Below are 55,008 nucleotides of genomic sequence, written 5' to 3' on the forward strand. Positions count from 1 at the left end.
CGGCGGTGGAGCAGGCCTGGCGCAGGGGTGATGTTCCGATTGAGTCGGCCGAAGGCTTTATTCGTCAGGTCTTGGGCTGGCGCGAGTATGTCCGTGGCATTTACTGGACGCAGATGCCCGACTATGCCGAGATGAATGCCTTGGCTGCAGTGCATCCATTGCCAGATTTCTTCTGGACGGGAGAGACCGAGATGAATTGCCTGTCTCAGGCGATCTCTCAAACGCTGGAAACCGGCTATGCCCATCACATTCAACGGCTGATGGTGACGGGCCTCTACACGCTCATGTTCGGTGTAGACCCCAGGCAGGTGCATGCCTGGTACCTGAGTGTGTACGTCGATGCTGTGGAGTGGGTTGAGCTGCCGAATGTTGTGGGCATGAGCCAGTACGCCGATGGTGGGCTGATGGCCAGCAAGCCCTATGTGGCCACTGGAAAGTACATCTCTCGAATGAGCAATTACTGTGGCTCCTGCCGATTTCGGCCCGATGAGTCCGTGGGTGACCGGGCCTGCCCTTTCACCACCCTGTACTGGGATTTTCTCCTTCGGCACCAGGAGGCGTTGCGCAGAAATCAGCGCATGGTCATGCAACTCAAGAATCTAGACCGGCTCTCTGAGGAGCGGCGAAGCGAGATTCAGACCAAGGCGGATCAGCATCGCAAGGCCTGCCGGTCTTTGTCATACTCACCTCACTGACCAAGGAGATTCCATTGAACTGCACCATTCGTTGGGCTGGCGGCGACACCATGAGCTTCATTGCCGAGACAGGCTCGGGGCATAGCTTCGTGATGGACGGCGCGCCCGAGGGCGGGGGACGAAACCTTGGCCCTCGGCCCATGGAGACCGTTTTGTCGGGTGCAGCCGCCTGCACGGCCTACGATGTCGTGCTCATCCTGCGCAAGAGCGGCCTGCACATGGTGGGCTGTGAGGTGATCACCACCTCTGAACGGGCCGAGACCGATCCAAAGGTCTTCACCAAGATTCACCTCTTGTTTCGAATCACCGGCAAAGACCTCAAGGCCAACCTGGTGGAGCGCGCCATTTCCCTCTCGCACAGCAAGTACTGCTCGGCCACCAAGATGCTTGGCGCCACGGCCGAGATTACCCACGCCTACGAGCTGTACGAGACCCCTTGACAGCTGTGCTAGCTTGAAATGGAGAGGAGTACTTCCATGCAATCTAGATCACTTCAGTGCACATTGGGCCTCATGCTCGGCCTGGTTGTCTCAGTCGCGGCTGCCCAGAGCAAGCCAAATGCCCACCATCACGCCCATGCTCATGGCCAAGGGGAGCTCGAGCTGTCGATCGAAAAAGGACGCATCCAGGGCATGCTTCGCGTGCCCATGGAGAGCCTGCTTGGCTTTGAGCATGCGCCCAAGACAGATGCCCAACGCGCACAGGTGGCCGACCTGCGCAAGCGCCTCGAGGACCCGAGCAACCTGGTGGCGCCGCCCACTGCTGCGGGCTGTCAGCCCACTTCAGTGGTTGCGGAATCGTCGATGTTCACCGGCGTAGTCAAGGGTGGCCACAGTGAGCTGGCTTATTCGTTTGAATGGAGCTGTGCCAAGCCTGATCAACTCACGAGCCTTGGTCTGCCCGTTTTCGCCAGCCACAAGCGGCTCAAGCAGCTCGAGGTGAGCCTCGTGGTCGATGGCCGTCAGTCCTCGGTTCGACGAACCCCGACATCAACAAACATTCCCTTGCGCTAAGGGGCTGGAGCCTACTGGTTCTGAAAGACCAGGCCTGCATGCTCGCGCATGCTGTGGAATCGGATGTCCTTCCAATGCTCTTGGGCCACGCTGATCTCTGACTGGTAGGCGGCCAAAAAGGTTGGGGCGCCCACGGCATCGTAGGCGATTCGATGGGCGTTGGATTCAATGAATCCCTTGAGGGCGCGCTCATCGTCGGCCGTGACCCATCGGGCGAGCGCGAACTTTGAGCCCATCATGCGAGCCTCGACGTTGTATTCCGTCTTCAGGCGGTGGGCCACCACCTCGAACTGCAGCATGCCCACAGCTCCGAGGAGCAGCTGGCCGCCGTCGTGCGGCTGAAAGACCTGAATGGCGCCCTCCTCACCGAGTTGGGTGAGACCCGCCCGCAGTTGCTTGCTGCGCATGGGGTCGGCCACCTCCACCACTCGGAAGAGTTCGGGGGCGAAGAAGGGCAGCCCCGTGAACTGAAGTGATTCACCCTCGGTGAGTGTGTCGCCCAGCTGCAAAAGGCCGTGGTTGGGAATTCCGATGATGTCGCCCGAATAGGCTTCCTCCAGCAGGTCGCGGCGCTGGGACAGGAAGGAGACCACAGTGCGTGGGCGAATTTCCTTGTTGTTTCGACACACCTTGAGCGGCATGCCACGCTCGAAGCGCCCCGAGCAGATGCGCAGAAACGCAATGCGGTCGCGGTGCGCGGGATCCATGTTGGCCTGGATCTTGAACACCACGCCGCTGAACTTGGGCTCGTCGGCCTCAACGGGTCGCTGAAGCGTCACCCGTGGCTGGGGGGCAGGTGCCAGTTCGACCAGGGCATCGAGGATCTCGCGCACCCCAAAGTTGTTCACCGCGGACCCAAAGAAGACAGGCGTCTGCTTTCCTGCAAGGAATGCGGCCTGATCAAAGGGCGCGGATGCACCCTGCACCAGGTCGATCTCCTCGCGGGCCTGACGATACTCCGCCCCGAAGCGCTCGAGCAGCGCGGGGTTGTGCAGGCCATCGATCACATCGTCGATCTCGCGTGCGCGGTCTTCCCCCGCCTGAAAGACCCGCATCTGGTCTGCCCGGAGGTCCATGACACCGTGAAAGCGTTTGCCCATGCCCACGGGCCATGTGAAGGGAACCACGGCCATCCCCAGGGTTTGCTCAAGCTCATCCATCAGCGCAATGGGCTCGCGCACCTCTCGGTCCATTTTGTTGACGAAGGTCAGGATGGGTGTATTTCGAGCCCGGCAGACCTGCAGAAGGCGAAGGGTTTGCTCTTCCACACCATTGGCCGCATCGATGACCATCAGGGCTGCGTCCACGGCCGTGAGCACCCGATAGGTGTCCTCGGAGAAGTCTCTGTGCCCCGGTGTGTCGAGCAGGTTGATGACGTGATCCCGGTACTCCATCTGCATGACCGAGCTCGCAACCGAAATGCCACGCTGTTTCTCGATCTCCATCCAGTCGGAGGTGGCGTGTCGGGAGGCCTTACGGGCCTTGACGCTGCCGGCGATGTGAATGGCACCTGCGTAGAGCAGGAGTTTCTCAGTGAGTGTGGTCTTGCCGGCGTCTGGGTGAGAGATGATGGCAAAGGTGCGGCGGCGGCGAATTTCTTGGGGCAATGGCATTTGAGACATGGCGACAGTTTGCCGCATCCGTCGCCAAATGTATTTGGCGCATGCGCCTAGCTGTTGGCCGTGCCGCTCTTGGAGAGAGCCAGGATGTCTGGAGCCAGAGCGGCAACGGCCTGATAGTGGGTGAGATACACCTGGCCACTCAGATGGCCGAGGAAACCAGTGCGCTGGAGTCTGTCCATGACCGGGCCCTTGATCTCGCTGAGGTGAAGCCTTATGCCTGCCTCGCGCAGCCGCTGGTCGATTGCCTCGAGGCTCTCGAGTGCGCTGGCGTCGATGTCGTTGATGGCTGAACACTGCAAGACCAGGTCTTTGAGCAGAGGGCGTTCTGCGACCACTGCATTGATTTTGTCTTCCAGTATTCGGGCATTCGCAAAATACAGGCTCTCATCGACCCGCAGGCTCGTGAGGTACGGGCTTGTGTGCACTTGGTGACGCAAGACATTTCGAAAATGCTCCGTTCCTAGAACCAGACCCACCTCGGCAATGTGCGGTCGGCTTGTCTTGTAGAGGTGAAGGAGCAGTGACAGCAGGACGCCGGCCATCAAGCCTGCCTCCACCCCGCCGGCCAGGGTCGTGAAGATCGTGAAGACGACAGCTGAGAAGTCTGCGCGAGAGTAGGCCCATGTGGTGTGCAATGTTCGCAGGTCTACCAAGGACAGCACAGCAACCACGATGGTGGCAGAGAGCACTGCCTGTGGCACGTAATAGAGGGCGGGTGTGAGCAGCAAGGTGACCAGCAAGATGCCCATGGCTGTGAAAATGCCGGCGGCCGGGGTCTGCGCCCCTGCCTCAAAGTTCACCACGGAGCGCGCGAACCCCCCTGTGACGGGGAATCCGCCAGTCACGCCAGCCCCAAGGTTGCTCGCACCCAATGCAACCAGTTCTCTGTTGGGCACAACACGCTGACGGCGCTTGGCTGCCAAGGTCTGTCCCACTGACACCGACTCCACGAAGCCCACCACGCTGATGAGCAAGGCGGGAAGCGCAAGTTGTTGCCAGATCGACCAGTCGAGCGACGGCAGAGTGAAGGGCGGCAGGCCCTGCGGCACGGCGCCGACGATTCGGACACCCTGGGCTTGCCATTGATTGACCCATGTGAAAAAGGCCATTGCTGCGATGCTGGCCACGGGGGCGGCCTTTGAAAGGCCATCTGAAAGCCTTGGCCCCAGGCCAAGGCGTTGCAGCAATGGCTTGGCGCCGCGCCGCGCCCAGATGAGAAAGGCAATCGTGGCCACACCGATGGCCGCAGACAGCAGGTGTGCCTCTGATGCTTGTTGGAGCAGCCCGATGGCCAGTTCCGTGAAGTGATTGCCCTCCACGGTGAGGCCAAGAATGACCTTGAGTTGGCCGGCCGCAATGAGGAGGGCCGAGGCGGTGATAAAGCCCGAGATGACCGGATGGCTCAGGAAGTTTGCCAAGAAGCCGAGCCGCAGGATGCCCATGAGCAGCAGCATCAAACCCGACATAAAGGCCAGCGTGATGGCCATCGTCCAGTAGGCCTCCGTGCCGGTCTGCGCCAGGTCGCCGATGGCGGTCGCCGTCATGAGTGAGACCACCGCCACGGGCCCCACGGCCAGCACGCGGCTGCTGCCGAACACGGCATAGAGCAGGAGCGGGGCAATGCTGGCGTACAGGCCGACCTGGGGTGGCAGGCCAGCCAATGCGGCATAGGCGAGACTCTGTGGAATCAGCATGACCGTGACGATGATCGCCGCCGTGAGGTCACTCGACAAGGTGGTGCGGTCGTAGCCGCGTGCCCACTCGATCATCGGCGATCGCGTCGGCCCAAGGCCCATGTCATGCTTCGGCGCCAGTCGGGGTGGGTGCTTTGGGTCGACGGTTTAGAAGTTCGAATACCAACATGCCGGCCACCATGGACAACACGAACAGTGCAGCCTTGGATTCGCCGGCGCCCATCGAGACAATGCCGGGGCCCGGGCAAAAGCCGGCAATGCCCCAGCCCGCGCCAAAGGTGAGGGAGCCCAGCACCAGGCGGCGATCAATGTCACGCGAGGACGGCAGTTGCATTGGCGCCCCCAGCAGGCTTTGTGTGCGTTTCTTGGCTGCGGCAAAGCCGAACAAACCCACCAGAATGGCGCCGCCCATCACAAATGCGAGCGACGGATCCCAGGTGCCTGCCAGATCGAGAAATCCGATGACCTTTGCAGGGTCTGTCATGCCGGAAATCAGAAGCCCCCAGCCGAAAAGAAGGCCGATGAAAAATTCAATGGCGCGGTTCATAGAGTCTCCCGGAGGTTAGAGGATGTGGCGTGCGACGTAGACGGTGGCAAAGCCGGCGGCCATGAAGGCCAGTGTGGCCACGAGCGAACGCGGCGAGAGCCTCGATAGGCCGCAGACGCCGTGGCCGCTGGTGCAGCCTGCACCGTACCGTGTACCCAGGCCCACCAAGAGGCCTGCAGCCACGATGGCGGCGCCACCAGCCTCAATGCGCGTCGTGCTCACGAGATCGGGTGCAATGAGACCCAGCGTGACGGGTGCCAGGAGCATTCCAAGCAGGAGGGACACCCGCCAACTGGTATCGCCGTGTTTGGGGGCGAGCAGTCCGCCCAGGATGCCGCTGATGCCCAGCACGCGACCGCTCGCCAGAATGAGCGCTGCGGATGCAATGCCCAGCAGGATTCCACCGGCCAGGGATGTCCAGGGGGTGAAGTGAATCCAGTCAATCGTCATGTCTTGCTCCTTTGTTGAATTTGGATGTTTGGGACATTTGAGATCATTCTATTGATATATAATATATTTGTCAATAAACTATATACGCCTTAAATCAAAAGGAGCAAGTCATGAGCAGCACCTCGCAAAGCCCGCACGTGCATGGCATCTTCGATCCCGCAACCTGGACGGTCACCTATGTCGTTCATGCTGGCCGCGGAACCCCTGCCGCGATCATCGACTCGGTTCTTGACTACGACCCCAAGTCGGGGCGCACCAAGACCGAATCAGCAGATAAGGTCATTGAGTACGTCAGAGCCAACGCACTCGAGGTGGAATGGATTCTGGAGACCCATGCCCATGCAGACCACCTGAGCGCAGCTCCTTATCTCAGGCAGACGCTGGGAGGCAAGATTGGCATCGGCAGCCAGATCACCAACGTGCAGAAGATGTTCAAGGGCATTTTCAACCTGGAGCCTGAGTTCCAAACGGATGGCTCGCAGTTCAATGTGCTGCTCAAGAACGAGGAAGTCTTCAAGATCGGAGAGTTAATTGCTCGGGTGATGTCCGTTCCCGGCCACACACCCGCCTGCGTGGCCTACCAGGTTGGAGACGCCGTCTTTGTGGGCGATACCTTGTTCATGCCTGATGTGGGAACGGCTCGCTGCGACTTCCCCGGCGGCGACGCAGAGACCCTCTATGATTCCGTATCAAAGCTCTTGAGCCTGCCGCCGGAGACACGTCTCTTTGTATGCCACGACTATCCACCCAACGACCGCCCGATCGCCTTTCAGACGACCGTGGCCGAGGAGCGGGCCAAGAACATCCATGTGCACGAAGGCATCAGCAAGGCGCAGTTCGTTGAGATGCGTAAAAAGCGCGATGCAACCCTCGAGATGCCAGTGCTGATTTTGCCGGCGGTTCAGATCAACATCCGTGCCGGGAATCTGCCGCCGAAAGAGTCCAATGGGACGGCCTATGTGAAGATTCCGATCAATGCCCTCTGAAACCCTCGACATCCAGTCCATCCGGCAGTCCGCTGGATTTGCGGCTGCCTTTCTGAAGTCCATGGCCAATCAAGACCGACTGGTCTTGTTGTGTCAGCTAACGGAGGGCGAGCGTTCCGTGGGGGAGCTCGAGCAGCTCACGGGCATTCAGCAGCCCAGTCTCTCTCAGCAGCTTGGGGTGCTGCGGGCCGAGGGCTTGATTCAGCCGCGTCGTGAGGGAAAATTCGTGTTCTACAGAATCACCGATACTCGCGTTCTCGGCCTTTTACGCGCGCTAGAGGCCGCCTTTTGTCGAGGAGCACCATGAAGAGCATTCGTTGGAACTGGCTGATTGCACTCATGCTGGCAAGCGGGCCGGCCGCGGCCGATTGGGTCCAGTACGCCGTAGGCGAGAACCATACGTGGTTCTATGAGGAGCCATTTCTCAAGCGAGAGGGCGGCCTGCGCACCTTTTGGATCGTGAAGAATTTGTCGGCCCCCGATGAAAAAGAGGCCTTGTCCTACCGATTCTTGGTCCAGTTCGACTGCACCAATAGCCGATACCGCTATCTGAGCGAGCGGGCTTTCAAGGAACCCATGGGCAACGGGAAGATACTGTTCTTCGACGACACTTTTACCAAATGGCTTTCCGCTGCCCCCAACGGCCTGATGTCACACCTTCAGACCCACGTCTGCCGAAAACTCAACTAGTCGGCCCACAGCCAGGCCTGGTCCATGAGCCGTGGGCCCATGAGACGCAAGGCCATGTTTCGCGCCAGGCCCATCGGCCCGCCGAGTTGAAAGATCCTTCCGCTGCGCCCGGCACGCAGTTGCACTAGTCGAACCCGTTGCCAACGAGCGGTGCCGTATCGGGCCATGGCCAACTCCAGTCGGCTGGGCCCTGCATCATGTAGGCACTGTGCAAGCGTCCATGCATCCTCGAGCCCCATGGCAGCACCTTGCGCCAAGTGAGGCCGCATGGCGTGGCCGGCATCCCCAATGAGGGCCAGCCTGCCGTGATGCAGGACCTCTGGGCCCGGCAGGGGTGGTGTGGCATGAAGCGCCCATCCGCGCCAGTCGTCAACGGAGCAGAGAATGTCTCTCAGCATGCCGTGGCAGGCTGAGAAAATAGAGGCCAGTGCGGTCGGTGTGACGGCACTCGACCAGCCCTGCGCCATGTTGGGTAGTTCGGGGTGAATCAATACGAAACCATACGATTCATGTCGGCCCAGCGGGTAGCCGACGAGGTGGGCGCCTTGCCCACACCAGACGGTGATCTCGCGGCCCATTTCAGACCTGGGGTTGGGGCAGATGTGCAGCAGGCCACGAATGGCTGCCTGACCCGTCGCCCGTGGGGCCTGCGCCTCTGGCACGGCCGATCGCAACTGACTCCAGAGCCCGTCAGCGCCAACCCAGGCACCTGTGGCTGACGTGTGGATGACCGCATCGGCCCGTATGTGCTGGTCCCAAACAACTGGGATGTTCAAGGCCTTGGCCCGATCGAGCAGCACGGCCTGAAGGTCGGCTCGGCGAATGGTGAGCGTGGGCTGACCAAAACGTGAGACGAAGTCTGGCCCGGCCGGAAGGCATGCCAGACTGGCTCCCGTGCGCAGGTCTCGAAGGCGAATAGCCCTGGGCGCCACAGCGAGGTCCTGTAAGCCTGCCGCGAGCCCGAGGTTATTGAGAATCCGGACAGCATTGGGGCTCAATTGGATGCCGGCACCCTCGGGTCGCGGCCCATCGGCCTGCTCGAAGACAGCCACCGGCAGGCCCAGCTGCCGACATGCAATGGCACAGGCCAGGCCGGCAATGCCGGCACCAACAATTTGAATGGGAGTGGTCAAACCTGACACCCGTTTGAACGCATTAACTGGGGCAGGAGTGGCGCGGCTGGCAGGATTCGAACCCACGACCCCCTGGTTCGTAGCCAGGTACTCTATCCAACTGAGCTACAGCCGCACGCGTCAAAACAAGAGCGAGAGTATAGCACTCGGATCAAGAGGCCTGCGCCTGAAGGGCCGTCTTCATGAGGTCTGCCATCGTGCGGGCCTCGATCTTGTCCATGATGTTGGCCCGGTGGGCCTCCACCGTTTTGATGCTGATGTTGAGGTCGTCTGCGATCTGCTTGTTGAGACGGCCAGCCACAATTCGATCGAGCACCTGGGCCTCTCGGGGGGTGAGCCGCTCGAGCAGTTCCTTGGCACGACGGGCCTCGTCCTCCCGCTCACCCGAGTCCTTGAGCCGCTCGAAGGCCTTGGCCACCAGGGCACAGAGCTGCTCATCATTGAAGGGCTTTTCCAGGAAGTCCATGGCGCCCTTCTTCATGCTGTCGACGGCCATGGGCACATTGCCGTGACCGGTGATGAAGATGATGGGCAGGTGAAGGCCCTTCTTGAGGAGGGCCTCGTGGAGCTCGGTGCCGGTCATGCCGGGCATGCGTACGTCCACGATCATGACCGCACGCTGGCTGCTGTGGCCCTTGCTCAGGTGGTCGAGCACACGCTCGCCAGACTCAAAGCTGGTCACCCGAAAGCCATGCCCCTCCAGAAGCCAGCGCAGCGAATCTCGCACGGCTTCATCGTCGTCGACCACGTAGACCAACTCATTCATTCCAGTTCCTCCTGGTCCGACTCGTCGAGGGCCTGGGCCACGTCGAGGGGAATTGAAAAACAAAACCGACTCCCACCGTCGGGCCGATCTTCAAACCAGAGTCGGCCGCGGTGCCCCTCAATGATAGACCGGCAGATGTTCAAGCCCATGCCCATGCCTTCAGTCTTGGTGGTGTAAAAGGAATCGAAGAGGCGCTCCCGAATTTCATCGGCCACGCCGGAGCCTCGGTCTGTCACCACGAAGACAATCATGCTGCCCGTCTGCTCCACAGTCACCTCGAGAAGGCGCTCGTCGGTGTCACGCATGGATTCAACCCCGTTCTTGAGCAGGTTGATCAGCACCTGCTCAATGAGAATGGGATCGACATAAATCTGCGGCAGGTCTTGCGAGACATGTTGTTGAATCTCTACGCCAAGGCCGCGCGCATCAATCTCCGCCAAGCCCAGTGCCTCGGTCAGAATGGCGGAGGGATCGACGAGCTTCCGAATGGGGTCGCTGCGCTTGACGAAGCCACGTATTCGCCGAATGACCTTGCCGGCCCGCTCGGCCTGCTGGGCGGTCTTGGAGAGCATCTCCATGAGCTCATCCGGGCTCAGGACCTCCCCACGAGACTGCGCAGCACGAATGCGGGCCGAGGCACCCATGGTGTAGTTCGCAATGGCGGTGAGGGGCTGGTTGAGCTCGTGGGCCAGCGAGGAGGCCATCTCGCCCATGTTGATCAGGCGCGATGTCTGCTGGATGCGCTGGTACTGCAGCCGTTGGTTCTCCTCGGCCAGTCGACGCTGCGTGATGTCGGTGGCGACCACCATCTGCACCACGCGCCCATCCACCCACTGGATGCTGCGAACCCGCACGTCGAACCAACGCTGCACGATCGCATTGAAGAGCTCCCGACTGTCGGCCCAGGGCGAGCGGGAGGCTCGGGTAAAGGGCCGGTGCCCGGTTCCGAGCTCGTCGCCAAACCACTTGCGGTAAGCCTCATTGGCAAAGAGGAGTTCTTCGGAGGGCTCAGCCGCTGCCACGGACACCGCCGCATCCAGGGACTGCAGCACCGTGATGAACCGCTCCTGGGCCAGGGCCAACTCGGCGCGAATGCGGCTTGGCTCTGTGATGTCCGTGATGGAGCTCATCCAGCCCACCTGGTTGCCCGCCGCGTCCTGCAGGGGAGAGGTGTACATGCGGCAGATGAGCCGCGTGCCGTCTCGGTGCATGACGTTGATCTGACTGTTGAGGCCGGCAATCTCGCCGGCCAGCAGCTTCTTGATGTTGAGCCGGTGGAGCTCTGTTTCCTCGGGTGGCCAGTAGCTGTAAGGCGGCACCTGCCCAAGAAGCTCGTCCTGGGTCAGGCCCACGATTCGGCAAAAGGCAGGGTTCACGTAGCTGATGCGGCCGGTCATGTCGATCACCCGCATGCCCGTGGGCATGGAGTTCTCCATCGCCCGGCGAAAGGCAATTTCCCGAGAGAGTTCCTCCTGGGTGCTGGTTCGACGCTTGAACATGTCTTTAGTGTACGAGGCCAAGCCGGCCCTAATTTCTTAATACGAAATGCTATGCCGCATAGCGGAAAATCCATTGCAAACCGCTGCGAGTGGGTCAAGAATGCGTTGTCTACGTCAAGGAGTCGATTGCCATGTCCACGCTGCCCCCGCATGTCAGCCAACTGATCAACACCACAGCCGACACCGACCCTCAAGAGACGCAGGAATGGCTCGCCGCCCTCGAGGCCGTGATCCAGGCCGAGGGGCCTGATCGGGCGCAGTTCTTGTTGGAGGCCCTGATCGACAAGACACGCCGATCCGGCGGGCTGGTGCCCTTCTCAGGCGCGACTGCCTATGTCAACACCATTCCAACGGCCATGGAAGAACACTGCCCAGGCAACCTGGAGCACGAGGAGCGCCTGCGCTCATGGATGCGGTGGAATGCCATGGCCATGGTGGTGCGGGCCAATCGCGCCGATGGCGACCTCGGCGGCCACATCTCGAGCTTTGCCTCACTGGCCAATATGCTGGGCATCGGTTTCAATCATTTCTGGAAAGGCCCTCATCATCCCAAGGGCCAGGACCTCCTATTCATCCAAGGTCACTCCTCCCCCGGCATCTATGCCAGGGCCTTCCTCGAGGGGCGCCTCACCGAGGACCAGCTCAATCGTTTTCGTCGTGAGGTCGATGGTGGGGGGCTCTCGAGCTATCCACACCCCAAGCTCATGCCGGAGTTCTGGCAGTTCCCCACCGTCTCGATGGGCCTGGGTCCGATCATGGCCATCTACCAGGCACGCTTTCTGAAGTATCTCCATGCGCGCGATCTGTCCGACACAGCCGAGCGCAAGGTCTGGGCCTTCTGTGGCGACGGCGAGATGGATGAGCCAGAGTCGATGGGCGCCATTGGTCTGGCCGCCCGGGAGCAGCTCGACAACCTCATCTTCGTGGTCAACTGCAACCTGCAGAGGCTCGATGGCCCCGTTCGTGGCAACGGCAAGATCATTCAGGAACTCGAGAGCGATTTCCGTGGGGCCGGCTGGAATGTGATCAAGGTCATCTGGGGCGGCTATTGGGATCCCCTCCTGGCGGTCGATCACGACGGCATCCTCAAGAAGGTCATGATGGACACCGTCGATGGCGAGTATCAGAACTACAAGGCCAACGATGGTGCTTACGTGCGCAAGCATTTCTTTGGTAAACATCCCAAACTGCTCGAAATGGTCTCCAAGATGTCCGACGATGACATCTGGCGTCTGAACCGTGGCGGCCACGACCCACACAAGATCTATTCGGCCTTCTCCGCAGCCGTGCGGCACAAGGGTCAGCCCACGGTCATTCTCGTCAAGACCATCAAGGGCTTTGGCATGGGCAAGGTGATGGAGGGCCGCAACACCGCCCACCAAACCAAGAAGCTCGATGACCAGTCGATTCGGGAGTTCCGCGACCGCTTCGGCATTCCGATCTCAGATGAGCAGCTGCCCGAGGTGCCGTTGCTCAAGCCTTCTGATGATTCGCCCGAGATGCGCTACATGAAGGAGCGCCGCGAGGCTCTGGGCGGCCCGCTGCCGCACCGTCGTATAAAGGCCGATGAGTCGCTCAAGGTGCCTGGGCTGGATGTCTTTGCCCCGGTGCTCGAGGCCACGGCCGAGGGCCGGGAAATTTCGACCACCCAGGCCTATGTGCGATGCCTCACGCAACTCCTGCGCGACAAGAGCCTGGGCCCGAGGATCGTGCCGATTCTGGTCGATGAGGCCCGCACCTTTGGCATGGAAGGGCTCTTTCGCCAGATTGGCATCTATTCAATCGAAGGGCAGAAGTACGAGCCGGTCGACCGCGACCAGGTCATGTACTACCGCGAAGACATCAAGGGCCAGATTCTGCAAGAGGGCATCAATGAGGCCGGTGGCATGAGTTCCTGGATTGCGGCGGCCACGTCGTACTCCACCAACAACCGCATCATGATTCCCTTCTTCATTTATTACTCCATGTTTGGCCTGCAGCGGGTGGGTGACTTGGCCTGGGCTGCCGGCGACATGCGAGCAAGAGGGTTTCTGCTTGGAGGCACGGCTGGCCGCACCACCCTCAATGGCGAGGGCCTCCAGCACGAGGATGGGCACAGTCAGATCTTTGCATCGGCCATTCCGAATTGCGTCTCATACGATCCAACCTTTTCCCATGAGGTGGCAGTGATTCTGCACAACGGTCTGGAGCGCATGGTTCAGAACCAGGAGGATGTCTTCTTCTACATCACCCTCATGAATGAGAACTATGCGCACCCGGGCCTGCGCAAGGGCACGGAGCAAGAGATTCTCAAGGGCATGTACCTGCTGGAGCAGGTGGGCGAGGCCAAGGCCAAGCTCCGGGTTCAACTGCTGGGCAGCGGTACGATTCTGCGCGAGGTGCAGGCGGGCGCCCGCATTCTTGCGGAGCAGTTCGGCATTGCATCCGATGTCTGGAGTTGCCCGAGTTTCAATGAACTGCGTCGAGAGGGGCTGGATGTGGCGCGCCATAACCTGCTCCACCCGACCGACACGCCGAGGGTGCCCTTTGTGACCCAGCAGCTTCAGGGCCACGAGGGCCCGGTGGTGGCCGCCACCGACTACATGAAGACCTTTGCGGACCAGATTCGTCCCTTCATGCCTGAGGGGCGGCGCTACACGGTCTTGGGCACCGACGGCTTTGGCCGCTCCGACAGCCGGGCAAAGCTGCGGGAGTTCTTCGAGGTCGACCGCCGCTACGTGGCCGTGGCTGCTTTGTACAGCCTTATGCAAGACGGCAAGATCAAGCCCAAGCAGGTGCAGGATGCCATCTCGAGCCTGGGCATCCAGGCCGATCGAATCAACCCTGCATTCGCCTAAGAGAGGAAACAGACCATGGCCACGATGGAGTTGCGGGTACCGGACATTGGGGATTTCAAGGAGGTGGAGGTTATTGAGGTGTTAGTGAAGGCTGGGGATGTATTGGAGCCTGAGCAGAGTGTGATCACGGTGGAGTCGGACAAGGCTTCGATGGAGATTCCGGCGTCCTTTGGTGGGACGTTGTTGAGTTTGAGTGTGAAGGTGGGGGACAAGGTGGGTGAGGGCAGCCTGTTGGGCCTTGTGGAGGCCGCCACAACGGTCTCCTCTGTGAGCAAGGCCGAGGGGGTTACGTCGGTCGGCGGTGAGGCCGTGGTGTCTTCGGCCGAGACGCGATCGGCGTCTCCCGAGGCCAAGCCAGCGTCTGTGGCGCCTGCCGGGGCGGGCACCGGACAACTGCCGCATGCATCGCCCTCGGTCCGAAAGTTCGCCCGAGAGTTGGGCGTCGACCTCTCCCGCATTCAAGGCTCTGGCCCGAAGGGTCGGATCACGGCCGACGATGTCCGCGGCTTCGTGAAGGGCGTCATGTCTGGTGCCACCGTTGCCTCGTCTGGGTCCGTGGGTGGTGGCGCAGGGGTTGGGCTCGATCTGCTGCCTTGGCCGAAGGTCGACTTTGAAAAGTTCGGCCCCGTGGAGCGCAAGGCCTTGTCGCGCATCAAGAAGATTTCCGGAGCCAACCTGCATCGCAACTGGGTGATGATTCCCCATGTCACGGCCGACGAGGATGCCGACATCACCGACCTCGAAGCCTTAAGGGTCGCCCTCAACAAGGAACACGAGAAGTCGGGCACCAAGATCACGATGCTCGCATTCCTGATCAAGGTGGTTGTGGCGGCGCTCAAGAAGTATCCGGAGTTCAACGCATCCCTCGACGGCGACAACCTGGTCCTCAAGCAGTACTTCCACATTGGCTTTGCAGCCGATACGCCCAATGGGCTGGTCGTGCCCGTGATTCGCGACGCCGACAAGAAGGGCGTGCTCGAGATTGCAGCCGAGACCTCCGAGCTGGCCAAGAAGGCGCGCGATGGAAAGTTGTCTCCCTCCGAGATGCAGGGTGGGTGCTTCTCGATTTCCTCCCTCGGTGGCATCGGCGGAACTCACTTCACCCCGCTCATCAATGCGCCGGAGGTTGCCATTCTTGGTGTCTCCAAGTCCCTGATGAAGCCTGTCTGGGACGGCAAGGCCTTCGTGCCTCGACTGATCCTGCCACTCTCGCTGTCTTACGACCATCGCGTGATCGATGGTGCCGCAGGTGCTCGCTTCAATGTGGCCCTGGCCCAAATGCTCGGTGATTTTCGCCGCGTCTCACTCTAAGGAAACAGACCATGGCCACGATGGAGTTGCGGGTACCGGACATTGGGGATTTCAAGGAGGTCGAGGTTATTGAGGTGTTGGTGAAGGCTGGGGATGTATTGGAGCCTGAGCAGAGTGTGATCACGGTGGAGTCGGACAAGGCCTCGATGGAGATTCCGGCGTCCTTTGGTGGGACGTTGTTGAGTTTGAGTGTGAAGGTGGGGGACAAGGTGGGTGAGGGCAGCTTGTTGGGCCTGGTGGAGGCCGCCACAACGGTCTCCTCTGTGAGCAAGGCCGAGGGGGTTACGTCGGTCGGCGGTGAGGCCGTGGTGTCTTCGGCCGAGACGCGATCGGCGTCTCCCAAGGCCAAGGCAGCGGCTGAGAGCAAGGCCGACCTTGAGACTCAGATGTTGGTGCTGGGGGCGGGCCCCGGTGGCTACTCGGCCGCGTTCCGTGCAGCGGATCTTGGGCTCTCCACCGTGCTGGTGGAGCGCTTCAGCACCCTGGGCGGCGTCTGCCTCAATGTGGGCTGTATTCCCTCGAAGGCCCTGCTACACGTGGCCGGCGTGATGGACGAGGCCAAGTCGTTTGCTGCCCACGGCGTGACCTTCGGTGAACCGAAGGTCGATCTCGACAAGCTGCGCGGTTGGAAAGAACAGGTGGTGGGCAAGCTCACTGGCGGACTGGCTGGCATGGCCAAGGCCCGCAAGGTTCAGGTGGTGCAGGGTGCCGGTCGGTTTGTGGGCACCCATGAGATGGACGTGACCGATGCGGACGGCAAGGTCACCCGCATTCGATTCCAACAGGCCATCATCGCTGCCGGTTCCGAGGCCGTTCGGCTCCCGTTTCTTCCCGACGACCCTCGGGTGGTGACCTCCACCGGGGCGCTGGCCCTGCGCAGCCAGCCCAAGCGCATGCTGGTCATCGGTGGGGGCATCATCGGCCTGGAGATGGCCACGGTCTACTCGACGCTTGGCGCTCGCGTGGATGTCGTCGAGATGCTCGATGGCCTCATGCTGGGGGCCGACCGAGACCTGGTGAAGGTCTGGCAAAAGTTCAATGCCCATCGCTTCGACCGGATCATGCTCAAGACCAAAACCGTGGGCGCCCAGGCCAAGGCCGATGGCATCCATGTCCAGTTCGAAGGGCCCGATGCACCGGCGCAGCCGCAGTGCTACGACCTTGTTCTGCAGGCGGTTGGCCGTCGGCCCAATGGCAAGGCCATCGGTGCAGAAGCCGCTGGCGTGCAGGTGGATGAGCGGGGCTTCATTGCCGTGGATGCCCAGATGCGCACACAGCAGCCTCATATTTTCGCCATCGGCGACATCGTGGGTCAGCCCATGCTGGCCCACAAGGCCGTCCACGAGGGCCATGTGGCGGCCGAGGCCGCAGCTGGTCTGAAGTCGTTCTTTGATGCCCGCGTGATTCCGTCGGTGGCCTACACGGACCCAGAGGTGGCCTGGGTGGGCGTCACGGAGGATGAGGCCAAGGCCAAGGGCATGTCCGTGGAGAAGGCCGTATTCCCGTGGGCTGCATCCGGCCGAGCGATTGCCAATGGACGAGATGAGGGATTTACGAAACTTTTGGTGGACACTGAGACTCATAGGGTCGTGGGTGGTGGCATGGTGGGCACCCACGCGGGCGACATGATTGGTGAGTTGGCCCTGGCCGTCGAGATGGGCTGTGACCCAACCGACATTGCCAAGACCATTCACCCGCATCCCACCCTCGGCGAGACGATCGGCATGGCAGCCGAGGTCTTCGAGGGTGTTTGTACCGACCTCCCGCCGGCGAAGCGCCGCTAAGGCACTTCACTCCGGCTTGCAGCCAGTCCCCTTCAAACGGGCTGGCTTTTTTTTGCCCGGAATTTGGCCGGCAGGGATCTAAGCCCGATCTATTCCGATAGGGCTGCGCGTCTTTTTGTGACTTGGGCCAGCACCTGATTGGGGGCTGTGCCCCCCAGGTGATCTCGGGCCGCAAGCGAACCCTCGAGCGTGAGCACCGCAAAGACATCCTGCTCGATGAGCGGACTAAAGCCTTGAAGTGCTTCCAACGAGAGGCTCTCGAGGCCGCAATCCTTGTTGGCCGCCTCACGCACGGCCAATGCCACGGCCTCATGCGCATCCCGAAAGGGCAGGCCTTTTTTGACCAGGTAGTCGGCCAGGTCTGTGGCTGTGGCGTAGCCCTCCATGGCTGCAGCCCGCATGGCCGCGGGCTGGGGCTGCAGGCCCGTGATCATCTCTGAAAAGGCGCGCAGTGTGTCGAGCACGGTGTCCACGGTGTCGAAGAGCGGTTCCTTGTCTTCCTGATTGTCTTTGTTGTACGCCAGTGGCTGAGCCTTCATCAGGGTGAGCAGGCCCATCAGGTGGCCAAAGACCCGTCCGGATTTGCCGCGGGCCAACTCTGGCACATCGGGGTTCTTCTTCTGCGGCATGATCGACGAGCCCGTGCAGAAGCGGTCGGGCAGTTTCACGAAGCCATAGCGGCTCGTCATCCAGAGAATCAGTTCCTCTGAGAGTCGTGAGAGGTGGGTCATGATGAGGGCCGCCGCCGCAGTGAACTCAATGGCAAAGTCTCGATCGCTCACGGCATCCAGGCTGTTCTCGCACACGCCCTCAAACCCCAGCGTCTTCGCCACCCGCAGTCGATCAATGGGGTAAGAGGTGCCCGCCAGTGCGGCCGCACCCAGGGGAAGTCGATTCAGGCGAGACCTCGCGTCGCAAAGCCGCTCGTCGTCTCGGGCAAACATGGCCTCATAGGCCAGCATGTGATGCCCAAAACTGATGGGCTGTGCCACCTGAAGATGGGTGAAGCCCGGCATGATGGTGTGCGCGTGCTGCTCGGCCTGGTCGATGAGGGCGCTGCGCAGGCTGCGAAGCGCCTCGCGAATGTCATCGATGCTCTGGCGCAGCCAGAGCCGGATGTCTGTGGCCACCTGGTCGTTTCGAGACCGTGCTGTGTGCAGCCGCTTGCCTGCATCACCAACGAGGTCGGTCAGGCGTTTCTCGATGTTGAGGTGAACATCCTCCAAGGCCACGGACCACTCAAAACGGCCTTCAGCAATCTCTTTGGCAATCGTTGCCAGCCCTGACTCAATTGCAGTGAGGTCTGCCTGCGAGAGCAGCCCCACGGCGTGCAGCATCTCCGCATGGGCCAAAGAGCCTCGAATATCGAATGGCGCAAGCCGTTGGTCAAAGCCCACCGAGGCGGTGTAACGCTGAACCAATTCCGAGACGGGTTCGTCGAAGCGGCCCGACCAGCCGACATGCTTGTTCTGAAGTGATCCGCTCATGGGGGCGCCTGTCTGTTGTCCATTACACTGCCGAATATGTGGATTATTGCATCGCGTGAAAGCCGGCTCGCCATGTGGCAGGCCGAGCATGTTCAGGCCCTGCTGGCCAAGGCCAGCGGCCAGCCCGTCAACATCCTCGGCATGACCACGCGGGGTGACCAAATTCTCGATCGAACGCTCTCCAAGGTGGGTGGCAAGGGGCTCTTCGTCAAGGAACTGGAGACCGCGCTCGAAGAGGGCCGCGCCCACCTGGCAGTGCATTCGCTCAAGGACGTTCCCATGGAGTTGCCCGAGGGCTTTGAGCTGGCCACCGTCATGGCTCGGGAAGACCCCCGGGATGCCTTGGTCTCCCCCCATGTGGCGAGCCTCGACGAGCTGCCACCCGGTGCGGTGGTGGGCACCTCCAGCCTGCGCCGTGAGGCTCAGCTTCGGGCCCGGCATCCCTCGCTCAAGATCGTGCCGTTGCGCGGGAACCTGGACACCCGTTTGGCCAAGCTCGATCGCGGTGAGATGCAGGCCATTATTCTGGCTGCGGCTGGGCTCAAGCGGCTGGGCCTTGCCAACCGCATTCGGCAGGTCATTCCCCCCGAGGTCATGCTGCCGGCGGCTGGGCAGGGCGCATTGGGCATCGAGATTCGTGCGGGCGATGCGCCCACGGCAGCGCTGGTGTCGTCCCTTGCCGATGCCAAGACTTTCATGGAGGTTCGAGCCGAGCGCGCGGTGTCAAGGGCGCTGGGTGGCAGTTGCCAGGTGCCGCTCGCGGCCTACTGCGTCACGGAACCCGATGGCAAGACGCTCTGGCTGCGTGCTCGGATTGGCATGCCAGATGGCTCGCGCTTGTGCCAGGCCGAGGGGCATGGCACCGACCCCGAGGCCTTGGGTCTGTCGGTGTCACAAGACCTCCGAAGCCAGGGCGCCGACGAGATTCTTTCCGCCCTCGAGGGCTGACAGGACGGCCCAGATGGCCGGCACCCTCGTCTCGCTCCGACCGTTGTGGGAGGCGGATGACCGCTTTGGCCGAAGAGGCGCGCCGTGCTTGCTCGAGGATGGCACTCGGCTTGTCTATTCGCCGGCCCAACGGCTCGTCCTCGAGCCCTGGACTGCAGAGCGCGGCCCTGCGTTTTTCTCTGGTGATGATGAACCCCGGTGGCTTGCGGCCACCAGCCCTGCCAGTGCTCAGGCCCTGCAGCAGCAGCCGCTCGCATGCCAGGCGCTGGTGGCTCAGGCGGGCCGGCTTCGATGGGCCGCCGTGGGCGAGGGTTCCGCACAGGCCCTTAGACAAGTGCTCAGCCAGTTGGGGCTCGATGCTCCGGTGGTCTGTCCGGATGGTCCGGGCGATGCCCATGCCCTCATGGAGAGGCTCTCCGGCGAGCAGCCTGGGGCCATCGCACTGCTGGAGTCCACAGACAATCGAGCTGTGCTTGCGCAGGGCCTCGAGCAGGCAGGTTGGCGTGTTTGGCGATGGGCCTTGTACCGGCGTGAGCCGCTGCCACTGATCCGCCTTGCAGACCTTGAGAGACCGCTTTGGATATTGCTGTCGAGCTCCGGCCAGGTGCGTGCAGCACTCGATGACTTGGCAGGCCAGGGGCTGACCCCAGATCAGGCACGCTGGCTCGTGCATCACCCTACGATAGAGGCTGTTCTTCGAAGTGCCTGCCCGAGTGCGCAGATTCTTCGGCTGGCCTCACCGAATGAAGCAGATGCGGCAACAGCGATTAAACTGAATCCATGATCACCGACACCGACAAAGCCGCAGACACGTCTGAGTCCTCGGCACCGCCCATCCTGCCCTCGGCCAGCCCCGCTGCACCAACCTCTTCTGGATCACCGTTATTTATTGGCATTTTGGTTGGCGTCCTGCTGGGGCTTGTGGTGGGGGTTGTCGCAGGCCAGCGATCCGATCTTCGCGCCCTGCTGGCGGTGTTTGAGCCAGAGCGGGTGCAGCGCGAGGCCGCATCATCGGCGCCTGAGGGCACGCCGGCCCCAGGTGCAACCGAGATGCTGTCGGCAGTACCCTCGCCTGTAGCACCCTTGTTTGAACCAAGCCTTCCCAAGCGCCCGGCTCAGCAGGCAGCATGGCTGGCCACCATCGAGGCTGCCCTGCAGGCGACCGACCAACTCGTGGCCCTGTCCTCTCCGCCGGAGGTGGCTGCGCCCCTGGCCAGTGTGGGCCAGGGCTTCTGGGAGGGGCTATTCCAATTGCGCAAGACCACGCAAACGCCAGATGCCTTTTATCGAGCAGAGTTCTACGCCGTGACCCGCGAGCAGGTTCGCCTGCGCCTTCTCTCAGCCCGTCTGTCGATTCAAGTGCTCGACTTTCAGATCGCAGCGGGAGATCTCTCCGTGGCCCGAGACCTGATGATTCGATTCTTTGACCCACAGTCTGCTCCGCTGGCCGACATGCTTGCCCGGCTTGAGACGGTCGAGGCGGAGCTGCGCCGCCTGCCATGACCCGACTGCTGATCTATGCCATTTTGGCCGCGGTGGGCGTGGCCTTGGTGCTGGGCCTCCAGTCGCATGGTGGTGCGGTCACGATCTGGTGGTCTGAATGGCGTCTCGACCTCAGCCTCTCGACGGCACTCTTTGCCCTGGCGGCGCTCTTCATTGCCCACCTGGTACTCACGCGCTTGCTGGGCTGGCTCATGGACATCCCGGCCCGCGTTCGGCGAGCGCAGGCCAGGCGCGCCGAGCTGCGCCGGCTCAAGGCCCTGGCCGACCTGGCCCTCGATTTTCATGAGGGTCGCTTTGCACGGGTGATGAAATCCGCTGAAGACTTCCAGGCCCAGTTCGGGGAGCTTCAAGAGGCCCAGCGGCCCGTCTCTCGGCTGGTGTCCGTCATGGCGGCCCGGGCCGCCCATGAGCTCAGAGACCCACTGCTGCGCAAACGCTGGCTGGCACAGCTCTCCTCGGAAGACCTCAGCAAATCCGACCATCCCCATTTGCTTGCCCTCACCGAGGCGCAGTTTGCCCTCGATGAGCGTCAGCCAGCCAAGGCACTGGAGAGCCTGGAGGGGCTGATCAAGGGCGAGAAGCGACAGATTCACACCATGCGGCTCCTTACCCGGGCTTATCAGCTGGGCGAGCAGTGGGAGGACCTCATCCGCATCACCAAGCTTTTGGAAAATCGCCATGCGATTTCGCATCTGGTCGCCGATCACAATCGAGAGATGGCTGTTCGAGGTTTATTGAAGAAGGCCGCTGCCGATGCCACCGCCGTCAGGCGCGTGGCCGACCTGCTCTCTCGCGAAGACCTGCATCAGCCGGGTGTGGCCATGGTGGTCTCGGGTGCCTTTCTCGCGGCCGCGCATCCGGGGGAGGCGCGCCGGCTCATCGAGGCAGCGCTCCGAGAGAAGTGGGACGACCGTCTCTTGCCGATCTATGCAGACTGTGATGACAATGTTGGCGCCCAATTGACCCAGATGGAAGAGTGGTCGCGGCACCAGGCAGCCAGTCATGAGATGCACCTGGCGCTCGGCCGCCTCTATCATCGCGCCCAGCAGATGGGCAAGGCGGGCGTGCACTTGGAGCAGGCGGTTGCCGCTCGCGCCAGCACCGAGGCACTTCTGGCATCGGCCCAGTGGGCCGACGATCAAGGGGATGTAGAGGCTGCACGGCGCCATTGGCGCCAGGCAGCCTCCATTCGATCTACAGCACTGGCACGATCAGCAGCGCGACAATATTGATGATCTTGATCAGTGGGTTGACGGCCGGCCCCGCAGTGTCCTTGTAAGGGTCCCCCACCGTGTCACCGGTGATGGCTGCCTTGTGGGCCTCTGAGCCCTTGCCCCCATGGTGCCCGTCCTCAATGTATTTCTTGGCATTGTCCCAGGCGCCACCGCCCGTGCACATCGAGATCGCCACAAACAGGCCCGTCACAATCGTGCCCATCAGCAGGCCACCCAGGGCCACGGGTCCGAGGATCAGGCCGACCGCGATGGGCACCACCACCGGCAGCAGCGAGGGAACAATCATTTCTCGAATGGCCGAGGCAGTGAGCATGTCAACGGCCTTGTGATACTCCGGCTTTGCAGTGCCTTCCATGATGCCGGGGATCTCCCTGAACTGGCGGCGAACCTCGGTCACCACGGAGGCTGCACAACGACCAACGGCCTCCATGGCCATGGCCCCAAAGAGGAACGGGATGAGCCCGCCAATAAATAGGCCCACGATCACCATGTGATCCGAGAGGTCGAAGCGAACGACCTGCCCGGCAGTCTCCAGGGCGTGGGTGTAATCGGCAAAGAGCACCAGTGCAGCGAGTCCGGCCGAGCCAATTGCATAGCCTTTGGTGACGGCCTTGGTGGTGTTGCCCACGGCATCGAGCGGGTCGGTTACCGCACGAATCTCCGGTGGGAGTTCCGCCATTTCTGCAATGCCGCCGGCGTTGTCCGTGATGGGGCCGTATGCATCGAGGGCCACGATGATGCCTGCCATGGAGAGCATCGCTGTGGCGGCCACCGCAATGCCATAGAGGCCTGCCAGCGCGTAGGCCGCCAGAATGGCTGCGACCACAGCCATCACGGGCCAGGCCGTTGAACGCATGGACACCGCAATGCCCGCAATGATGTTGGTGGCGTGGCCTGTCTCGGAGGCTGCCGCCACGTGCCGAACGGGCGCGTATTCCGTGGCTGTGTAGTACTCAGTGATGATCACCATCGCACCCGTGAGCAGAATACCCACCACGGCAGCACCCCAGAGCTTGGCCACCGACAATCCCGGCACGGCACCGGCCACATCGCCCAACAGCCAGTCGGTCACAAACCAAAACAGCACCACGGAGAGGCCGGCTGCCACGATCAACCCCTTGTAGAGGGCCGTCATGATCTTTCCTTTGCCTGAGTAGCGGACAAAGAAACAGCCAATGATCGAGGCAATGATGGATACGCCACCCAGGGCCAGCGGGTAGATGGCCGCAATGTCGCCCATGGCAGAAAGTGTGAGGGCACCCAACAGCATGGTGGCAATGATGGTGACCGCATAGGTCTCAAAGAGGTCAGCGGCCATACCAGCGCAGTCGCCCACGTTGTCGCCCACGTTGTCGGCAATGACGGCCGGGTTGCGAGGATCGTCCTCAGGGATTCCCGCCTCGACCTTGCCCACCAGATCGGCACCCACGTCTGCACCTTTGGTGAAGATGCCACCACCCAGCCTTGCAAAGATGGAGATCAGCGAGGAGCCGAAGGCCAGGCCAATGAGCGGCTGCAGGGCATGGTGGATGTCTGCACCTGTGCTGCGCATGGCCGCATAGAAGAGGGTGACGCCAATGAGGCCCAGGCCCACCACGAACATGCCCGTGATGGCGCCCCCGCGAAATGCGATGTCCAGGGCCGGGTTGATGCCGCCCTTGGCAGCCTCGGCCGTGCGGACATTGGCCCGCACGTTGATGTTCATGCCAATGAACCCCGCAGCACCCGAGAGGATGGCGCCCACGGCAAAGCCAATCGCGGTGGCTACTCCAAGCCCGGGAATGACGAGGATCACCAAGAAGATGATCACGCCGACGATCGCAATCGTTCGGTACTGTCGAGCCAGATAGGCCGAGGCGCCTGCCTGAATGGCCGCCGCAATTTCCTGCATGCGGGCGTTGCCTGCCGGCTGTGCCAGGATCCAACGACTCGACAAGAGGCCGTAAAGAATGGCCAAGGCACCACAGACCAGCGCAAGTACAAGACCAGCCGACATGAATCACTCCTCAAATGGATTGGGTGACGAGAGTCTTGCCCTTTTTGCCTTGGAGCGGATTGGGGGAATCCCTTATGATTCCCGCAACTCCCTTTTCTTTTTTCTCGAAAGCATCTGCCATGTCCCTCAAAAGTGTGCCTCCAGGAGACCGAGTTCCTGAGGAATTCAACGTCATCATCGAAATCCCAGCCCACAGCGATCCAATCAAGTATGAGGTCGACAAGGACACGGGCACCCTCTTCGTGGACCGTTTCATGATGACCTCCATGCACTACCCGTGCAATTACGGCTATGTGCCAGAGACCATCTCAGACGACGGCGACCCGGTGGACGTGCTCGTGATCACGCCGTTTCCGGTCGCGGGTGGCGCGGTTGTGGCCTGCCGAGCCATCGGCGTGCTGCAGATGGACGATGAGGCCGGCGGCGATGCCAAGGTCTTGGCCGTGCCCACCGACAAAATCCTCCCCATCTACAAGCACTGGAGAAAACCAGAGGACATCGCGCCCGAGCGACTGCATCAGATCCAGCATTTCTTTGAGCACTACAAAGATTTAGAGAAGGGCAAGTGGGTCAAAATTAAGGGCTGGGAAGGCCCTGAGGCAGCCAAGGCCGAGATCTCCAACGGCGTGGCCCGGTTCAAGAAGGGCGGCTGAGCCCTTGGCTCACGACCTCGCCTCGGAAGGGGCGACGGTCATCGAGTTCCGATAGATAGGCATCCACGCCGCCTTGTTCGCGCGCCAGGAAGCGCGCCACCGCGTCTCGAAACTCTGGTCGTGAGATCCAGTGAGATGACCATGTCTCCACGGGGTCAAAGCCCCTGGCCATCTTGTGCTCCCCTTGGGCGCCGCCCTCGATGCGGTCGATGCCCGATGAGATGGCCCACTCCAACGGCGTGTAGTAGGCGAGCTCAAAATGCAGCATCGGCACCTGCTCCACGGCCCCCCAATAGCGCCCGTAGGCCACGGAGCGGCCCTGGTCGGTCCCGCGAAGCAAGAGGGCACAGGCCACCGGCGTGCTGCCTCGGTGGGCCATGGCCAACACCAGGGTCTCGGGCATGCTGCGCCGAATCTGCTCGAAGAAGCCCTCGGTGAGGTAGGGCGGGTTGCCCCGATCAAAATAGGTCTGGCAGTAGCACCGATAGAAGAAAGCCCAGTCGGCATCGGTGATGGCCTGCCCACAGGTGACGCTGCAGGTGATGCCGGCCTCGGCCACGCGGCGTCGCTCGGCTCGAATTTTCTTGCGCTTGGGCTGGGTGAGCGACTCGAGAAAATCGTTGAAGTCTCGGTAGCCTCGATGCTGCCAATGGAATTGAACGCCCTTGCGCAGCAGCCAGCCCGCTTGAGAGAGCGCCTGGTGGTCTGTTTCATGGCCAAACAGCACATGGGCTGATGACCAGCCCGACTGGCGCACAAGGTCTGTGAGGCCTGCCGCCAGACCAAGGCGTGCCTCGGGGCCTGCTGCCAAAAGCCTGCTGCCCGGCACAGGGCTAAATGGGCTGGCCACAAGCCATTTGGGGAAGTAAGGCAGCCCGGCCTCCTCATAGGCCCGGGCCCAGGCCCAGTCGAAGACATACTCGCCATAGCTATGGCCCTTCGCGAAGAGCGGTACCGCACCCACGATTCGGTCGGATTCATCAAACAGGAGGGCAGGGCGGGCCTGCCAGCCCGTGTCCGGACAGGCGCTCAGACTCGTCTCCATGGCCAGAAGGAAATCGGCTCGCATGAAGGGCGTGGCCAGTGGTGAGGCAGCCAGGAGTTGACCCCATGCATCGGCCGGGACTTGGGCAAAACGCTCGAAAACCTGCATGCGATAATTCAAAAATGTCACTCCAATTGCTGGTCGCCCAGATCAACGCCACTGTTGGCGACGTGACCGGCAATGCCGAAAAAATCAAGGCCGCCGCGCAGCGCGCCCTCAAGCATTCGGCCTCTATTCTCCTGACCCCCGAGCTTTCCTTGGTGGGATACCCCCCGGAAGACTTGGTCTTGAGACCCGCATTCTTGCGCAGAAGCCAAGAAGTCCTCGAGGAGCTGGTTCAGGCGAGCGCCCAATGGCCAGGCCTGGCGGTGGTGGTGGGTCACCCTCGGCTGCACGATGGTCATGTCTTCAATGCCGCCACGGTCTTTCGTGAGGGCCAGGTGCTCGGGGTCTACGGCAAGCTCGAACTGCCCAACTATGCCGTCTTTGACGAGCAACGGTATTTCCAGGCCGATGGAGCTCCTCTGGTCTTTGAGTCAAAGGGCATTCGGTTTGGGGTCAACATCTGTGAGGATGTCTGGTTCCCGCGTGGCCCGGCCATGGCCAAGGCAGAGGGTGCACAGGTCTTGCTGGTCCTCAATGCATCGCCCTTTCATATGAACAAAGAGCTCGAGCGGCTCGATGTCGTGCACCGCCATGTCAACGACCGAGGTCTGGTGGCGGTGATGTGCAACCTGGTGGGTGGTCAAGACGAACTCATCTTCGATGGCGACAGCTTCGCCACGAATTCATCTGGCGAGGTGGTGGCCAGGGCCAATCGGTTCGTGGAGGACGATCTATTGCTCACCATCGGCGACGATGGGCTTATCGCCGGGGCTGACACGGCTCCGGCCATGTCGCCCGACGAGCAGATCTACGAGGCACTCGTCATGGGCACCCGAGACTATGTTCGAAAGAACGGCTTTCAGGGCGGGATCATTGGCCTGTCGGGTGGCATAGATTCTGCGTTGACGCTGGCCATTGCCGTGGATGCACTGGGTGCAGACCAGGTCACAGCGGTGATGATGCCCTCGGCCTACACCGCACCCATGAGCCTTGAGGATGCCAAGGCATGTGCCGCAGCCCTCGGCGTCACGCTCCACGATTTACCCATCACGCCCGCCTTCACAGCCTTGGAATCTACCCTTGCCCCACTCTTTAAAGGCCTGCCAGTCGACACCACCGAGGAGAACCTGCAGTCGCGCATTCGCGGGGTGCTGCTCATGGCCATCTCGAACAAAAAGGGCCGGCTGGTGCTCACCACCGGAAATAAATCAGAAATGGCGGTTGGCTACTGCACCCTCTACGGGGACATGGCTGGTGGTTATGCTGTCATCAAAGACCTCCTCAAGCGCCAGGTCTACAGCCTCTCGCACATGCGCAACGCCAGGGGTCTGGCCCAGGGCACGGGGAAGGTCATCCCGGAGCGCATTCTCACGCGGCCTCCATCTGCAGAACTGCGGTCCGACCAGACCGATCAAGACTCTCTTCCGCCCTATGATCAGCTCGATGAGGTCTTGCAGCGGTTCGTGGAGGATGGGCAGTCCGTGGCAGACTTGCTGGAGGCTGGCTTTTCTCGCGAGCTGCTCTCGCAGGTGATTCGGCTGGTTCGATCCAACGAGTACAAGCGTCGTCAGGCCGCCCCCGGCCCGCGCATCAGCAAGCGGGCCTTTGGCCGCGACTGGCGATTCCCCATCACCAATCGATTCACCGAGAAGGAGTTTTTCCAATGAAACTCATCACCGCGATTGTCAAACCATTTAAGCTCGATGAAGTCCGGGAGGCCCTTGGCGAGCTCGGGGTCTCCGGCCTGACCGTGACTGATGTCAAGGGCTTCGGTCGTCAGAAGGGGCACACCGAGGTCTATCGGGGTGCCGAGTATGTGGTGGATTTTCTGCCGAAGGTTCGCATCGAGGCCGTGGTGAGAGACGACATGGCCGATCGTGTGGTGGAGGCCATCGTGGAGGCCGCCCGAACGGGCCGCATTGGCGATGGCAAGATCTTCGTGCAGGCCATGGAGCAGGTGGTGCGCATTCGCACCGGTGAGACTGGCGACGAAGCGGTCTAGCCGAGGCTGCCTAAGCGGCCGATCGCAGCAGCACCAGCACTGCGCCTGAGCCGCCCTCGTGGCCGGGTGCCTGGCAAAAAGCGAGCACCTCGTCCTTCTGCATGAGCCAGGCGCGCACCTTGTTCTTCAAGACGGGCTCTCGGCCAATCGATCCAAGGCCTTTGCCGTGGATGATGCGAAGGCAGCGCCGATCTTTTCGGTGACAGTCACGAATGAAATCGGAGAAGGCCATGCGGGCCTCGTCACTGCGCAGCCCGTGGAGGTCTAGCTCGGCCTGAATCGTCCAGTGGCCACGACGCAGTCGCCGCAGGGTATCGGATGAAATGCCGTTTCGTGCAAACGAGAGGGTCTCGTCGCTGTCGAGGAGCGTCTCGGGCGTGAGATCGGAGAGGCGGCTTTCATCCAGGGCCCTGGCCTCATCGGCCATGCGTTGGCGTGGGATGGGGAGCGGACGAGGCCGCTGGTGCACAGCTGGATGACGAGGGTCTTCCACAGGGGTGGCATTGGCCACCGCCGCGCGAAAGAGCGCAATCTCCTCGTCAGTGGCCTTGGTCACCGAGTGCTTCAAGGTAGCGTTGGGCATCGAGTGCCGCCATGCAGCCGGTTCCGGCGCTCGTGATGGCCTGCCGATAGATGTGGTCTTGCACATCGCCAGCTGCAAATACGCCCGGCACATTCGTGGCGGTGGCGTTTCCCTCGAGACCGGCCAAGGTTTTGATGTAGCCATTGTTCATGTGGAGCTGGCCTTCAAAGATCTCGGTGTTGGGCCGATGGCCGATGGCCACGAACAGGCCATGGACTGAGATGTCCTCTTTGCTGCCGTCTTGGCGTTGAACGCGAACCGCCGTGACGCCGGATTCGTTGCCGAGGACTTCATCCACTGTGCTGTTGAGGACGAGTCGCACATGCCCCTCCTGAACCTTGGCCATGAGGCGATCAATCAGGATGGGTTCGGCTCGAAACTTCTCTCGGCGGTGAATGACCGTGACGGTCTTGGCGATGTTCGAGAGGTAGAGGGCCTCTTCCACCGCCGAGTTCCCACCGCCCACCACGCAGACATCCTGACCTTTGTAGAAGAAGCCATCGCAGGTGGCGCAGGCCGAGACCCCGCGGCCCATGAAGGCCTCCTCGGAGGGCAGGCCCAGGTACATGGCCGAGGCCCCCGTGGCGATGATCAAGGCATCGCAGGTGTACTCGTCCGCATCGCCAACCAGCCGAATGGGCTTTTCACTCAGGGCTGCGGTGTGAATGTGATCAAAGAGAATCTGGGTCTGAAAACGCTCCGCATGGGCCAGGAACCGGCTCATGAGTTCGGGCCCCTGAACGCCATCGGCATCAGCGGGCCAGTTCTCGACATCGGTGGTGGTCATCAGCTGGCCGCCCTGCGCCATGCCAGTGATAAGCACAGGCTGGAGATTCGCGCGGGCTGCGTAAATGGCAGCGGTGTATCCGGCTGGGCCAGAGCCCAGAATGAGAAGTCGATGGTGTTGGGACATGGTGGAGGTTAAGCGCCGAGGAAGGAATAAGGGACAATTATAAGAACGGAGGTCTTTCACACGCGCCCATGCCCCCTTCTTTGAACAAAACCCGCAGCCGCACGGCTGTCTCCAAGTCCGCTCCAACGCGCTCGGCCACCCCGCGCCGCTCCGCAGACAGGGCCGCCGCCTGGGTGCCCCCGTGGATGGCCGATCTCGCCTGGATCGTCTGGGCCGCGGTGGCAGCCGTGTTGGCACTCTCCCTGTTGAGCTTCTCGCCCAATGACCAAGGTTGGTTCCAAGTCTCCGCAGGCATGGCACCCCAGAATTGGCTGGGCCGATTTGGCGCAGCCCTGGCCGATGGCCTGGTGTTCATGCTGGGCTTGTCCTCGGCCTGGCTCGTGCTCTTGGCACTGGTGCTCGCCTGGGATGCATGGTGTCTTGCAGCGGGCATGCGCCGTCAACAGGCACTGTCGGATCCTGCCCAACGCCTTGCGGCCCAATCGTCGTTGCCTCTGGCGGTGCCCTCCCGGCTCTGGGGCTTTCTTCTGCTCATGGTCTCGAGTGCGGCCTTGGAGGCCCAGCGCCTCGGGCTCGGCGACAGCTTCTTCGCGAACATCCCCGGCGGGGCCGTGGGCAGCTTTCTGGGCAGTACCCTGGAGTGGTTGATGGGCCAGACAGGCCTCACGCTGGTGGCACTGGTGTCATTTTTCGTGGGCCTGAGTCTCTTTCTGCGCTTCTCATGGATTGGACTCTTCGAGTCCTTGGGCCAGAACACTGAGCGCAGTGTGGAGGTTGTGCGGGCCTGGTTTCAGGCGCGTCAGGACCGCCGGCTGGGCGCCTCCATTGCAGAGAAGCGGGCCGAGCGCATCGAGATCAAGCGAAGGGTTCGTCCGGAGGCCGAGATCGACCTCATGCCAGTGGCGCAGGTGGAGCCCGCTCGCCCTACACCAGAGGCAGTCTTTCAGAGCAAGCAAGACGACCTTTTTGCAGCCGATCCCATCGCAGGCTCCCACCCGATGCCGGAATTGTCCTTGCTTGAGGCCGTCACTGGCCGCGCAGAGCCGGTTCCCGCGGACACCCTGCAGTTCACCTCTCGGCTCATCGAGAACCGGCTGAACGATTTCGGAATCAGCGTGCGCGTGGTCAGTGCCCAGCCGGGTCCTGTGATCACGCGCTACGAGATTGAGCCTGCCTCTGGCGTGAAGGGTTCTCAGATTGTGAACCTCGCCAGAGACCTGGCACGAGCCCTCTCCCTCACCAGTGTGCGGGTGGTCGAGACCATTCCTGGCAAGAACTTGATGGGCCTTGAGCTTCCAAACCCGCGTCGCCAGACGGTGCGCCTGTCTGAGATCATCGGTTCGAAGGCCTTCCAAGACAGTGGTGCATCGCTGCCGTTGGCGCTTGGCAAGGACATCTCGGGAGGTCCCGCCGTGGTGGACCTCGCGAAGATGCCCCATCTGCTGGTGGCGGGTACCACCGGCTCGGGCAAGTCGGTTGGTGTCAACGCGATGCTGCTCTCGTTGCTCTATCACGCGCCGGCCGACCGCATTCGGCTCATCCTGATCGACCCGAAGATGCTCGAGCTCTCGATCTACGAGGGCATTCCGCACCTGCTCACGCCCGTGGTCACTGACATGAAATTGGCCGCCAATGCTCTGCATTGGTGTGTCGGGGAAATGGAGCGCCGCTACCGTCTGATGAGCAAGCTCAATACGCGGGGGCTGGCCAGCTTCAACCAGCGCGTTGAAGATGCCTTGCGCAAGGGCAAGCCCATTCTCGATCCGCTGGCCACCGAGGAGATGGTGGCGGCTGGAGAGGCCAAGCCGCTGCAGCCGTTGCCCCAAATCGTGGTCGTCATTGATGAACTTGCCGACCTCATGATGGTGGTGGGCAAGAAGATTGAAGAACTCATTGCTCGGCTGGCCCAGAAGGCCAGGGCTGCAGGCATTCATCTGATTTTGGCCACCCAGCGCCCTTCGGTCGATGTCATCACGGGGCTGATCAAGGCGAACATCCCTTCCCGAATCTCCTTCCAGGTCTCCAGCAAGATCGATTCGCGCACGATTCTCGACCAGATGGGCGCCGAGGCCCTGCTCGGCCAGGGCGACATGCTGTTCTTGGCAGCTGGCGCTGGCATTCCCACCCGCATTCACGGCGCCTTCGTGGCCGATGAAGAGGTCTTGGCCGTGGTGCAACGGCTCCGTGAGGCTGGTGGCGCGCAGTACGACGATCAAATTCTGGCGGGGGCAGACCCAGAGGCCGGGGGCGTCTTCACCGCGGGGCTGGATGCAGGCAGTGGCAGCCAAGACCCTGAGTCCGATGCCCTCTATGACGAGGCCGTGGCTGTGGTGTTGCAGCACCGCCGAGCATCCATCTCGCTCGTGCAGCGCCACCTGCGAATTGGATACAACCGCGCTGCACGGCTGCTAGAGGCCATGGAGAAGGCAGGCCTCGTCTCACCCATGCAGTCCAATGGCAACCGTGACATCCTCGTGCCTGCAGGTCGTGAATAAGCCCACGCGTAGAGAGGCACTTGGCCTGGCCTTGGCTTGGCTCGGTGCCGCGGCCTTCGGGCCTTGGCCGGGCGCGGTTCAGGCCCAGCCCGTTGTGGAGGTCATTGCGGGTCCAGAGGAGCGACTCATCACGGCGCTTCGAGACATCCAAAGCCTGCAGGCCAACTTTCTTCATGAGCAGGCCTCACCGTCGGGACGCGTGATGCGCTTCTCCGGCGTGCTTGCGCTCGCACGTCCGGGCCGGTTCCGTTGGGAGGTTCAGAAGCCTTACCCACAGCTGCAACTCATCCGTGGCGATGAGTTCCTGCTCTACGACCCGGACCTTGCCCAGGTGACAGTGCGGCGCATCGATGCAGCCCAGATGGCCAGCCCTGCCGGCTTGCTGCTGTTGGCGGGCCCAGATGCGGAGCGCCTGGTGCGCGAGCGGTTTGAGCTCGCAGGGCTGCCAGACCGAGATGGCCTCTCTTGGGTGTCGGTCAAGCCGCGTGAGGCCTCAGAGACGCTCTCGGCCCTGGAGGTGGGCCTGAGCCGTGAGGGTCAGATTGCACAGTTTTTGTTGGTGGATGCCATGGGCCGGCGCAGCAAGGTCACGCTCTCGGCGCAGCGGCGCAATGCCGCCTTGCCCGCGGGCACCTTTGAATTCAAGGCACCCGCAGGCGTCGAGTGGTTGCGCCCGCCGCAGTGACGGCCAAGGCCTTGTGTGCACCGGTGGATCGAGGACTTGAACGTAAAATCGCTGAAAAATAAGCGGCCCTGCGCCAGAAAAACGAAAATAACCAATGATCGACATTCAACTGCTTCGTAAAGACAGTGCGGCTGTGGCCAAAGGCCTTGCGGCTCGGGGCTACGACCTGGACACCCAGGCCTTTGATGCCTTGGAGGCCCGCCGCAAGGGTGTGCAGCTCCAGACCGAGGCCCTGCAGGCGAGCCGAAATGCGCTCTCCAAACAGATCGGTCAGGCCAAGGCCAAAGGGGAAGATGCCAGTGCACTCATGGCCCAGGTGGCCGCATTGCCGGAGCAGTTGTCTGCCGCGGAGGCTGAACTTGCTGCCATTCAGGCCGACCTCGATGCCTGGCTTGCCAGCATCCCGAATCTGCCTCACGACACCGTTCCCGTGGGTAAGTCCGCCGACGACAATGTCGAGGTGCGTCGCTGGGGTCAGCCCGCCGAATTCGATTTTTCTCCTGCAGACCATGTAGACCTCGGTGCTCGCATTGGTCTAAATTTCGACGCGGGTGTGAAGCTCTCGGGGTCTCGGTTTACGTTCATGCAGGGTGCAGTGGCGAGGCTTCATCGCGCGTTGGCGCAATACATGCTGGATGTGCAGACCACGCGCAACGGCTACACCGAGTGCTACACGCCCTACATTGTGAATAGCGCCACCCTCTATGGCACGGGGCAGTTGCCCAAGTTCGCAGACGATTTGTTTGCGGTGAGGAAGGGCGGCCAAGAGGGTGACTCAGATGGGCTCTATCTCATCCCGACCTCCGAGGTGTCGCTCACGAACTTGGTGCGTGATGAACTGCTGGAAGAGTCTGCCCTTCCGATGCGTCTCACCGCACATACGCCCTGCTTTAGAAGTGAGGCGGGCTCGTATGGCCGAGACACGCGCGGCATGATTCGCCAGCATCAGTTCGACAAGGTGGAGATGGTGCAGTTGGTGGCTGCAGAAACCAGCTACAACGCGCTCGAGGAGATGGTCGGCCATGCGGAGTCGATTCTTCAGGGCCTCGAGTTGCCTTATCGGGTCATGCTCTTGTGCACTGGTGACATGGGCTTTGGGGCTGCAAAAACCTACGACCTGGAGGTGTGGCTGCCAGCGCAGAAGGCCTATCGAGAAATTTCGAGCGTGAGCAATTGCGAGGCCTTTCAGGCCCGACGCATGCAGGCTCGAGTGAAGCGGGTGGGTGAGGGTGGCAAGACCAGAAATGAGTTTATCCACACCCTGAATGGCTCAGGGCTGGCGGTGGGCCGCACACTCGTGGCGGTCTTGGAGAACTACCAGCAGGCCGATGGCAGCATCCGCGTGCCCAAGGCGCTGCTGCCCTATATGGGCGGTTTGGAGAGGCTATAATCGCGGCTTCGCGGAGAGGTGGCAGAGTGGTCGAATGTACCTGACTCGAAATCAGGCGTACGGGTAACCGTACCGTGGGTTCGAATCCCACCCTCTCCGCCAGCTAGTAATTAATTTAAAGGGTTTAAAGGCAGCTTGATGCTCCTACCCACCAATCAACCCACCAAGTAGTCTTCCTGACGTCAGGGTGTGGGGCTGGGGTGTTATCTCTAACCTGAGTCCACCCCCATCAAAATTCCAACTAGGCCGACCCCACCCCGGGGGCACCCCCCTAATCCGGTTGATGGTACCTAGCGCACCCCCATACAGTCGATTGTGCTCAAACGACGTGACTCTTTTTGAGTGCACGCAGAGATCGCAAGTTGAATGAAAAAGACCGACAGGTTTGCTCTGACCCAATGGATAGGGTTCCGTGTGTGTGGTTGTCAGAGAACCGTCGGCCTTGGTTTTAATGCAGCATCAAGCGTGCCAACAACGCCTAGGAACCCCCTTCCTTCCTCATACATGCACGGGCGGCAGCCTGAGCGGGGTCAAATGGCAGACTCATCAGATCCAGAGGCCGGTTTCTAATCAGATGCTCCGTCTGAACGTCTAGCCTCGTGATTCTTTGCGACCACAGGCTCTCAGACCCCGAGTAGCACTCCTCTGCAATAAGAACTTGTGGGGGCAACTTCCAGCCCAGCCTGATGGCCACGCCGACCAGTGAGCGAACCGGTTCGTTGCCGAGGGCTTGTACCCACTGTGGAACCTTGCGCCGAAAGTGGCTCTCGTAACGCTGTACGGACTGTTTGAAGAACCACTGTGGGGATGGCCTAGGATTCAAGGCACACCTCCTGTTCTGACTCTTCGGACTGCTTGAGGGGCGTGATGGGCTTTAAGAAGGCATCCGGGATGTGTCCCTGCGATCTGTACGCCCGAACTCCCCCCTCGTACTCATAGACCAGTCGACCGCCTGCCACTGCCTCGACCTCCCAGAGAGGGATAGGCTCTTTGAAGCCGTACCACCTCTTAACGCCAAAAAACCCAACGATCCGGACGATATTCCCAAGATTCTCGGGGATCTCTGCCTTCACGGTTACAGCCAAGTCGCCCAAGCGACAGTTCAATGCACTCATCTCAATCTCCATGTTTAGCCGGTGCTGCAACATGCACGGGCTGGCAATTTGGAATAAATCCCCCGTACTCGGGAGGGCACAAGGCCCTCCCTTAGTTCACTACATAGTCAGTCTCCGTTGGGTACCACTGTGGCTTCTTCAGACGAGCCATCCGCCGGTCAATCTTCTCAATCATCCTTGCCAAGTGTCTGCGGCGAACCCCATGGGCGCTGTACTCCGTCCTGTATGGGTGGTGGTAGTCCGCATACACCAGTTCTTGACGAATCTCTTTGAGCATCTCCTGCTGCTCAAAGAGCCAGACGGTTGGTTTGACTGCCTTTCTCCAGTGACCAATGTCTCCATCAAACAGATCCGTACTCTGAGGAAACCTTAGCGTCCAGCGAACCCAAGACCCCTCCACTTCCACCTCCACTCCATCTTCGATCCCAGCACAGCCCGCAACGCCACATTGGCAGGTAAAGACAAAGTGTCGTCCTGAGGAGAGTGAGGCATTCAACAGGGCCGTGAAGTTGATTGCATTTCCTTTGCCCACCTGCATGCCATCCACCCAGATCTGAACCCTTGCAAACGGCTCTCTAGCCGAACCTGCAAGGTCAACTTTCAGGTCAAACTCATTCGGGGATTGCTGCCCCATTTCGTAACCCTCCATCGATGTTTATAGGGAGGGCCAGAAATGAAAAAGCCCTCTACGGATGAGAGGGCTGACGCTTCCCGCTTGGTTACCGTTGCCGGTCACATTGCCTTTACAGGCGAACCACCTTGCCCGGGAAGGGCAGGTTGGCGAGGGCGTCAGCCCAGACTCTTTATGTACCTATAAGTCTGTGGTGTTGAAATCGCGGCGTCAAGAAGTTTTGTGAAAGAGAGTTGCTCTGCACCAACGAGGTGCAAACCCTTGGTCATACCAATTCTCTGGGTCGACAGTTCACTCGTTCTTTTACCCTACTGATATTTGTGAGATCAGGGACGATGCCCTGATCTCTACAATTTTTAGTTGTAGGAGGCGTCGATTAACGCTATTGCGCCGGCTTGGGGATTGACTACTGCGTCTCTGTAGCTTCGAGCCTTCTCTTGACTTATGTTCTCTCGAATTTTCTCAATCTCGTCGTCAACCGTCTCATCAAAGACCATTTTGCAGAAGACAACCATTAGCTCGAAGGACAGCACTAAGAGAAAGAAGACAGCCCATGCCGCCTGGGCAATTGAGCTGCTCGTTGTGTAGTCATGTAAGGCCTTAACTCTTGTTAGTAGTCCGGCATCTATCGAGGACGGTGGGGCTGCATCAAACGCTGCTAGAGCACGGTCTTTAGTTGCACGCAGCAGATTTAGCTGAGCGCTCGCAGCAACGTACTCGGCCTGGAGGAAATCAGCGTGCCGAGCCAGTTCACGATACACGGGGCCAGTGCTCCTGATGCGACTTCCGCATGTTCCATTGGCCTCACAGTTCGCCTTCTCCTGAGCCCGCTGCCAATCTGAACGTCTTTGCTCCGTTAGCTCCGCCTGGGCGACGACCTTTTTCTGATGCTCCGACTCTATTTCCAATCGCTTTGAGACGATTAGCTGCTTTTCAATCTCCCTTTCAAAGATCACTAGGTCAACGGCTGATGCGCCGAGCAGGGCAATAACACAACCAATCACGAACCTAACCACCGACACTATGAATGACCTTGGCGTAGCCAATACCAGTCGCTCAACTAGGTAAACAATTGACGCACATCCAAAGGCGACCATTGCGGAAGTTGACGCTGAAAGAGCAAACACACCGGTTGCAATCAGATAACCTGTCACTGCCCAAACAAGGACGGGAATATGGATTGCGATTGCAAACGCTTCTGTACGCCTTATGGTCGAGATGTGAAAACGGGTTGCTCGCTCCTGTGATTCCCCGATGACTTTGCAAAGGTAAGGGGAGACTCTTTGTTTGTTGTTCATCTTTATCTCCCTCACAGACCGAGAAGTTCGGCATTAACCGCTTCACGAAGACCCCTGTCGAAGCCAATTCTGTACTCGTTTAGAGCGGACAGAATCCAGCCGCGACGCTCCCCTGATAATTCCATTTGCTCACGCAGGATGGCGATATCTCTATCCAGCTTCTGCTGTGCCAGGTGCAGCTGCGTACTCACAATGTCTGAGACCCCCTCCGACTGTGCTGCGACGTTGAGGAGAGTGTCTAGTTTGCCTCGCTTTTCGTTGATAACCAGTGAGATTGCGTTCTGAAACTGAGACATAACTGCGGCCAAACCCAGCGCTTGTGCCTCGTGTGTTCTCTGCGTTGCTCCTGCGTACCGGCCATAGTTAACAAAATTTCGAGTAAAGAATTCAGTTATCGGCTCCGCAGTCATTGGTCCGGTCTGTGCAGGTTTTGACCGGATGTTTATGTACATACTGTCGGAGGTGGGGAGCATGCCTGACATACCTGTCGGGTTATCAAGGGGCGTCTCCAGGGGTAGCCTCACGACCGTCGAATCAACGGCGGGCTCGACAGGGACAGGGGTGTTGAGCGCCGTTTGCTCTTCTTGATCTTTCTTGTCCCACTGCCAAAACTTTAGGTTGCTTAATTGCATTTTTAATTTCTCCGGTGGTTGTGGACTCTGAGCTGGGTTTCGCCTTTATCGGCATCATCAGTGCTAGTACTGAACTAGCAGACCCGTTTTTATCTACTGAGGACGCATATCCTCGGTTGGCGGTACTCCCAACCGCTGGTGCTTCATCACCAGCCAAGCCCTTGTTTAAGTCCCTAAGGTTTAGGGGACACCTGATTCAACGCTCAGGCACTGCGTTCTCTAGTGGCGGCTGACCGACTTACTTGCTCGAAAGCTATGGCCAACCGTAATGACAGCATTCGTATCCAACGCCTCAACTAGGAAGATGTTCTTTTTCTTTTCAAGCCGTTTGACCTCATCGATACCAAACTCATGTCCGATCTTTTCGATCGAGCGCTTTGTTACAAACCAGATTCGTGCTCCGTGCTTGTCATATCTGTATTCCCCAAACTCAAGCACGAGGTCGCAGAGGTTCAGGGGTATGGCTCGCTGCTGACATCTCTTCAAAGCGTGTTTGGTGAACATCTTTACCCTCCTGTCTCTTTTTTTTTACTGTTACCTACGAAGACAACTCAGGAGGTGGAATGTGAGGGCCCCTCACAACCTCCCATGCTCTCTAAGACAGACCGATAGTGGCGATGTGAGGGTGTAGGGTGAAAAACTTCAGAGCGAGCACTCGGTCTGTGGGGGAGAGTTGGGCCTGTCGACTATGACGATTGATTACGAGACCTGACGCTATAGTCTGGGAAGGGAAAGGGTGGTCTAATTTGTTGGTGCGGATCGGAAGGCCCCGGGATTACATGCGATCTTAAGTCGTTGAATTTACTTAGAAATTATTATCTCGAACCGAAGCGGTAGATAAATTTTTAGCCGCACCCTCACTTTTGCACTGGTTACCTGTCATATAGGTTGGAGCACATGAGTAAAGAAGAGTTTGGAAAGCTTTATCTAGAGCAACGAAAGCGTTTGGTTAGGCTTGTCTATCGATGGGGCGCAACTCCCGAAGAGGCCAATGAATTGGTCCAGGACTCTTTTGAGGCGCTATGGCAGAAGATTCTTAATGGTGATCATTTGGATAGCCCGCTCGCCTTCCTACTCACCGTGTGCCGTAACAAGACGCTTAACCTGTTAACGAGTTCGTATAGAAGTAAGCGGGTGATTGGGAAGGATCCAAGTGATGACGACGAGGATTTCACCCGGGGCGGCTACGAAGGTGAGTTGGGGGACGCAGGGCTGCGTGATGACTGTGTTAGACGGCGGCTACATGAATTTGAAGCTGACTATCCCGATGCAGCGTACGTGGTTCGAATGCAGTTACAGGGTTTGCCAATAATTAAGATTGCTGAGGCGATTTCTCGGACCTTAGAGGCTACTAAGCAGTACATCTATCAATGTAAGAAGAAGATTAGGCCCTATCTAGAAGAGTGTAAGGATTGAAAGTTATGGAAAAGAATCTTTTTACCGAACAACAAGAGCGCCAGATCCTGAAGGCCTTCGACGAAATGGATAAAGATCTGGGAATAGACAGGCTCGACGACGATGCCTCTCTCAATCGCATTTTTAAAAAGCACCAAGGCACAGCCCCCGCTTCGAGTGCTCAACAGAGTGTTAACTGGGTAGACCGTTTGGGTTTGGGATGGGTAACGCAAATCGGCAAATCACTGGCATCACCTGTATACGTTTATGCATCCTTCGCGCTTATTTTTGGTCTTGTCTCCGTTACAACGTTTCAAGCATCACAGTTAGATTCAAACATGGGAGCTACAGACCCTTTGCGAGGATCCGAGGCTGTTTTTCGTCTGGACCAAGTGGGGACGATGGATGGAGGTCTCCGAGCGCTCATAGCTAGCCCCCAGATTCCCCGTTTTGAGGTCGCATCTAAAGATCCGATTACGCTACGGAGCGACATTATAGAGAGCGCCATTGGAGGTGGCTTAACAGTACTTGCGATCAGCGAAGGGGGAACCCCCGTGATAGTTGTGATTGGTCTCGAAGCAAAATCCCCCTCGCATGTTGCTTTCCGGGCCTTGGCGGGGATTCCACTCGAGGTCTCTGGAAATGTGAAGGTGAAAGTTGTCGATCGCTAGGGGGTTTTTAGTTGGACTACTTTTCGCCGTTTATTTTCCATTGGCGGGCAACTCCGTAGCCTTTGGACAGGATTCGAATTCAATCAGCAACGAGGAAGTTGCTAGGCGCTATGAGGCCGTCAGCACGCTTATTCGGTCAACGAGAGAACTCCCTTCAGCGGATTTTTATCAGGCTGCATTAGACGTCTCCCGGAAGACCGAAGAGTTTCTCGCGATGGCCGCCACATCGAAGCTACCCGATGATTTGAAACGGTACGTCTTAAGAAAAACTTTTGTTTCCGTTGTTGATCATGGACTGCCACTAGATTTCACCCGACAAAGCAAAGCCTTCGCAGTTTTACTGAAACCCAGGGTAAGCAGGACTGACGACGATGGATTTGACATTTTTGAGGATGTGCTTGCTCTTCTCTCGGTAAGCTTTAACGCCGGTAGACCTGTGCCGCTACCGCGGATTGAGTTTCTGAAACAGATACAACAAAAGTTAGCTGCTTGCGGCTCCTTTACTGGCTGCAATGAAGGGATGCATCTTTTTCATGTCGGAGTTTCGAAGGATGAGCTGGACTCGGGTAACTTTGAGGCTTCAAGGTTGGCCTTGCGAAAAGCAATGGGGCAACTATCGAAATCTCGTCGAGATTTCGGTTTGGGTGGCGACGTCTTGGATAGTTATCTTAAGGTCATGGATAAGCTCTTGGAGTTTAATATCGCGAGGCAAAAGCTTGAGCTTAAGGTGGCGTACTCAACTGCAAAGGAAATCCAGAAGGATCTGGAAAGAACTTTTTACCGGTATTCGAGCAGCGAGAAGAATACAAATTTTTTTCATATCGCATGGGCAGTGGAGCTTAAAATTTTGGAGTTTCTCGTCGATTATGGTCGCGAGAAAGAGGTGTTAGAAAAGGCATCGGAGCGGCTAGATCAATTCAGTTTGATCTCATCGGATGTCGGTTCATCGAGATCTCCGGAGGATGAGAGCGTAAGGAGACAGTTGCGTGGTTTCGCAACGGGCTCGGGAAGTGGTGCTTCAAAGCTAGACCACACGTCGCTATACAAACTTGTCGTTAAGCTTGATTTTGATGAGGCCGCCCGCAGGCAAGCCTTATCCGAGATTGATCGCTTGTCTGCTGAATATCAACATCATGTCGCTATCGGCGCCGAAGCTAAGCTTTTAGCGGTGACTTCGCATTTTACTGACCTGAGAGAGCTCGCTTCTACACGCCCTCGTCATCTCCTCGATGCCGAAAAGCAGATCGATGAATTCTTCATGAAATCGGCACCTCTCGTTGGTTTCATAAATTTCATGCATTCAGAAAGCCTTTCCTCACGCTTTTCGTTCTCCAAGTTCATGCTTAATATAGACGCTATAACTGGATTAGAGAGTCCGGCGAAGAGTTTTTTTCTCAAGTTATTTGCAAATGGACTAAACGAGGTTCGGCAACAGTTTGATGCTTCGTCATTGGAGGTATTCGGCTCTTTTCTCTCAGCTCACAAGGAGGACCTTCAGGACGGGGCTGATTTCTTTTTTCGGATCGGCGATAATGCGAGCGGTGAGGGACTCGTTCGGATATTAAAGGAGTCCGAATTAGGCGAGTTCGTTTCAGCGAAGTCAAGCCCCCGACTTCGCGTTCAGTCACTAGTAGCGCTCACTGAGTATGAGAGAGGTGTTCTTCGCGCTCTCGAGTCATACAGAAGTGAGTACCGTGCACTTCAGCGAATTTATCGAAGCCTTTCCACCACAGCAGACGCCTCTCAGAGGCAGCAGGTGTCTGATGGGATAGCCGAGGTGGAGCGTAAGTTCAGACTCCGGTTCGTAAGTCTCCTCAAAGACAGCAGTCCCCCTCGAAAGATTGAATTACCCTCCAAGGCGCCGAGATTACGGAACGATGTTCCCGTTCTCATAGCTTCCGTTCAGAGCGATAGGATCGTTGCAACGCTCCTGGAAGGGGATAGATCTAAGCAAGTTGTAATCAACTTGAGTAAAAAACGCCTTCGGGAGGTGGCCTTTCATTTGCTGATTTCCACATCTCAGAGGGCGCCAGAATGGCAGGCCGCTCAGCTTGAGTTTGACCGCCTCGTGATTGCTCCCATTCGTCAGTCGATAGGCTTTTTCAGAGGAAAGGATGTCTACCTGATTGGGGATGACATTCTGTCCACAGTGCCACATTCCTTCTTCGAACTCGGGTCTGGATACCGTTTGATCGGAAACGCCACTGTCTCCGGGCCTCCAGCCAGACCGGCCCGCTCAGTTGGGGGAATTGATGCTTTCGCGAATACAAAAGGGGTGCGTGGCTTTGCGCCTCTCCCGGCTGCAGGAGAAGAGGCGAGGTTCGTCGCGGGCTTTCCTTTCAGAGGGATTCCTAAGAGCGTAAAGCGGTCAGTCCACATCGATTCTGATTTTTCTAGGGCATCCTTCGCTCACAGCCTAAGTCAGGAGCGCTTGATCATTCATGTTGCTACCCATTTTCAGTTGAAGGGTTCCAAAGACCGCGACTCAGGACTGCTCCTGGGTGACGGCACGCTGTTCAAGGTTGACGAGCTGTTAGCATCTGAGCAACGCGCCGGGAGTATTCATCTTCTCACTCTTTCGGCTTGTCAAACGGCGATATCTGACAAGACGCTTGACACGCACTATGACGTGTTTGAAAGCGTGGCTGGCGTCTTATCTCGACTTGGGGTAAGTAACGTGATTGGCACCCTTTGGGAGGTCGGAGATCAGTCAACGTCTGATTTTATGAAGATTTTTTACACTCTTTTACTAGATCGATCTTTATCAGTTTCATCGGCACTCGAGCAGACGAAACAAATCTTCAAGGGCGCTAATGAGGAACAACTAAACGGCCTTCAGAAGGCTTACCCAAATGTTTTCAACTCCGCTATGAGATCGAGACTGGGCCAGTATCAGCACCCCTTTTATTGGAGTGGGTTCACTCTGTTCACCAGACAGTAAGTGCTTCTCTGCCGCCCAAGAGACTTCTTTGTAGTTCTATGAACCATGCGGTCTCGTGGCAGATTAGATGGACTGTCTCACACACTAATCCGCCCTAGTTGCCCCCTGTTTCAACCCCCCTTGGGGGGTCTGCCTTTCAGAGCCACTTTCCCGTTAAACAGCCCGATGGAGTTGCCTAGCGCCACCAGTTGGTAAAACTCGGCAGACTTGCGGCTTCTCTCGGCCCGCTTGGCTCTTGTCTCTTCGCCATGAATTGTCTTGGCCTCGGCGCAACGTTGCCGGCCTTGCTCGGTCTTGGGGCCGGTGGACGAGCCACCATGGGATCGGCAGACGTTCTTGCCCTTTATTGCTGGCGCTTTACATTGCTGCTGAGTCCGACGGCTCTCTGCTTGGCATTGTTTACATATGATCCGGCCACCAGCGGTTGACATTGTTAAGTTTGTTGACATGTTTTACATCCTATTGGAGGCCCGTTCGATCAGTCTGAGTAGATATATCCACAGGACCCCTTGAACCGACTTTTGATGGTTTTGTGGGTACCCCCCCTCTATTTTTTTCATTTTTTTCATCAAATTCATGTGGGAAGGAGGGTGGGGGGGTACCGTCAAAACCCACAAAAGGTCTACTGAGCAGGTCAGCTGAGATGTTCGGATTAATCAAGTATTGGATTGTTGGACGTCCTCCGGTCTGCGGCACGACCTCCCTCAGCCAGCCTAACTCCGATAGTTGTTCCAATGCCGGCGTGACATTCGCCCTACTCAAGCCATACCAACCTTTCGAGTAAACGGTTCTGGCGGTGAAGCCAGACTGAAGATCCCCTTTGAGTAGTCGTTTAGCGAGGGTACGTGCAGGTTCGTTATCAAGGCCATAGACCGATGCATAGACTCTGTGAGCATGCGACTTAAGGACTGCCGCTACCCGCAGAGCGTTATCGAGACAGCTGGAGCAAATGTCCCCGCTGTGTCCTTCCAGTAGATGAAACACCAAAGCGAGCCCTGGTACTAGGCTTCGGTACTTTGCAAAGTGGCTGTGCTCAGCTTGGCTGAGATCGCCCTCTCTCAACATGATCTCGTTCTTTCGAAACCAGTTGTCAAAGAGAGTCTGTGCCTGGTCGTCAAAGTGAAGAAGACTTGCCCCGGTACTGTTCTTGTGGGATTGCGCAAGTCCTGCGGTGGCCGTGGATCGGAGCTGAATAATGGCTGACTCCATCTTGTTTATTGCAGCTCTATCCGGCTGCCGGTCCACGATGTTTACTTCCTCTGGTAGGTCCGGCCAGACGAGGAGTTGAAACCGTTGCATCAGTCCGTCATTCTGCGAACTCCCCGAGGATGCGGCTCTGACATAGAGCTTGATTCGGTCAGGCTGAAAGCCACCAAATAGGGCAAGCATGTAGTTCTTCAACACCACAGTTCCGCGAGTTATACGGTCGAATGTGTAGTTGCCCCGCCCGCCCCATCCCTGCAGGAAGAATCCTCTGGCAGCTTCTTGCCCCGGTGTATCGAGACTCTGCAGAAGACCCGACATCTCGTCGGCCAATGCTAAAACCCCCGAGGGGTTCTCAGCCAGTATTTCACCCAACGCTTGATAGGTCACATCATTCACGATGTAGCGGACTTTCGGGGGTTTGCTCGGCTCCTTCGGCCAGACAGTTGTTTTGCCGTTTTTAAAGTCTTTGACTTGCTTGTCGTAGACCTTCATGTCCTTGTTGTACACGTCAATTGCTTGAGCGTAGGCGGCACCCGCCTGTTCCTCAAGATGGTGAAGGCAGCGGAATGACTCGTTCTGAGCAGGAGTCTTCATTGAGCCCGGGCTGCCAACGATTCCGCCCCAGAAGCCTGCGTAAACCTCCCAGCTATCATCAAATCGCTTTGGTAAGACGCCTATTCGATTTCCGAGTGCGATGCCGGCAGCAGTCAGCACAGGAATAGCCACGAACTCGATCGGGCAGTTCAGGCGTTCAGAGATGTCGACGATTGCGTCAGAGATGGTGCTGGGGAGGGTAGTCGGATCAAGCTCTTCGACGGGCAGCAGTCCATCGGGTAAGGGCATTGGTTGGGGCCAGCCGTCAAAGGAGCTATCGACCGACCCAATATCTACGAGGTGGATCGGAGCCCCTTCACTCTTGGGGGCTGTTTGCTGGCTTTGAGATTGCGGAGTGGGTCCAGAGTAACCAGCTTCACGTGCGTAGTAAATCAGCGTGCCGAAGCCAATACTTCCCTTATCACCTACCTGGCGATTCGGATCGTATGAATCCCAGACACCGTTAAAGTCAACCTCATCAAAGAGGTCGCCCGACTCACTCCATTTCCTTGCAATGTCGTAGGCATAGTCACCCCATCCCGTCGCTGCGATGCTCCAAATGAGTCGCATCCACTTGTGACGATTCCCCGTGCTTGCATCAGCTGGGTCTGGATCTAGAAAAGCCAGCATGGCCGTAACCATGGCGACGTTCTCCGGTGTGTGAGGAAGGCCAGTCGAAACTGGCCTGGTACTGGCAGTTCTCGCTGGTGGTGGGAACAACTTGATTGCCTTCGAGAGCCTGACAGTAAAGTCATCAACCGATATGAGCTCTCGGTCACGAATATCGAGTCTCGTTGCTACGGGGTTATCGGGATCCCTGAAGTTCCTGGTAAACGGCATCCGAAGAACCCGAGATGCATCTGCTGTGATCGGGTCTGCACCGACTTTTAGCGTGTCGAGCAAAGCTTGAAGTTTCTCGGCAATCGTTAACCACTCATCCCGAGGGATGGCAGCAGAAAGCGGCCAGTAGATATGGATTCCATATCCGGTGTAGTGCCAGATTGTCGGGCGGGGTAGGCCCGTCTTCTTGAGAAACTCATTGATGGCGTCTTCAATCTCTTCATCGCTCTTGTAGGGAGAGTTCTCGTGCCGATCGACATCGGCCCAGAACGAGCAGAGGTAATCAGCAAAGTCAGCATCCCGGGTGTTGAGACGACTGGAGTAGGTCGCCATACTGAAGTAAATGTTGTGAGAGTCCTGATAGTCCTCGGTAAAAAACAACATCTGCTCGTGATCCTCACACCACTCTTGCTGCCACGGCTCGCCTTTGACTGCTCTTGCGACGTAGCCAGGACCCTGGCGAACTTTTTGTAGGAAGGTTTCTTGCATTTCTTGATCGCTCATCGCTGTTCCTTCCACCGAAAGAAACAATTGGGGCTGTTGTCGATGAGGACTACCTCGTAGCCGGCAATTGAGAGACCTAGGATCGCGCATCCGTTGGAGATGTATTTGTGATCTCCTCGTGTGGGCGACCAACGCTCTATGACGTGCTTTAGCCCGTAGCTGTTGATGTCTGGGCTGATCCGGTTCTCTTTGCTGAACTGAATCGCGTAGTCAATCTGTAACAGTCCAGTGTCGGACCAAAGGTATTTGCGGTCTTTGCGTTGATCTTGTTTCGTGCAGTGCTTGGAACCGGCCAATGCATACCAGTCAAGGCCGTTTGCTGTGAGAGTCGGGAACTTCGCAGCCTCGGCTATAGCCATTGCTTTCGAGATGGGGGAAGGGGTTAGCATTTGGAGCCTCCCTCCGATCGATGCTTCTGCTCAAGGATCCATTGGTCGACGTCTGATTCGAGCCACCCCACGGCACGTCCACCTGGAACTATCTGGAAGGGTGCTGGGAAGAGGCCCTTGGCAATCATGTCGAACAGTTTTGCCTCGGATACATCAAGTTTTATCCGAACTTGGGCATTACGGACTATGCGGAGGGAGTCGGATTTCCCGTTTTGTTGGAGTTGAGTGACCATCGGTGATCTCCAGAGAGTTACGATGGTCGAAGCCTAGTTTTGTCCTTACAAAAAGAAACTGGGTGTCAACTCATACTTGACCAACCCCAGGGGTTTGGCTTCTTTTTTTCCCTCACATACTCTCTCACTAAGCCCTGAGCGTCCGAGACTCCCAGAGGATGAAGCATTTGCTCGACAAAGCGTTCAAAGGGTGATCGGAATCCCCCGGCTGCCCCCCGTTTTGGTTCACGCCCTGTTTGACGGACGTACTCTTCTCCCAGTTTTGCTATGTAGTAGCGAGGCCACATCCGCTTCGGCCGATTGCTTGGTTCAATCGGGAACACTCGTTTTACTCGGCGTCGCTGTCTTTTCTGCTCCTTCCAACTCTCTCCGATTAGAACGCGCTGTACTAGCTGCCCTTTTCGGTTGTGCACCATTCCGTCGCTGGCTTTAAGGGTCTCGACTTCATTGATGAGTCGTTGGAGACGAAACGCAGTTGCAATGAGGTTTGCCTTTGGGAAATTTGTCCGCACGATATCTAGCAACGCCTTTCTGGTGATGGCTTGCTGTGAGTACATGGGGATCAAACCACCTTGGTTTTTTGGTGGGGGATTACCACACCACGCGCACTTGATTCGATGAAATCGCACCACCTCTGCATCAACAGCACTCGCTTGGGCAACTGATCCTGACGTCTGTAAGAGGCCTCGGTCTGGTTGGTGATGACATGCGCTAAGGCTAACTCCAGTGTTTCGTTCGCAAACGAGGTCGTTTCTGCAGCCCAGTCTCGGAAAGTGCTTCTGAAGCCGTGGGGCGTGTACTGCTTGTAGGGCTCCATCTTCTTGATGATCGCCAGGAACACCCCAGTGCTGATGTGTGTGCTGGTGCTTTTACTGTGGCTTGAGAAGATGTAGTCGTTAATCTGCCCCTTCTTCATGACTTTCAGGATCTCGACAGCTCGCGTCGATAACGGCACCCGGTGCTCTTTCCCCGCCTTCATGCGCTCGCCCGGGATTGTCCAGACCTTTGTGGTGAGGTCGATCTCGTCCCACTTGGCCCGAACTACCTCTCCTGTGCGGGTGGCGGTGAGCACCATAAACTCAAATGCCATTGGGCCGACGCCCCTGTGGGTACGAAGTGCCTTGATGAACTCGTGGATCTGCTTAAAGGGTAGGGCGGCGTGGTGCTTCACGCGCTTTACCTTCTGGGACTTGGGTAGCAACTCCCCCAAGCCTCCTTTTAGTCTGGCTGGATTCTCCCCGGAGCAGTAACCCCGTGCCTTGGCCCAGTCCCAAACCACTTCAATCCTCTGTCTCACACGGGTCGCTGTCTCGGTCTTCTCCAGCCAGATGGGCTTGAGAGCCTCATAGATGGCTTCAGTGGTGAGTAGGTGGATGGGCACCTTACCGAGGGTGGGGTAGGCGTACTCAGCGAGCGTATTTGTCCATTGGCTGCAGTGCTTTGCGTTCTTCCACTCGGGAGACTTCGCCTTGATGCAGTCGGTTGCCGCTTGCTCGAATGTGACTTGCTTGGCCCGGGCGTTGGTGTTTGCCAGTCGGGTCGCATCCCGTTCATCCAGGGGATCGAGGCCGGCCAGAATCTGTGATCGGTATCCCAGGGCGATTGTTCGTGCATCGGCGAGTTTTCTAACCGCAACTGGGCCCATGCCCATTTCTCTTCGCCGTCTTGTGGTCGGGCTGGTATAGCGAAAGATCCAACTGCGACCTGTCCCACTGGTGCCGTTTGAGACTTGCAAGTACAGCCCTGGAGCCGTTGAGTCGGCGTAGTAACCAGGCCTTGATTCGGTCTCCACCCTACGGGTAGTAAGCGGCTTGGCAGCAATTCTTCCCACCTTTGTACCCCCCAATTGATACTGGATCTTACAAAAGTTCTCTGGGGTTTACTAGAGAAAAATGGGCTTCAACCTCAATACTGAAGCCACTCCTGTGGGGTATAGAAAACCTTACTGGAGCCGCATCGGTCGGACACCCTCTCCGCCAGTTGTCAAGCGCCAATGAGGCCTAAGGGCAGATCATCGGGGCATTCCCCACATTTTTCCCCACGCTTTTCATTTGGGGCTTTGGTTTTGGCGCTGAGACTGGCTTGATCTATACCCACCCCCATCAAAATCCCAGCCAGGCCGACCCCACCCGGGGGGTACCCCCCAATTCGTTTGATGGTACCTAGCGCACCCCATACAGTCGATTGTGCTCAAACGATCCCCACCTTAATGGGATAGATCTTGTGGTGCCGAACAGTGAGGGCCTTGCTCAGGTCAACAGGTTTGGCCTAAACCACGGTTTTATGCGGGTTTCGAGCGGAGGGGATTCGAACTGCTGCCGTGTGCGTCATACCGCTGCGTTGAGGCAGAGTTTTAATATCGCCACCAGATCGAGTGGTCTGATTTAATGGGGGCATACATGATGAATCTCACCGAATTACCTAAGGAACTCCCAGTGCCTTGTGATGATGGAGCTGCTGATCATCTTTTGGGTATGAAATTACCGCAGGTAACGCTACACGCAACTACGGGCTTGCAGGTAAACGTTGGGCAAATTCCCGGTGTGCTCGTGCTGTATTGCTATCCGATGACCGGCCAGCCAAATGTTCCACTACCAGATGGTTGGGATCAGATTCCAGGGGCAAGGGGTTGCACTCCGCAGAGCTGCTCTTTTCGGGATCACTACCAGGAGATTCGTACTCTGGGTGCTGAAGTGATGGGATTGAGTGTACAGAGCACCGAGTATCAGAGAGAAATGGCCCAGCGGTTGCATCTGCCGTTCCCGGTTTTAAGTGACGACAATTATGAATTTCAGAAGGCACTTAAGCTGCCCGCCTTTCAAGCGGCAGGTATGACTCTTTTAAAGCGGGTTACTCTAATTGCACGGGCTGGGCATATTCTTGCTGTCCATTACCCCGTATTTCCAAGTGACAGCGACCCACAGTGGGTGATTGAACGACTTGTGGATCTGTCCTTAAAATCCTGATCACTTAGACTTCGTCTCATGACCCTTCAGACATCGTCCTCACCTACCGGAATCAGATCAATTGTCAGCTACCTCGGGGGTGCTGGAGTAGCGCTCTTGGCGCTGGTACTCGCGTTAGAACCCGATGTCGGTTTTACGGCGCCCTTCGTGTGGATGGCACTTTTCTGGGCTTTGCAAATCGGTGTTGGATTAGCCGCGTTGCAGTGTGCACTTTTTCTGATTACTCGTGTTGATAGATTTCAGCAACTTCCTTTGTGGGTAGTTGTAATTGCAAGTGGCATCGCTGGTTCCATTTTTCTTTCACCGATTTACTGGCTGATCGGCGAGGGCCTAATGGAACAGGTTCTTGGTTTTCCTGTCAGAGTCGATGCTGATGGAGCTGTCGAGGTCAGTGTTACTTTCGGTATACCCGCAATATTGGACGAGTTTGTTGACATAGTCGGCCCGGTTACTGCCGCATGGGCATTGATATCTTGGCCACGCCTGCAGCGTTTGGTCCCGCCATTACTGAATACTTCGCTAGCAAGGAGCGCTGAATCTGACCCGCTTATTACATCGTTACCTGAACAAGATGGTGCTCCGTTAAAGCCAGCGTGGCGTCTCGCATTGCCAAGTGAGTTGGGCGGTGAGCTGATAGCAGTTAGTTCCGAGCTTCAATATCTTCGAGTGTGGACAACCCGCGGCAGCGCTCTAGTGCTGGGATCTCTACAACAGGTTGAAGAGGCCGAAGGCCCCAATGGAATTCGGACCCACCGGTCCTGGTGGGTAAACGCCCAACATGTTCTCCGCACACGAGTTCAGGGTGATGGCACGGTCTGCGAATTGAGCAATGGCCTGCAAGTGCCTGTAAGCCGTCGCCGCAAGGCCGATGTCATGGAACGTTTCGGTAGCAGTGCGAGTTATAACTCTGCAGCGGTAGCGATAGCCTCACCATTACCTGGTAGTGATCAGAACATTCGCCGCAAGCCCAGTTGAACCGATACAGGGTTGTAGTCCGGCTTAGAAAGCCGCCCGGTGACACCCTCTTCAGCCGGTAGTTCGATGCTACCAAGCCGGAGCATTCGAACATCTGCAGTCAGTCTCCAGTCCTTGCTCATGGGTATCTCGGCGCCCGCAATCAGTTGCAATCCAATCTTTCCTTGTTTAGACCATGCCCGATCGGTACCGCTCGAGTTGAGGTCGAAATCGATTTCTTGAACCCAGCCAATGCCCGCACCAACATAAGGTGTCCACCCCCCCGACGCATTTGGGAAGCGGCGTAAACCATTTACGAATAAGATATTCGATGCAAAGTCTCCGTCATTCACGGTAGTGGTTGATCCGCTTAATGACTTCAGGTCGTGTCGGCGATAGTTCCATTCGACCTCTGCAGCCCAGCCATTACCGTACCGAAATCCAATGTCTCCGCCAAAGCCAAATCCCATGTCAAATTTGGCTGTCAGTCCAGGTCCAAGCCCGCCGGTGCCGCTCTCATCGAAGCTTGTCGAACTGAGTCGGCTGGCCTGTGCATAAATGGTTGCGTAGTATCCGCGCGGTTCAGTTGCTGCCAGCGTTGGCAGGGTAGTGGCTGCAATGCAGCCTAGCAAGGCGGTACGGCAAATCGGCGTTAGATATTTCACAAGGAACACTCCCAAGTTGATGAACGAACAGTTCGTCGGGCCGGAACTCAGAGTGAATTCTGGGCCGACTTAGGGAATTTAGATTGACCACCGGCCTTGGAAATCTTGCTGTTGAATCAGCGGCCCTTTTTTTGAACGAACGGCGCCGAACTGCTTCGTCAGATTTGGCGCCTGCAGGCTGGTTTGGGTGGGGTTCGAATCCCCGACCCCACCAGAACTTGATTTATTTTGACCCCAGCAAGTTAGCGCAGCGACCCCTGCTGGGCCGCCATGGGATACGAACCAGCGATTGGCTCTTCCCCATTAGGGCTCTTACCCGCGTCGTCATGTCCTGAAGTCATGACTCCAACAATGCCGTCAACCGCCCCAGTGCATCGTCCAGAACCACTTGAGGAACGCGCTCGATCTTGCGTGCCTTACGCGCTGCCAGGTCGAGCATACGGATCTTGTTCACAAGCGCTACTCCTTGGGTCTTGCATCCCGAGCCGGTCAGGCTGACGGCAAAACCGGCGTAGCGTGAGAAATCACCGCCTTGCGTAATGGGAGCGACCAGCACGTCTCCAAGGCGGTTGAATTCTTTGGAGGTCAGAACCAGCGCGGGCCGTGTACCTTTTTGCTCGTGGCCCATCGCGGGGTCTAGGGGAACGCTGACGACATCACCTTGGTTGAAGGCGGGCATTACCAGACCTCTTGACCGGCAGGCTTTGCAACACCCCAGAGTGCCAGATCAGCCGGTGGCGGCGCCTTGGGATCGCATTGGGCAATCAGATCGGCCAACACGTACTTTTTCTTGGGTGCCAATAAGATCTCGCCCCGGTCTGTAGTGTCCAGAGTCATAGCCTGGCCTACCGCGAGGCCGAGATCCTTGAGCACGGCAGGTGGCAACACGGCCACAGTGCTATTCCCGTATCGCCTCAGAATAACTTGCATGGTGAGTTCCCTTTTTTGTTGCCAAATTCAATCCCAGAATCTTAGGCTGCACTGCCCGGGTTGTCAAGCATTGTTGAACATGTCCCCGGAAAACTCCCGGTCTGCAAGAGCAGGGGCATGGGGGTCAAGTTCAAATCCTCGACCCCACCAGAACTTGATTTATTTTGACTCCAGCAAGTTAGCGTAGCGACCCCTGCTGGGCCGCCAGGCACCACTAGGGGTCGCTGAGCTAACTTTACGAGATCCGCTTTTCAGTGCTTCTAAAGCATTGATTTGATTTACTCTGACCGCTCAAAAGACGGACCTGAGCAAGTTAGAAACGCTTGCTACAGCGCCCCAAATCGGTAGACATTTCATTTTGAGCACGCGATTTGCTCAAAAGCTGTTGACCATAGCGAGTTAGTTAAAACTCAATAAAATCAAGCATTTAGTCTCGGTACGTCTTTTTTTTCCACGTTTTCGAGAGGCGTACCTAGCCTTGCTCAGGTCAACAGGTTTGGCCTAAACCACGGTTTTATGCGGGTTTCGAGCGACGGGGATACGAACTGCATGAGCACAGGCACGCTAAACTAAGCCGATGATCCGTTTCATAAGACTAGTGGGCCTTTGGTTTCTTTGCTCGCAGGTGATCTTTGTGTCTGTTGCGGGGGCAGGCGTGGCTGCGCATGACGATCTCCATGTGGCGACAGCTCACCAGCTGGCACTCGATCATCACCATCATGACGATTTCTCGTCTCATTTCGATCACGACGATGGGGCCGGTGCGCATGTCCATGCCGTTGACAGCTTTCAATCTTTTGGATTGGTTCAGGAAAACACATCCGGCTTACAACCATTTGGCGGCCAAAAACAGCTTGCGCTGCTAAGTGCTCGCCCATCCGACATCTTCCTTGAAGGGCTGCTGCGCCCGCCTCAATTGCTTCTTTGATCTCTGAGTGGCCGCCCCGCTGAGCAAGGGCGGCGTTTATTCGTTTTCAAAGGAGTCTTCATGAAATTCGATCTTCCCCAAAAATTGGGGTTGCTTCTGCTTGCCATCTTCCCGCTGGTTGCTCTCGCACATGGCATCAGCGAAGAGGACAAGCAGCGGATGTTGGATGGGGGGTATCTGCAGTATGTTGGTTTGGGTGCAAGCCACATGCTGACCGGATACGACCATCTATTGTTTTTGTTCGGCGTGGTGTTCTTCCTGACCACATTCAAAGATGTCGTGAAGTTCGTGACGGTCTTCACCATCGGCCACTGTATTACGCTGATCTTTGCCACGTTTTTCAAGATCACCTGGAATTACTGGCTTGTCGACGCAATCATTGCGATCAGTGTCATCTACAAGGGTTTTGACAACAACGGGGGCTTCCAGAAGCACTTCAACATGGCCTCACCGAACCTGGTGAAGATGGTCTTTATCTTTGGCCTTCTCCACGGTTTCGGGTTGTCCACCCGTCTGCAGCAGCTTCCGCTAGGGGATGATCCTTGGCAGATGTTGATGCGAATTTTGAGTTTCAACGTTGGTGTCGAGGTCGGCCAAATCGCAGCCCTCGTGGTAATGGTCGGATTGCTTGCCATCTTGCGAAAAAGGGAGTCATTTGCCAAGTTCAGTTACACGGCAAACCTCGGATTGATGGCGGCCGGTGTCTATCTGCTTTTCGCTCAGCTGCATGGTTATCAGCATGATGTCAATGGCGAAACATTCCGTTTTCCCGTTGAGGAGCACCGCCATATCCACGAGGACATGGACATCGAAAACACCACCGACAAAAGCCGTAATTCACTTTAATTAATAAAAGGAATCATCATGAAAAAATTACTCACAACGTTTGGTTTGACCATTGCAGCTGCCCTCGCTAATCCCGCTATGGCGGGCCCTGGTGATGGCTGCCACTTCCACGGCTCGAAGCCCGCGGCAGAAGCTGTCGTTATCAAGTGCGCCGATCAACGCAAGGAGAGCCTTGTGAAGGGCGGCAAGCTGGAAGGCAGTTGGGTGTCAGTCAAGCACGAATCAATTTCGATGATTGACGGGAAAAAAGGAAAGGAATGGCGAGTCGCTTACAAGAATCCCGCAGCAACGGATAAAGCCAAGACCAGCCTTTTTATGTTTTTCACCCCGGTGGGTAATTTCATCGCCGCAAACCATACGGGTCAGTGATCGTCTAGCGACTCATTGACGTTGTAACCTTACAAGCCGGGGCCTTTAAGGCTCCGGCGGGGAGCTCCACATGGCCTGGATTGTTACCAAGTATTTGATCACCGCCGGATTGGTGGTTTTGATCTCAGAGGTCGCCAAACGCAGCGATAAACTCGGTGCGCTCATCGCGGCCTTGCCGTTGGTGACGGTGTTGACGCTGTTCTGGCTCTATTTTGAAAATCAATCGTCGGAGAAAATTGCCAATCACGCCTATTACACCTTTTGGTATGTGGTGCCCACATTGCCGATGTTTCTCGTCTTTCCATGGCTTCTCGCCAAGTTCGGGTTTTGGGGGGCGATGGGTGCGAGTGTTTTGCTCACGCTTGTCAGTTTTTTGGGTTTTGCGTTTTTCGCTCGATCGATCGGTATTGATCTTTTGGGCTAGCGGGCGGAGCGTGGAAAAAGTCAGTTAGGGTACCGGTTCGAATCCCATATACCATCAAAACTTGATTTATTTTGACCTCAGCAAGTTAGCGAAGCGACCCCTGCTGGGCCGCCACAGGATTCGAACCAGCTATTTGGTCCGAGCTCAGTGCCAGGCGTTTGCTAGGCGGCGTGCTTAGCGCGTGTTGCAGGTCCCTTCGCTAATCTTTCAGCCATACGCGTCTGCCAGCCAGGTCCAGTTGCCTTCCAGCGTTCGATGACATCCGGAGGTAGACGAAGGCTAATCATTTGACGCGGGCTCTCTGATTTTGGCCTCCCCCCTTTCCTCAGTTTGGCTCGTGCCAACATGTCCTCGGTCAGCTCGGGAAGTTCCTTGTATTCATGAGGTTTGACCACATGCGAATCGACGCG

52 protein-coding genes, 2 tRNA genes, 1 pseudogene and 1 riboswitch (2 of these 56 only partly in view) are annotated in these 55,008 nt (G+C 58.1%); of the genes and pseudogenes, 29 read left to right on the plus strand and 26 right to left on the minus strand.

Features of this window, described 5'->3' with window-relative positions; all coding sequences use genetic code 11:
- The 3 genes in view from AC8GDA_RS03760 to AC8GDA_RS03770 are tightly spaced (at most 36 nt apart) and all read left to right on the plus strand, a layout consistent with a single transcriptional unit that may run on beyond the window.
- Positions 1 to 695, plus strand: the 3' end of a protein-coding gene (locus AC8GDA_RS03760) for a cryptochrome/photolyase family protein (protein WP_506556973.1). 880 nt of this gene lie to the left of the window's left edge; the window shows 695 of its 1,575 coding nt (coding positions 881-1,575); its start codon lies off the left edge, out of view; it ends in the stop codon at positions 693 to 695.
- Positions 696 to 709: 14 nt separating this feature from the next.
- Positions 710 to 1,135 (plus strand): OsmC family protein, encoded by a 426-nt coding sequence (locus AC8GDA_RS03765; RefSeq protein ID WP_506556974.1) that lies wholly within the window; start codon positions 710 to 712, stop codon positions 1,133 to 1,135.
- Positions 1,136 to 1,171: 36 nt separating this feature from the next.
- On the plus strand, positions 1,172 to 1,708 hold the full coding sequence (locus AC8GDA_RS03770; protein ID WP_506556975.1) for a ZrgA family zinc uptake protein: 537 nt from the start codon (positions 1,172 to 1,174) through the stop codon (positions 1,706 to 1,708).
- An 11-nt stretch (positions 1,709 to 1,719) separates the two neighbouring features.
- Here AC8GDA_RS03770 and AC8GDA_RS03775 read toward each other — a convergent pair whose 3' ends face one another.
- The 4 genes from AC8GDA_RS03775 to AC8GDA_RS03790 are packed head-to-tail and all read right to left on the minus strand — an operon-like array spanning position 1,720 to position 6,021.
- Positions 1,720 to 3,321, minus strand: a complete 1,602-nt coding sequence (locus tag AC8GDA_RS03775) for a peptide chain release factor 3 (RefSeq protein ID WP_506557188.1) — start codon at positions 3,319 to 3,321, stop codon at positions 1,720 to 1,722.
- 56 nt (positions 3,322 to 3,377) lie between these two features.
- Entirely contained in the window at positions 3,378 to 5,126 is a 1,749-nt protein-coding gene (locus AC8GDA_RS03780; protein ID WP_506556976.1) for a SulP family inorganic anion transporter, read from the minus strand.
- Position 5,127: 1 nt separating this feature from the next.
- A complete protein-coding gene (locus AC8GDA_RS03785) occupies positions 5,128 to 5,571 on the minus strand; it encodes a DUF6691 family protein (RefSeq protein ID WP_506556977.1) in 444 nt (147 codons plus the stop codon).
- Between the two features lie 15 nt (positions 5,572 to 5,586).
- On the minus strand, positions 5,587 to 6,021 hold the full coding sequence (locus tag AC8GDA_RS03790) for a YeeE/YedE family protein (protein ID WP_506556978.1): 435 nt from the start codon (positions 6,019 to 6,021) through the stop codon (positions 5,587 to 5,589).
- A gap of 110 nt (positions 6,022 to 6,131) precedes the next feature.
- Between AC8GDA_RS03790 and AC8GDA_RS03795 the strand changes: the two genes are divergently transcribed.
- Genes AC8GDA_RS03795 through AC8GDA_RS03805 form a run of 3 tightly spaced genes read left to right on the plus strand, consistent with a single transcriptional unit; the run spans position 6,132 to position 7,697 of the window.
- A complete protein-coding gene (locus tag AC8GDA_RS03795) occupies positions 6,132 to 7,007 on the plus strand; it encodes an MBL fold metallo-hydrolase (protein ID WP_506556979.1) in 876 nt (291 codons plus the stop codon).
- Positions 6,997 to 7,314: an ArsR/SmtB family transcription factor gene (locus tag AC8GDA_RS03800; RefSeq protein WP_506556980.1), complete on the plus strand. Its 318-nt coding sequence runs from the start codon at positions 6,997 to 6,999 to the stop codon at positions 7,312 to 7,314. Before AC8GDA_RS03795 ends, AC8GDA_RS03800 begins: the two co-directional genes overlap by 11 nt.
- Positions 7,311 to 7,697 carry a surface-adhesin E family protein gene (locus AC8GDA_RS03805; RefSeq protein WP_506556981.1) on the plus strand — a complete coding sequence of 129 codons (387 nt, stop codon included), beginning with the start codon at positions 7,311 to 7,313 and terminating at the stop codon, positions 7,695 to 7,697. The genes AC8GDA_RS03800 and AC8GDA_RS03805 overlap by 4 nt, the downstream gene beginning before the upstream one ends.
- On the opposite strand, the gene AC8GDA_RS03810 is transcribed toward AC8GDA_RS03805, so the two are convergent.
- The 4 genes from AC8GDA_RS03810 to AC8GDA_RS03825 all read right to left on the minus strand — a co-directional run bounded on the left by AC8GDA_RS03810 (position 7,694) and on the right by AC8GDA_RS03825 (position 11,095).
- Entirely contained in the window at positions 7,694 to 8,830 is a 1,137-nt protein-coding gene (locus tag AC8GDA_RS03810) for an FAD-dependent monooxygenase (protein WP_506556982.1), read from the minus strand. The genes AC8GDA_RS03805 and AC8GDA_RS03810 overlap by 4 nt on opposite strands.
- A 38-nt stretch (positions 8,831 to 8,868) precedes the next feature.
- A tRNA-Arg gene (locus AC8GDA_RS03815) sits at positions 8,869 to 8,945 on the minus strand.
- 36 nt (positions 8,946 to 8,981) lie between these two features.
- Complete coding sequence (locus tag AC8GDA_RS03820) at positions 8,982 to 9,596, minus strand: response regulator transcription factor (protein ID WP_506556983.1); 615 nt, start codon at positions 9,594 to 9,596, stop codon at positions 8,982 to 8,984.
- Positions 9,593 to 11,095 (minus strand): PAS domain-containing sensor histidine kinase, encoded by a 1,503-nt coding sequence (locus AC8GDA_RS03825; RefSeq protein ID WP_506556984.1) that lies wholly within the window; start codon positions 11,093 to 11,095, stop codon positions 9,593 to 9,595. Before AC8GDA_RS03825 ends, AC8GDA_RS03820 begins: the two co-directional genes overlap by 4 nt.
- Positions 11,096 to 11,226: 131 nt before the next feature.
- On the opposite strand from AC8GDA_RS03825, the gene aceE reads away from it, so the two are divergent.
- The 3 genes and pseudogenes from aceE (at position 11,227) to lpdA (ending at position 17,027) form a co-directional block, all read left to right on the plus strand.
- On the plus strand, positions 11,227 to 13,932 hold the full coding sequence (gene aceE, locus AC8GDA_RS03830) for a pyruvate dehydrogenase (acetyl-transferring), homodimeric type (protein WP_506556985.1): 2,706 nt from the start codon (positions 11,227 to 11,229) through the stop codon (positions 13,930 to 13,932).
- A 27-nt stretch (positions 13,933 to 13,959) separates the two neighbouring features.
- A pseudogene (gene aceF / locus AC8GDA_RS03835) lies at positions 13,960 to 15,243 on the plus strand (dihydrolipoyllysine-residue acetyltransferase); the annotation flags it as partial.
- 11 nt (positions 15,244 to 15,254) lie between these two features.
- Positions 15,255 to 17,027 (plus strand): dihydrolipoyl dehydrogenase, encoded by a 1,773-nt coding sequence (gene lpdA / locus AC8GDA_RS03840; protein ID WP_506556986.1) that lies wholly within the window; start codon positions 15,255 to 15,257, stop codon positions 17,025 to 17,027.
- Between the two features lie 89 nt (positions 17,028 to 17,116).
- Here the strand turns inward: lpdA and argH are convergent, their stop codons facing one another.
- Positions 17,117 to 18,514, minus strand: a complete 1,398-nt coding sequence (gene argH / locus AC8GDA_RS03845; protein WP_506556987.1) for an argininosuccinate lyase — start codon at positions 18,512 to 18,514, stop codon at positions 17,117 to 17,119.
- Between the two features lie 36 nt (positions 18,515 to 18,550).
- On the opposite strand from argH, the gene hemC reads away from it, so the two are divergent.
- The 4 genes from hemC to AC8GDA_RS03865 are packed head-to-tail and all read left to right on the plus strand — an operon-like array spanning position 18,551 to position 22,197.
- Positions 18,551 to 19,462 (plus strand): hydroxymethylbilane synthase, encoded by a 912-nt coding sequence (hemC, locus tag AC8GDA_RS03850; protein ID WP_506556988.1) that lies wholly within the window; start codon positions 18,551 to 18,553, stop codon positions 19,460 to 19,462.
- A 13-nt stretch (positions 19,463 to 19,475) separates the two neighbouring features.
- A complete protein-coding gene (locus AC8GDA_RS03855; protein WP_506556989.1) occupies positions 19,476 to 20,246 on the plus strand; it encodes a uroporphyrinogen-III synthase in 771 nt (256 codons plus the stop codon).
- The gene (locus AC8GDA_RS03860) at positions 20,243 to 20,965 is read left to right on the plus strand and encodes a hypothetical protein (protein ID WP_506556990.1); all 723 of its coding nucleotides are present in this window, start codon (positions 20,243 to 20,245) and stop codon (positions 20,963 to 20,965) included. Before AC8GDA_RS03855 ends, AC8GDA_RS03860 begins: the two co-directional genes overlap by 4 nt.
- Positions 20,962 to 22,197: a heme biosynthesis HemY N-terminal domain-containing protein gene (locus AC8GDA_RS03865; RefSeq protein ID WP_506556991.1), complete on the plus strand. Its 1,236-nt coding sequence runs from the start codon at positions 20,962 to 20,964 to the stop codon at positions 22,195 to 22,197. Before AC8GDA_RS03860 ends, AC8GDA_RS03865 begins: the two co-directional genes overlap by 4 nt.
- On the opposite strand, the gene AC8GDA_RS03870 is transcribed toward AC8GDA_RS03865, so the two are convergent.
- Positions 22,160 to 24,196 carry a sodium-translocating pyrophosphatase gene (locus tag AC8GDA_RS03870; RefSeq protein ID WP_506556992.1) on the minus strand — a complete coding sequence of 679 codons (2,037 nt, stop codon included), beginning with the start codon at positions 24,194 to 24,196 and terminating at the stop codon, positions 22,160 to 22,162. The two genes, AC8GDA_RS03865 and AC8GDA_RS03870, sit on opposite strands and share 38 nt — an antisense overlap.
- 119 nt (positions 24,197 to 24,315) lie before the next feature.
- Here AC8GDA_RS03870 and ppa point away from each other — a divergent pair, with 119 nt between their 5' ends.
- Positions 24,316 to 24,849 (plus strand): inorganic diphosphatase, encoded by a 534-nt coding sequence (gene ppa, locus AC8GDA_RS03875; RefSeq protein WP_506556993.1) that lies wholly within the window; start codon positions 24,316 to 24,318, stop codon positions 24,847 to 24,849.
- On the opposite strand, the gene AC8GDA_RS03880 is transcribed toward ppa, so the two are convergent.
- The gene (locus AC8GDA_RS03880) at positions 24,833 to 26,002 is read right to left on the minus strand and encodes a GNAT family N-acetyltransferase (RefSeq protein ID WP_506556994.1); all 1,170 of its coding nucleotides are present in this window, start codon (positions 26,000 to 26,002) and stop codon (positions 24,833 to 24,835) included. The two genes, ppa and AC8GDA_RS03880, sit on opposite strands and share 17 nt — an antisense overlap.
- Before the next feature lie 14 nt (positions 26,003 to 26,016).
- Here AC8GDA_RS03880 and AC8GDA_RS03885 point away from each other — a divergent pair, with 14 nt between their 5' ends.
- Positions 26,017 to 27,666, plus strand: coding sequence for an NAD+ synthase (locus AC8GDA_RS03885; protein WP_506556995.1), 1,650 nt, complete (start codon positions 26,017 to 26,019; stop codon positions 27,664 to 27,666).
- Positions 27,663 to 28,001, plus strand: a complete 339-nt coding sequence (locus AC8GDA_RS03890; protein ID WP_506556996.1) for a P-II family nitrogen regulator — start codon at positions 27,663 to 27,665, stop codon at positions 27,999 to 28,001. The genes AC8GDA_RS03885 and AC8GDA_RS03890 overlap by 4 nt, the downstream gene beginning before the upstream one ends.
- A gap of 10 nt (positions 28,002 to 28,011) precedes the next feature.
- Here the strand turns inward: AC8GDA_RS03890 and AC8GDA_RS03895 are convergent, their stop codons facing one another.
- Positions 28,012 to 28,557 carry a Smr/MutS family protein gene (locus AC8GDA_RS03895; protein WP_506556997.1) on the minus strand — a complete coding sequence of 182 codons (546 nt, stop codon included), beginning with the start codon at positions 28,555 to 28,557 and terminating at the stop codon, positions 28,012 to 28,014.
- Entirely contained in the window at positions 28,541 to 29,497 is a 957-nt protein-coding gene (gene trxB / locus AC8GDA_RS03900) for a thioredoxin-disulfide reductase (protein ID WP_506556998.1), read from the minus strand. Before trxB ends, AC8GDA_RS03895 begins: the two co-directional genes overlap by 17 nt.
- A gap of 185 nt (positions 29,498 to 29,682) precedes the next feature.
- Between trxB and AC8GDA_RS03905 the strand changes: the two genes are divergently transcribed.
- From AC8GDA_RS03905 to AC8GDA_RS03920, 4 genes are all read left to right on the plus strand, one after another.
- Positions 29,683 to 31,992 (plus strand): DNA translocase FtsK, encoded by a 2,310-nt coding sequence (locus tag AC8GDA_RS03905; RefSeq protein WP_506557189.1) that lies wholly within the window; start codon positions 29,683 to 29,685, stop codon positions 31,990 to 31,992.
- A complete protein-coding gene (lolA, locus tag AC8GDA_RS03910) occupies positions 31,961 to 32,677 on the plus strand; it encodes an outer membrane lipoprotein periplasmic chaperone LolA (RefSeq protein WP_506556999.1) in 717 nt (238 codons plus the stop codon). The genes AC8GDA_RS03905 and lolA overlap by 32 nt, the downstream gene beginning before the upstream one ends.
- 94 nt (positions 32,678 to 32,771) lie before the next feature.
- Positions 32,772 to 34,067, plus strand: a complete 1,296-nt coding sequence (gene serS, locus AC8GDA_RS03915; RefSeq protein WP_506557000.1) for a serine--tRNA ligase — start codon at positions 32,772 to 32,774, stop codon at positions 34,065 to 34,067.
- A gap of 12 nt (positions 34,068 to 34,079) precedes the next feature.
- A tRNA-Ser gene (locus AC8GDA_RS03920) sits at positions 34,080 to 34,169 on the plus strand.
- A 710-nt stretch (positions 34,170 to 34,879) separates the two neighbouring features.
- Here the strand turns inward: AC8GDA_RS03920 and AC8GDA_RS03925 are convergent.
- The 5 genes from AC8GDA_RS03925 to AC8GDA_RS03945 all read right to left on the minus strand — a co-directional run bounded on the left by AC8GDA_RS03925 (position 34,880) and on the right by AC8GDA_RS03945 (position 38,247).
- The gene (locus tag AC8GDA_RS03925; protein ID WP_506557001.1) at positions 34,880 to 35,194 is read right to left on the minus strand and encodes a hypothetical protein; all 315 of its coding nucleotides are present in this window, start codon (positions 35,192 to 35,194) and stop codon (positions 34,880 to 34,882) included.
- Between the two features lie 79 nt (positions 35,195 to 35,273).
- Positions 35,274 to 35,831, minus strand: a complete 558-nt coding sequence (locus AC8GDA_RS03930; protein WP_506557002.1) for a hypothetical protein — start codon at positions 35,829 to 35,831, stop codon at positions 35,274 to 35,276.
- A 56-nt stretch (positions 35,832 to 35,887) separates the two neighbouring features.
- Positions 35,888 to 35,996: riboswitch (SAM-I-IV-variant riboswitch) on the minus strand.
- A gap of 173 nt (positions 35,997 to 36,169) precedes the next feature.
- Positions 36,170 to 37,111: a DUF4407 domain-containing protein gene (locus AC8GDA_RS03935; protein ID WP_506557003.1), complete on the minus strand. Its 942-nt coding sequence runs from the start codon at positions 37,109 to 37,111 to the stop codon at positions 36,170 to 36,172.
- 11 nt (positions 37,112 to 37,122) lie between these two features.
- On the minus strand, positions 37,123 to 37,743 hold the full coding sequence (locus AC8GDA_RS03940; RefSeq protein WP_506557004.1) for a hypothetical protein: 621 nt from the start codon (positions 37,741 to 37,743) through the stop codon (positions 37,123 to 37,125).
- A 219-nt stretch (positions 37,744 to 37,962) separates the two neighbouring features.
- Entirely contained in the window at positions 37,963 to 38,247 is a 285-nt protein-coding gene (locus AC8GDA_RS03945; protein WP_506557005.1) for a hypothetical protein, read from the minus strand.
- 393 nt (positions 38,248 to 38,640) lie between these two features.
- Here AC8GDA_RS03945 and AC8GDA_RS03950 point away from each other — a divergent pair, with 393 nt between their 5' ends.
- From AC8GDA_RS03950 to AC8GDA_RS03960, 3 genes are read left to right on the plus strand one after another with little or no spacing between them, the layout of a single operon-like run.
- Positions 38,641 to 39,159: an RNA polymerase sigma factor gene (locus AC8GDA_RS03950; protein ID WP_506557006.1), complete on the plus strand. Its 519-nt coding sequence runs from the start codon at positions 38,641 to 38,643 to the stop codon at positions 39,157 to 39,159.
- 5 nt (positions 39,160 to 39,164) lie between these two features.
- A complete protein-coding gene (locus AC8GDA_RS03955; protein WP_506557007.1) occupies positions 39,165 to 39,809 on the plus strand; it encodes a hypothetical protein in 645 nt (214 codons plus the stop codon).
- 40 nt (positions 39,810 to 39,849) lie between these two features.
- Positions 39,850 to 42,750, plus strand: a complete 2,901-nt coding sequence (locus AC8GDA_RS03960) for a CHAT domain-containing protein (RefSeq protein ID WP_506557008.1) — start codon at positions 39,850 to 39,852, stop codon at positions 42,748 to 42,750.
- Positions 42,751 to 42,860: 110 nt separating this feature from the next.
- On the opposite strand, the gene AC8GDA_RS03965 is transcribed toward AC8GDA_RS03960, so the two are convergent.
- The 4 genes from AC8GDA_RS03965 to AC8GDA_RS03980 form a co-directional block, all read right to left on the minus strand.
- Positions 42,861 to 43,199, minus strand: a complete 339-nt coding sequence (locus tag AC8GDA_RS03965; protein ID WP_506557009.1) for an HGGxSTG domain-containing protein — start codon at positions 43,197 to 43,199, stop codon at positions 42,861 to 42,863.
- A 10-nt stretch (positions 43,200 to 43,209) separates the two neighbouring features.
- Positions 43,210 to 45,894: a DUF3987 domain-containing protein gene (locus AC8GDA_RS03970; RefSeq protein ID WP_506557010.1), complete on the minus strand. Its 2,685-nt coding sequence runs from the start codon at positions 45,892 to 45,894 to the stop codon at positions 43,210 to 43,212.
- A 382-nt stretch (positions 45,895 to 46,276) separates the two neighbouring features.
- Positions 46,277 to 46,516: a helix-turn-helix transcriptional regulator gene (locus AC8GDA_RS03975; protein WP_506557011.1), complete on the minus strand. Its 240-nt coding sequence runs from the start codon at positions 46,514 to 46,516 to the stop codon at positions 46,277 to 46,279.
- Between the two features lie 562 nt (positions 46,517 to 47,078).
- Positions 47,079 to 48,347, minus strand: a complete 1,269-nt coding sequence (locus AC8GDA_RS03980) for a tyrosine-type recombinase/integrase (protein WP_506557012.1) — start codon at positions 48,345 to 48,347, stop codon at positions 47,079 to 47,081.
- Positions 48,348 to 48,915: 568 nt separating this feature from the next.
- Here AC8GDA_RS03980 and AC8GDA_RS03985 point away from each other — a divergent pair.
- A complete protein-coding gene (locus AC8GDA_RS03985; RefSeq protein ID WP_506557013.1) occupies positions 48,916 to 49,482 on the plus strand; it encodes a peroxiredoxin in 567 nt (188 codons plus the stop codon).
- 18 nt (positions 49,483 to 49,500) lie between these two features.
- Positions 49,501 to 50,457 (plus strand): LytTR family DNA-binding domain-containing protein, encoded by a 957-nt coding sequence (locus AC8GDA_RS03990; protein WP_506557014.1) that lies wholly within the window; start codon positions 49,501 to 49,503, stop codon positions 50,455 to 50,457.
- Here the strand turns inward: AC8GDA_RS03990 and AC8GDA_RS03995 are convergent.
- The 3 genes from AC8GDA_RS03995 to AC8GDA_RS04005 all read right to left on the minus strand — a co-directional run bounded on the left by AC8GDA_RS03995 (position 50,430) and on the right by AC8GDA_RS04005 (position 52,031).
- Complete coding sequence (locus AC8GDA_RS03995; protein WP_506557015.1) at positions 50,430 to 51,101, minus strand: outer membrane protein; 672 nt, start codon at positions 51,099 to 51,101, stop codon at positions 50,430 to 50,432. The genes AC8GDA_RS03990 and AC8GDA_RS03995 overlap by 28 nt on opposite strands.
- Positions 51,102 to 51,438: 337 nt before the next feature.
- On the minus strand, positions 51,439 to 51,780 hold the full coding sequence (locus tag AC8GDA_RS04000) for a type II toxin-antitoxin system ChpB family toxin (protein WP_506557016.1): 342 nt from the start codon (positions 51,778 to 51,780) through the stop codon (positions 51,439 to 51,441).
- Positions 51,780 to 52,031, minus strand: coding sequence for an AbrB/MazE/SpoVT family DNA-binding domain-containing protein (locus AC8GDA_RS04005; protein ID WP_506557017.1), 252 nt, complete (start codon positions 52,029 to 52,031; stop codon positions 51,780 to 51,782). The genes AC8GDA_RS04000 and AC8GDA_RS04005 overlap by 1 nt, the downstream gene beginning before the upstream one ends.
- A 577-nt stretch (positions 52,032 to 52,608) precedes the next feature.
- Between AC8GDA_RS04005 and AC8GDA_RS04010 the strand changes: the two genes are divergently transcribed.
- The 4 genes from AC8GDA_RS04010 (at position 52,609) to AC8GDA_RS04025 (ending at position 54,598) form a co-directional block, all read left to right on the plus strand.
- Positions 52,609 to 52,959, plus strand: a complete 351-nt coding sequence (locus tag AC8GDA_RS04010) for a hypothetical protein (RefSeq protein WP_506557018.1) — start codon at positions 52,609 to 52,611, stop codon at positions 52,957 to 52,959.
- Positions 52,960 to 53,019: 60 nt separating this feature from the next.
- The gene (locus AC8GDA_RS04015) at positions 53,020 to 53,805 is read left to right on the plus strand and encodes a HupE/UreJ family protein (protein ID WP_506557019.1); all 786 of its coding nucleotides are present in this window, start codon (positions 53,020 to 53,022) and stop codon (positions 53,803 to 53,805) included.
- 18 nt (positions 53,806 to 53,823) lie between these two features.
- Positions 53,824 to 54,174 (plus strand): DUF6488 family protein, encoded by a 351-nt coding sequence (locus AC8GDA_RS04020; RefSeq protein WP_506557020.1) that lies wholly within the window; start codon positions 53,824 to 53,826, stop codon positions 54,172 to 54,174.
- Positions 54,175 to 54,244: 70 nt separating this feature from the next.
- The gene (locus AC8GDA_RS04025; RefSeq protein ID WP_506557021.1) at positions 54,245 to 54,598 is read left to right on the plus strand and encodes a DUF3147 family protein; all 354 of its coding nucleotides are present in this window, start codon (positions 54,245 to 54,247) and stop codon (positions 54,596 to 54,598) included.
- A gap of 161 nt (positions 54,599 to 54,759) precedes the next feature.
- Here the strand turns inward: AC8GDA_RS04025 and AC8GDA_RS04030 are convergent, their stop codons facing one another.
- On the minus strand, positions 54,760 to 55,008 hold the 3' portion of the coding sequence (locus AC8GDA_RS04030) for a BrnA antitoxin family protein (protein ID WP_506557022.1). The gene runs 51 nt beyond the window's last position; the window shows 249 of its 300 coding nt (coding positions 52-300); the start codon falls outside the window, past its right edge — the gene reads right to left on this strand; the stop codon is at positions 54,760 to 54,762.

This window comes from Hahnella aquatica (SeqCode), from assembly GCF_965194505.1.
Classification (GTDB): domain Bacteria; phylum Pseudomonadota; class Gammaproteobacteria; order Burkholderiales; family Burkholderiaceae_A; genus Hahnella; species Hahnella aquatica.

What these genes read in the sequence shown, in the direction of transcription:
- AC8GDA_RS04000 (WP_506557016.1), bottom strand. Translation starts at nt 51,780, where the DNA reads ATGCCCGCCTTCAACCAAGGTGATGTCGTCAGCGTTCCCCTAGACCCC.
- AC8GDA_RS03790 (WP_506556978.1), bottom strand. Translation starts at nt 6,021, where the DNA reads ATGACGATTGACTGGATTCACTTCACCCCCTGGACATCCCTGGCCGGT.
- trxB (WP_506556998.1), bottom strand. Translation starts at nt 29,497, where the DNA reads ATGTCCCAACACCATCGACTTCTCATTCTGGGCTCTGGCCCAGCCGGA.
- AC8GDA_RS03970 (WP_506557010.1), bottom strand. Translation starts at nt 45,894, where the DNA reads ATGAGCGATCAAGAAATGCAAGAAACCTTCCTACAAAAAGTTCGCCAG.
- AC8GDA_RS03805 (WP_506556981.1), top strand. Translation starts at nt 7,311, where the DNA reads ATGAAGAGCATTCGTTGGAACTGGCTGATTGCACTCATGCTGGCAAGC.
- AC8GDA_RS03905 (WP_506557189.1), top strand. Translation starts at nt 29,683, where the DNA reads ATGGCCGATCTCGCCTGGATCGTCTGGGCCGCGGTGGCAGCCGTGTTG.
- serS (WP_506557000.1), top strand. Translation starts at nt 32,772, where the DNA reads ATGATCGACATTCAACTGCTTCGTAAAGACAGTGCGGCTGTGGCCAAA.
- AC8GDA_RS03865 (WP_506556991.1), top strand. Translation starts at nt 20,962, where the DNA reads ATGACCCGACTGCTGATCTATGCCATTTTGGCCGCGGTGGGCGTGGCC.
- AC8GDA_RS03925 (WP_506557001.1), bottom strand. Translation starts at nt 35,194, where the DNA reads ATGGAGATTGAGATGAGTGCATTGAACTGTCGCTTGGGCGACTTGGCT.
- AC8GDA_RS03950 (WP_506557006.1), top strand. Translation starts at nt 38,641, where the DNA reads ATGAGTAAAGAAGAGTTTGGAAAGCTTTATCTAGAGCAACGAAAGCGT.
- AC8GDA_RS03965 (WP_506557009.1), bottom strand. Translation starts at nt 43,199, where the DNA reads ATGTCAACAAACTTAACAATGTCAACCGCTGGTGGCCGGATCATATGT.
- AC8GDA_RS03825 (WP_506556984.1), bottom strand. Translation starts at nt 11,095, where the DNA reads ATGTTCAAGCGTCGAACCAGCACCCAGGAGGAACTCTCTCGGGAAATT.
- AC8GDA_RS03775 (WP_506557188.1), bottom strand. Translation starts at nt 3,321, where the DNA reads ATGCCATTGCCCCAAGAAATTCGCCGCCGCCGCACCTTTGCCATCATC.
- AC8GDA_RS04010 (WP_506557018.1), top strand. Translation starts at nt 52,609, where the DNA reads ATGATCCGTTTCATAAGACTAGTGGGCCTTTGGTTTCTTTGCTCGCAG.
- AC8GDA_RS03890 (WP_506556996.1), top strand. Translation starts at nt 27,663, where the DNA reads ATGAAACTCATCACCGCGATTGTCAAACCATTTAAGCTCGATGAAGTC.
- lpdA (WP_506556986.1), top strand. Translation starts at nt 15,255, where the DNA reads ATGGCCACGATGGAGTTGCGGGTACCGGACATTGGGGATTTCAAGGAG.
- AC8GDA_RS03975 (WP_506557011.1), bottom strand. Translation starts at nt 46,516, where the DNA reads ATGGTCACTCAACTCCAACAAAACGGGAAATCCGACTCCCTCCGCATA.
- AC8GDA_RS03795 (WP_506556979.1), top strand. Translation starts at nt 6,132, where the DNA reads ATGAGCAGCACCTCGCAAAGCCCGCACGTGCATGGCATCTTCGATCCC.
- hemC (WP_506556988.1), top strand. Translation starts at nt 18,551, where the DNA reads ATGTGGATTATTGCATCGCGTGAAAGCCGGCTCGCCATGTGGCAGGCC.
- AC8GDA_RS03945 (WP_506557005.1), bottom strand. Translation starts at nt 38,247, where the DNA reads ATGTTCACCAAACACGCTTTGAAGAGATGTCAGCAGCGAGCCATACCC.
- AC8GDA_RS03930 (WP_506557002.1), bottom strand. Translation starts at nt 35,831, where the DNA reads ATGGAGGGTTACGAAATGGGGCAGCAATCCCCGAATGAGTTTGACCTG.
- aceE (WP_506556985.1), top strand. Translation starts at nt 11,227, where the DNA reads ATGTCCACGCTGCCCCCGCATGTCAGCCAACTGATCAACACCACAGCC.
- AC8GDA_RS03820 (WP_506556983.1), bottom strand. Translation starts at nt 9,596, where the DNA reads ATGAATGAGTTGGTCTACGTGGTCGACGACGATGAAGCCGTGCGAGAT.
- AC8GDA_RS03985 (WP_506557013.1), top strand. Translation starts at nt 48,916, where the DNA reads ATGATGAATCTCACCGAATTACCTAAGGAACTCCCAGTGCCTTGTGAT.
- AC8GDA_RS03855 (WP_506556989.1), top strand. Translation starts at nt 19,476, where the DNA reads ATGGCCGGCACCCTCGTCTCGCTCCGACCGTTGTGGGAGGCGGATGAC.
- AC8GDA_RS04015 (WP_506557019.1), top strand. Translation starts at nt 53,020, where the DNA reads ATGAAATTCGATCTTCCCCAAAAATTGGGGTTGCTTCTGCTTGCCATC.
- AC8GDA_RS03780 (WP_506556976.1), bottom strand. Translation starts at nt 5,126, where the DNA reads ATGGGCCTTGGGCCGACGCGATCGCCGATGATCGAGTGGGCACGCGGC.
- AC8GDA_RS04020 (WP_506557020.1), top strand. Translation starts at nt 53,824, where the DNA reads ATGAAAAAATTACTCACAACGTTTGGTTTGACCATTGCAGCTGCCCTC.
- AC8GDA_RS03955 (WP_506557007.1), top strand. Translation starts at nt 39,165, where the DNA reads ATGGAAAAGAATCTTTTTACCGAACAACAAGAGCGCCAGATCCTGAAG.
- ppa (WP_506556993.1), top strand. Translation starts at nt 24,316, where the DNA reads ATGTCCCTCAAAAGTGTGCCTCCAGGAGACCGAGTTCCTGAGGAATTC.
- AC8GDA_RS03880 (WP_506556994.1), bottom strand. Translation starts at nt 26,002, where the DNA reads ATGCAGGTTTTCGAGCGTTTTGCCCAAGTCCCGGCCGATGCATGGGGT.
- AC8GDA_RS03770 (WP_506556975.1), top strand. Translation starts at nt 1,172, where the DNA reads ATGCAATCTAGATCACTTCAGTGCACATTGGGCCTCATGCTCGGCCTG.
- AC8GDA_RS03800 (WP_506556980.1), top strand. Translation starts at nt 6,997, where the DNA reads ATGCCCTCTGAAACCCTCGACATCCAGTCCATCCGGCAGTCCGCTGGA.
- AC8GDA_RS04005 (WP_506557017.1), bottom strand. Translation starts at nt 52,031, where the DNA reads ATGCAAGTTATTCTGAGGCGATACGGGAATAGCACTGTGGCCGTGTTG.
- AC8GDA_RS03785 (WP_506556977.1), bottom strand. Translation starts at nt 5,571, where the DNA reads ATGAACCGCGCCATTGAATTTTTCATCGGCCTTCTTTTCGGCTGGGGG.
- AC8GDA_RS03885 (WP_506556995.1), top strand. Translation starts at nt 26,017, where the DNA reads ATGTCACTCCAATTGCTGGTCGCCCAGATCAACGCCACTGTTGGCGAC.
- AC8GDA_RS04025 (WP_506557021.1), top strand. Translation starts at nt 54,245, where the DNA reads ATGGCCTGGATTGTTACCAAGTATTTGATCACCGCCGGATTGGTGGTT.
- AC8GDA_RS03935 (WP_506557003.1), bottom strand. Translation starts at nt 37,111, where the DNA reads ATGAACAACAAACAAAGAGTCTCCCCTTACCTTTGCAAAGTCATCGGG.
- AC8GDA_RS03870 (WP_506556992.1), bottom strand. Translation starts at nt 24,196, where the DNA reads ATGTCGGCTGGTCTTGTACTTGCGCTGGTCTGTGGTGCCTTGGCCATT.
- argH (WP_506556987.1), bottom strand. Translation starts at nt 18,514, where the DNA reads ATGAGCGGATCACTTCAGAACAAGCATGTCGGCTGGTCGGGCCGCTTC.
- AC8GDA_RS03990 (WP_506557014.1), top strand. Translation starts at nt 49,501, where the DNA reads ATGACCCTTCAGACATCGTCCTCACCTACCGGAATCAGATCAATTGTC.
- AC8GDA_RS03860 (WP_506556990.1), top strand. Translation starts at nt 20,243, where the DNA reads ATGATCACCGACACCGACAAAGCCGCAGACACGTCTGAGTCCTCGGCA.
- AC8GDA_RS03940 (WP_506557004.1), bottom strand. Translation starts at nt 37,743, where the DNA reads ATGCAATTAAGCAACCTAAAGTTTTGGCAGTGGGACAAGAAAGATCAA.